Below are 57,671 nucleotides of genomic sequence, written 5' to 3' on the forward strand. Positions count from 1 at the left end.
CAATTTGCGGGTTAAGTTCTGCCAACTCTTGTAAAGTTAAATGGTTGTCCTTGGCAATTTTGGCCATTGTATCTCCAGCTTGGATGGTGTGTGCTAGTGTGGGCGTTGTAAATAAGAGTGAAATTCCGAATGTCAGTGCAGCAATTAGTTTTTTCATTGATTTCTCCTCCTGGCTTTAATTCTTTTCTTGATTTCTATTTCTATGAAATGAAAAAATAGATTAGTATTACAGTTTCTTTACATGGAAGTGTCAAATTGTAGAATTGCATGTAAATTACGTAGAATTGGTTTGATATTTCGTAGAATCGGGCTTGAATTGCGTAGAATTGTTACGGGTTTACGTTGAATTCTTCTGAAATCTTGTAGAATTACGATAAAATCACGTAGAATTCCTTCCGAATGGTCGTTCAAGAGGGAAATTACCCTTTTAAAATGGAACGGAATTTCAGTAAAATGGATATATCTGCGGTAAAATGAAAGATATCTGCGATTGTTGACCATATATCTGCGGAAAGTTGTGGTTTATCTGCGCTCTTTTCGATATATCTGCGATAAATCAAATATATCCGCGATACATAATAACAACAGGGAGGAAACTGACATGTATAGCTTTAAAAACGACTACAGTGAAGGGGCACATCCGAGGATCTTGAGTGCGTTAATTGAAACCAACCTTGAACAGGAGGAAGGGTACGGGGAGGACCGCTATTCCCAAAAAGCGGTGGAGCAAATCAAAGCAAGGCTCGGGCGTACGGACGTTGATGTACATCTCTTATCAGGTGGGACACAGACTAATTTGACGGCGATTTCCGCTTTCTTAAGACCACATGAGGCCGCTATCGCCGCGAGTACTGGGCATATTTTTACCCATGAAACCGGGGCGATTGAAGCTACCGGACACAAAGTGCTTGCTGTCGATACGGAAGACGGGAAACTAAACACGGCCCATCTTCAAGGCGTTCTTGACTACCATACCGATGAGCATATGGTTAAGCCAAGACTAGTTTATATTTCTAACTCAACCGAAATCGGGACGATTTATAAAAAGGCTGAGTTGCAACAATTAAGGGAGTTCTGCGATAGGAATGAACTTATTTTATTCATGGATGGGGCACGGCTGGGTTCAGCACTTACTTCATCAGAAAATGACCTAACCTTGGCGGAGCTGCCGTGGCTGGTAGATGCTTTTTATATTGGCGGCACGAAGAATGGGGCGCTGATCGGGGAGGCGCTAGTCATTTGCAATGATTCACTTAAAACTGATTTCCGCTTCCATATTAAACAAAAAGGCGGCCTGCTCGCCAAAGGGCGGGTGCTTGGGCTTCAATTTCTTGAATTGTTCCGGGATAACCTATTTTTTGAACTGGCGGACCACGCCAACAAGATGGCAGAGCTTCTCAAAACTGAGCTGGCTAATGCTAATGTGAAGTTCCTGACCGACTCGCCAACCAATCAAATTTTTCCGATATTGCCGAACGAAGCCATAAGTGGGCTGCAAAGCAACTATGCATTTCATGTTTGGGAAAAAGTTGATGAGGATTATGCAGCGATTCGCCTCGTTACCTCCTGGGCCACAAAAGAGGAACAGGTTACTGCATTTATAGCAGATTATAAAAAACTTGCGCAATAATGATGGAGAGATCAAATCACCGCGATTTGGTCTCTTTTTATAATTGGAAAACCTGGAAGGATTTTGTAACCTATTGTAGAATAGTAGTAAAATAGTCTCGATGTTCAAGGGGGAAATCATGTTTATTTTTGGTATTTTACTACTAGCTTTCTTGATTGGTATATACCCGTTTTGGGATACAAAATATACCAATAAATTAAAGGTGACTTATCATGAGAAGGAACGGGTTGCTTATTTTAAATATATTATTTACTCTGAATGGGGTGTTACGTTACTCATTTTATTGATGGTTGCCGTAACAGCCACTACCTTTTCCGACATCGGATTGACGATGCCTTCAGAGAATGCATCCAAGACAATGGGCATGTTTGTCGGATTCTTAATCGGAATTGGAGTAGCGGTGTTTGGTTTGATGAGATTGCCTTTTTATCGAAAATACCAGGAAGCACAAACAAATACGGTGTCATATATGGTTCCGACCGGGAAGTTTGATAAGCGGTTGGGCATTTTTGTGGCCGTCACTGCAGGTATATGTGAGGAAATTATTTATCGCGGATTTTTATTGCATTTTCTCGCCAATTCGCCCTTTAATCTGGAAGGGTCTGTTTTAATGATTGTCGGTGCGGCGATCTTCGGGATTGCCCATTATTATCAAGGCTGGAAGGGCGTTCTCCTTACAGGGCTTGTTGGCTACGCACTTTCACGAGTATATTTTTCAACAGGCAGTTTGCTGTTCCCAATTATTCTTCATGCCATAATCGATTTGCGCTTTATGTTGACGGCTAAAAGTGAATCGAAAATTAATATTGAAACAAAAAGCGTATAACAAAACCATGCCATGGTGGTAGCTCATGGCATGGTTTTGTTTTTTTATATAAGCCCGAGACGTTCCAAACCGTGGCGGACACCGTCTTCTTCAGCACTGAGTGTCACCATATTGGCCGCACGCTTCAATTCTTCCTGTGCAGATCCCATCGCAACGCCCATGCCCACCAACGACAGCATTTCAATATCGTTCATACCGTCACCGAACGCAACCGTTTCATCAGGCGCAATGCCGAGGCGTTCCAGTAACTTAGTAATACCGACTGATTTATTGGATTTGGCCATATTCACATCACAGGCTTTCGCGCCGGTCGCAGTCCATCTGCGGAAATCCAGTTCAGGGATCATTGTTTCATAGAAACGTTCTTCTTCAACATCACAATGCAGGAACAATTGAAAAATATCTTCTTCCTGCCAAAACTTTGGTGAGGCAAGTTCCGGTTTCCAGTCATCATGCTGATAGGACTCTACGATATATGGATGCGTTAAATCGCTGGCTTTAAAGGTTTGATTGCTTAGAAACGTCAGCGGGTGCTGATATTCTAGCGACAATCCGTGTAATTTTTCCAAAACATGCTTATCGATTGAATTTTGGTAGATTTCATTCTTTTCATAATAGGCTAGCGAACCGTTAAAAAACACAGCCGAATCGACACCAATTTCCTCGATGATTGGCCATGAAAAATAAGGTGCTCTCCCCGTTGCGATGGCGACCGTTATATTCTTTGCTTTTAATTGCTCAATGGCGTCTTTAGTGGCATAACTTAACGTTTTCCCGTGGGGAAGGATGGTTCCGTCAATATCTAAGATGACTGCTTTATAATTCATGTATACAATACCTCCAAGCTATTTCCACCCAACATTATACCATGAACGCACATTGAATCCGTATATCTCTTGTTCATTTTCATATTTTGGTAGTACAATAGGAGTAATGAAATAGTTATCAAGAGTGGCTGAGAGACCTGGCTCAGAGACGTCACAGCAACCTGCAGACAGGCAAGGTGCTCCAACCAGGCAAAGCGGAAGCTTTGGATGATAAAACGGTGACGGACCCTTTTGCATCCATTTGCGAAAGGGTTTTTATTTTTTCAAAAAGGCAAAGGAGCGGTTGAAATGAACATTAGCGGTTTTGCCAGAGGCTTAATGGCGAAAAATTATTGCAGTGAAAAATTTCTATTACACGTTGCCAACTGTGTTGAAGGGCAATTGCAGGAATGGGATGAGAATTATGAGGTCATCCTTATGAAAATGCAAAATTATGAATTTATTGTCAGAAAAGGTGTAGAAGAATATCAAACTCTGCTGACGGAGAACGACATCGAATTCCTGAAGCAAAGCGGTCCATTCCAGCTGGATCGCAAAATTTGGAAGGACCTGGAGGCACAGGGGATGCCTATTTTAAAAGGTTTTGGGAATTATTTAGAAACAATTTTTTAAGATTTTGGGTGCAGCCATTTTGTGGGGCTGCACTCTTTTGCACTTTTTAAAAAAAATCCCTTAAAATGTGAACTTTGTTACAGAGCAATAATTAATAAAATGTTCACATTGTTTTCCGGTAGAGTGATGTACAATAAGGTATGTTAATTATTTCACATACTTTATTGTACATAAGGGTGGACTTGTTATGGCGTTTAGCAAACCAGAAAAGATTATGGAAATTACGGTTGAGAATGGAGTAAAAAAAGCAAAATATGCAGCCGGACAAACGTTAATATTAGGGTTCGAGGCCGGGGCCTTCATTGCGCTTGGTTATCTGCTGTTTATTCGTGTTACGGCACCGTTATCGGAAAGTCTGCAGGGACTAAGCAGTTTAATTGGGGCATCCGTGTTCCCAATTGGCCTAATTTTAACGCTGTTGGCAGGTGGGGAGTTGTTAACCGGGAACATGATGGCGGTGCCGCTTGCGCGATTCGCCAAAAAAGTCACGACAAAACAGGTTGCCTGGAATTGGCTGCTCGTTACGCTGAGCAATTTTGCCGGTGCCATCTTTGTCGCTTATGTCTTTGGCCATTTGGTTGGGTTAACGGAAACCGCTCCATTTTTGGATAAAACGATCAATGTTGCTGAGCACAAGCTGGAAGCGTCATTCTTTCAAGCGTTTCTATCGGGAATTGGCTGTAACTGGCTGGTAGCCGCAGCCGTTTGGCTATCATATGGGGCGGAGGATATGTCCGGAAAAATTCTTGGGATTTGGTTCCCAACGATGGCGTTTGTTGCGATTGGATTCCAGCACGTGGTGGCCAATATGTTCGTGATTCCTGCGGCAATCTTTGCTGGACATTTTACTTGGATAGAATACTTATATAATTTTGTCCCCGTGTTTTTAGGCAATGCTGTGGGGGGCGTGGTGTTTATCGGGATGGCATACTACCATGCCTATAAGAAAAAGGAACCGGCGATTAAAAGTGCCCCGGTTGTCCAGCCGTTGGTCAAAAGCGGGAGCAGATAAATGAAAAATAGATGGCGAGATATCCTCAATGTAAGTTGAGGTTTCTCGCCATTTTTTTACAAACATTTGATATTATAGAATTATAATAGTAAAGAGAAGGACGTCCTATATGAAGAAATTAAAAATGATTATTCCGGTTGTCATTGTAATTTTGATTGGAGCCTATTTTTTTGTCGGAAATTATTTTTTCAATTTTGCCCTTAATCCCCACCAGGAGAAGGAATTTCTGACGGATAATCCCCATTTGGCTCAATCAGAAGCGGTCTCGGCGGCCGTTGCAGAGGCAAGTAAATTGGCGGATGCCGAATTTTCTAAGAGCCATCAGCCAAGTAGATGGAGTGCTATATCAACAGACAAATTAAAATTGAAATTAAATGGATATGTGTATGAGAATAAGCAGGCAGAACACAAATGGGTGATTGTCGCACATGGTTACACCATGGACGGCTTAGGAATGACCCGCTGGGTTAGGAATTTTTATGAGCAAGGCTATAACGTGTTGGCACCAGACGCCCGGGGCCATGGTGAGAGTGAAGGGGACTATATTGGGATGGGCTGGCATGATCGGAAAGATATTCTTGTTTGGATTGATCAAATTGTCGAAAAAGACCCTGCCGCTGACATTGTTTTGTTCGGAATCTCGATGGGCGGGGCAACGGTGATGATGGCCTCTGGGGAAGAACTGCCGGAAAATGTAAAGGTAATTGTTGAAGATTGCGGCTATTCTTCGGTCATGGATGTATTTACCTATCAGTTGGACGACTTATTCGGATTACCCCCATTTCCTGTCATGAACGCAGCCAATACCGTTACAAAAATAAGGGCGGGGTACGACCTGAACGAGGCATCCGCGGTTAAGCAGGTTGCCAAGAGTAAAACTCCGATGTTATTTATTCACGGAGAAAGCGATTCATTCGTACCATTCGAGGAGTTAGATGAGGTTTTTAAGGCGGCAAAGGTAGAAAAGGAGAGATTGACGATACCTGGTGCGGGACACGGTGAAGCAGAGAAGGTAGACCCGAAAAAATATTGGGGGACGATTTGGAGTTTTGTTGATAAATATATGAAATAAAAAGGGTGGTGCGTGGTGCACCACCCTAAATTTTATGCTTCTACTTTTTGAAAGAACTGTGGTAAATGTTCTTTGTGCGCTTCTAGCATTTCATCAAGAATCTGCTTGCCCACTGTATCAGATGGAACAAGTGGGTTGATGGTCATAGCAAGTAACGCCGTTTTGTAATCGCCAGTTACGGCAGCTTCAGCAGCAACGCGCTCGAACGATTTGATCTGCTGAACCAATCCACGAACAGCAACTGGAAGGTCGCCAACAGAAATTGGCTTAGGGCCGTCTTTTGTGATCACGCAGTTTACTTCTACTGCGGAATCATCCGGAATGCTGGCAATCGCGCCGTTGTTGCGAGTGTTAACCGGCTGAATATCGCGCTTATCGTTGTAAATGGAGTTGATCAGACTGCAAGCAGCATCGCTGTAATACGCACCTCCGCGCTTCTCCAATTGAGGCGGCTTAATATCAAGATTTTCATCTTTATAAAGCTCAAATAATTCAGTTTCCAAACGTTGAACCACTTCCGCACGAGTGCCTTCAGCTTCAGCTTTTTCAAGTTCTTCAGCCAGCATTTCATCCGTTTTGTAGTAATAACGATGGTAGCCACAAGGGATTGCGCCTAATGCACGAATGAAGTCAGGCTCCCAAGCGATGCCGGAAATATTTTTCATTGTCATGGCATTTTCAGGATTCGCCATCGCTTCAATCACTTGGTCTTGGACGCTGACGCCGTCTAAGAATGTATCAAGGCCGAATACCATATGGTTAAGGCCGGCAAAGTTTACTTGTACACGCTCAGGCTCAACATTCAATGCTTTCGCCACGCCCATACGCATGCCGATTGGCACGTTACAAAGGCCGACAACCTTCTTGATATTGCTGTAACGAAGAACGGCTTCCGTTACCATGCCGGCTGGGTTTGTAAAGTTAACAAGCCAAGCATCTGGACAAAGTTCTTCGATATCTTTACAGATTTCAAGGATAACAGGAATGGTACGAAGGCCCTTGAATAATCCGCCAGGGCCATTTGTTTCTTGACCGATGACATTATATTTTAATGGAATTCTTTCATCTTTTGCACGAGCTTTTAAAAGGCCGACACGGAATTGAGTTGTAACGAAATCTGCGCCCTTTAACGCTTCGCGGCGATCTAATGTTAAATGAATTTTAATTGGAAGTCCTGCTTTGGCAACCATACGCTTCGCAAGGTTTCCGACGATTTCCAGCTTTTCTCTTCCTTCTTCGATGTCTACTAACCAAAGCTCTCGAACCGGAAGCTCATCATAGCGCTTAATAAAACCTTCGATTAATTCAGGAGTGTAGCTTGAGCCGCCGCCAATTGTAACGATTTTAATGCCTTTTGACATGTAAAATACCTCCAGAAATCTATTTTTTCTGTTCACAATTTCATTCTATTGTCTTATCGAAAAATCGTAAATGACTTGCCGGCTTTTAGGTGCAGATTCCAACGAAAGGAACTTGTTACATGCGGGTAACACCTTGTTACATGAATATGCTAAAATAGTAAATATAGAAAGTCTGGAGGTATTTTGATGTTTCCAAGTGATGTCATAGCTTCTTTTAACGAGTTAGAAACGTCTTTATATGATTATATTTGCAAGAATGGCGAGAAAGTTATCTATATGCGGATTCGCGATTTGGCGGATGAAACCCATGTTTCTACCTCTACGATCCTAAGGTTTTGTCGTAAAATTAATTGCGAAGGCTTCTCGGAATTCAAGGTAAAACTGAAAATGTATTTGGATGAAAATAAGGATCGAAAAGTCAAAAGCAGCCAGTATGCGGTTACTGAGTTTTTTGAACGGACATTAAATGGAAATCTGGATGCTGCCATTAGGGAGGCCGCATCACTGATAGTGGAATCGGACAACCTTATTTTTATCGGTTCAGGGAGTTCGGGGATTTTGGCAGAGTATGGCGCGAGATATTTTTCCAGCTTGGGGAAATTCTCCATGTATGTCAAGGATCCGTACATGCCGATTCATGCGAATTTTTTAGAAAATTGCACGACGATCGCCTTATCGGTGAACGGAGAAAATACGTTCACGATTTCGCATATCGACCAATTGAAACAAAAAGGCAGTAAGATCATCAGCATCACCAATAATAAGCATTGCACTATTGGAAAAATGTCCGATGTGAATATTTCCTATTACGTAACAGAGGAATGGTTTCAGCATTCCAATATTACGACGCAAGTGCCTGTTGTCTATATTCTTGAGGAAACGGCTCGGGAGATTCAAAAACTTTCCCAGGAAAGCAGACAGATATAGAACCTCTTGATCCATGGAAGTCACCCCAGGCTCGATTGCAGCATAGGCTAAATCATCAGATATGGGGGTGATAGCTTTGAAAAGATGGTTAAAAGCTGTTATTCTAACCTATCTTTTGTTGCTGTTTTTTGGGAGCTTTTTGGCGGTAGGCTTGCTATGGGTTGGCAAACTTGAGAAAATGCTGCCAATTATTGTGGATATAAAACTATTTTTGTATTATTTCTTTGCCGGAGCGATAGGTGGGTCGCTTAGACACCTGTATATGTTTTGTTCTCACTACATGGAAGGCGAGTTAACCGATTACCGTCACTGGGTGATGTACATCTTTTATCCAATCTTTGCTACCGGCACTGCTGTAATCGCTGTTACTTTGATTCAAAGTGGGGTTTTATTAATTGATTTTGTTGATTATAATAATATGCCCTATGCGCCAATCAGCATTGCATTTTTCGTCGGCTTTGGCTTTAACCGGTTTTTGAAAAAATTAAACAGCGTCTCCAAGAAGGTTTTCCAAACCGATCATCAAGAGAAAAAAGCAGATGAACCAACTAATGATAAACTGAAATTTTAATTGTAGGAGTTTTCGCAGTTTTAGTCGTGGCTATGATATGAGGTGAATGAAATTTTGGATATATTGTTATGGATTATAATTGTTGCCTGTTTCATTGTGAGTTTTGTCGGTCTTGTCTATCCCATCATTCCATCTGTATTGATGATTTGGGCCGGTGTGGCTGTTTATCATTTTGGGATTAACACGGATGAACTTTCTTGGATTTCGTGGACAATGCTAGTCCTTCTGACAGTGTTGTTGTTTCTCGCGGATTATTTAGCGAACCTCCACTTTGTGGATAAAGCAGGGGGTTCGAAATGGGGGATGAGGGCGGCAACAATCGGGTTGATTGTTGGCAGTTTTGTGATTCCGCCGTTTGGCGTCATCGTTGTTCCATTTGTCTTGGTCTTGCTCGCAGAATTGTTGCAAAAGAAAACGTTCCAGGAATCCGCTAAAGTGGCAGTTGCCACCTTAATCGCTTTCTTAAGCGGCACGTTTGCAAAAGCGGTCATCCAGTTTATTATGATTGTGGTTTTTGCGGTGGATGTTGTTTTTTAGAAAACGCTTGAATGATTCAGAAAATTCTTGTAAAATAAACATTAGCTTCATCCTATCCGTCTTTACAACGGAAGGCAGTGAAGAATTCTTTTAAACTTAAAACAATTGACTGATAAGTTTCCACATCCAGCCTTAGCCGGCTGCATCAATGGATCGTAAGCCAGTCCCATACCACATTTATGTGTGTTTGGGCTGGCTTTTTGTATTTTTAGAATGATTTTCTTAGGGGGTGGGAAATTGGCAGGTGCACTCGAAGGAGTGAGGGTGTTGGATTTAACAAGAGTCTTGGCCGGGCCTCACTGTACAATGATTTTGGCGGACCTTGGCGCCGATGTCATAAAAGTGGAAGCTCCTGGCGGCAGCGATGAAACGCGCTTCTGGGGGCCGCCGTTTCAAAATGGGGTCAGTGCCTATTATTTATGTGCGAATCGCAATAAGAGAAGCATCACGGTGAACCTGAAAACGGAAGAGGGCAGGGAAATCATCCGGACGCTGGCCAAGAATGCTGATGTGCTAATTCACAATTTTAAGACAGGGTCGATGGATAAATGGCAACTCGACTATGAAACAATCAACCACATCAATCCACGGCTCATCTATTGTTCTATTACGGGATTCGGAGAAACCGGGCCCTACCAGCATTTACCCGGTTATGACTATATCATTCAGGGCATGAGCGGCCTGATGAGTATCACCGGCAGTGAAGAAAGCGGGCCGATGAAAATAGGCGTGGCCATGGTCGATATCCTGACTGGCCTTTATTCCGTAATTTCCATAGAGGCGGCTTTATATGAAAGGGAAAAATCAGGGCAGGGGCAAAAAATTGATATGTCGCTACTAGACACTGCGGTAAGCTCATTAGCGAATGTAGCAAGCAATTACCTAATATCAGGAAAAGTACCGCGAAGACTGGGAAATGATCATCCGAATATTGTCCCATATTCAAAATTTAAAGCGTCAGACGGAGATATAATTATCGCAGTTGGAAATGACCGGCAATTCGCCGACCTATGCAAGGTGATAGGAATCCCTCAAATCGCCGAGGATGAACGTTACCGCACCAACGAGGCAAGGGTGGAAAACAAGCTCGAACTCACCAAAATACTGGAGGACCAACTACAATTAAAAACAGCCGCTGAGTGGATTGAGGTTTTTTCAGAAAAAAACATTCCTTGTGGCCCCATCCATACGATGGACCGGGTTTTCGAACATCCACAAGTGCTTGCCCGTGATATGGTCGTGCACGTGAACCACCCGGAAGCGGGCAGGGTGAAGCTTGTCGGTTCACCTATAAAACTATCAAGAACAAAGGCAAAAATTGAACGCCACCCGCCGATTGCGGGGGAGCATACGAGTGAAATTTTGCAGCAAGCCGGTTTTTCATTAGAGGAAATCAGCCAGTTGAAAGAGAACAATATTATTTAAGAAAGATGGAGGCGTTTTAGCGATGAATTTTGAATTTACCGAAGAACAAGAAATGTTGAGAAAAATGGTCAGAAGTTTTGTTGACAAGGAAATTATCCCATACATGCAAGAGTGGGATGAACGGGGCTATTTCGATCCTGTTATTTGGAAGAGATTAAAAGAATTAGATTTGTTGGGTGTTTGCATCCCGGAGCAATATGGTGGAAGCGGCATGGATTACAATTCTCTTGCTATTGTTTGCGAAGAACTAGAACGGGGCGACACAGCCTTCCGTACGGCCGTGTCTGTTCATACCGGTTTAAACAGTATGACACTATTACAGTGGGGAACAGAAAAGCAAAAACAAAAGTATCTTGTTCCACAAGCAAAAGGAGAAAAAATCGGGGCCTTTGGACTGACAGAACCAGGGGCTGGGTCTGATGTGGCATCCTTAGGGACAACCGCTATAAAAGACGGTGACCACTACATTTTAAATGGGTCCAAAACATGGATTTCTCTATGTGATGTGGCTGATCATTTCATCGTGTTCGCCTATACCGATAAAGAGAAAAAACACCATGGAATTTCCGCCTTTATCGTGGAGCGCACGATGCCAGGCTTCTCGTCAAAAGCGATTAAAGGGAAACTTGGAATCCGTTCCGGAAATACCGGCGAATTGTTCTTTGACCAGATCAGAGTACCCAAAGAAAACCTGCTTGGCCAAGAAGGTGAAGGCTTCAAAATAGCCATGTCGGCTTTGGATAATGGCCGCTTTACGGTTGCCGCAGGGGCAGTCGGGCTAATCATGGCGAGCCTGGAGGAGAGTGTCAAGTATTGCCATGAACGAAAAACCTTCGGCAAGGAAATTGGGAAACATCAGCTTGTTCAGCAGATGATCGCCAATATGGAAGCAGGCTTGCAAATGAGCCGGTTGCTGGTTTATCGCGCCGGGGAGCTTAAAAATAAAGGAGTCCGGAATACCCGTGAAACCTCGCTGGCAAAGTGGCAGGCATGTGATTTTGCCAATAAAGCAGCGGATGATGCAGTGCAAATCCACGGTGCCTATGGTTATTCTAGCGAATACCCGGTTGAGCGCTTCTTGCGGAATTCGAAAGCGCCGGTCATTTATGAAGGAACAAGGGAAATTCACACGGTCATGCAGGCAGAATACGTGCTTGGCTACCGTGAAGATAAGCCGTTAAACAACATGCTGCCGGCCTGGCCTTATGAGAACGAAAAGGAAACTGTTAAAAACGGATAAACGAGAAGGAGCGAACCGATTTGGTTCGCTCCTTCTTATTTGAGGTCGAGTCGATAACCTAATTTGTTTGAATGATCGCCTCATATTGTTTGTACAGGTCTTTTAATGCAGCAATCAGCGCATGGTTGGCTTTCCCCAAGTATCCGTTTTTTAATTCTTCAAGCGGCTTGTCAATCCCGTCGCGTAAACTATGGCCCCTCAAAAGTCTGGAGATATAGTCCCTGCCATGTTCGGTGGCCAACGTACAGGAAGCTTCTACAATAACTCCATAGGTCTTATCCAGTTCTACAGTGATGGTCAACGTTTCAAAAATATTCTTAGCCGCCATTCCGGATGGTAGTTTCGCATGTCCGGCAATAAAGTATGTATTCATCTTTATGACCCCTAACGTTTTATTAGATTTAGAATAATACAAAAATAGCAAATTGTTAAGAAATATATAGACATTATTTAGAATTAGAATCTACCTTTTCCCCCTGGGCATAAGTGATACTTATACCCCTATTAAATACTCGTATTTCTCACCAAACTATTAACCAACTATAATACAAATATCCAGAATTATTTTAAAATCAAAATATTCGGAAAATATATAGGATAGGAGGGAAGTTAGAGATGATGCTTACAAAGGTGAATACGAAAAAAGTCACCTATACAAATCCGATTTTTAACACCATGACACAAGAAGGAATTATAGCCTTTCAAGAAGTTTTACTTAGGAAACAATTAAAGTATGTTTATCGAAATTCTGAGTATTACCGAAGAAAATTTCATGAAGCGGGGGCATTTCCCGAGGAAATTCGAACATTTGCTGATTATCAAAAGCTGCCTATTTTTATGGATAAAGCAGCGGAAAGAGACACCCAACAGGAGTCGATGGAACGATTTGGGCATCCGTTTGGCATGCATCTGTGCAGTTCCGCGGATGAAATCTATTTTACCGGCACCACAAGCGGTACATCGGGAGTTCCAACTTTTACTTACTCATTTACAAAGGAAGACATCGAATTTTTGAATCGCTATATTCGGCATATGCTCGAATATGGAGGCATCCATGCGGGGGAGCGGTTACTGTTTAGTCACTCGTTAGGCATATATGCCACCTCATCTATTTTGTTTGGCGTCCGTGCCCACAATGTCTTGCCAGTTGATGTGGATGTACGTGCCGGAAGCAAGACCATTTTGCAATACGCGATGATGACAAAGCCATCGGGTGCGATGATGACTCCGTCATTGGCAGAGCATTTGATTGATAGGGCAGAAGAGCTGGGATGGAATGTCCGCGACCTCGGGCTGCAGGCCATTTTTACAGTAGGTGAAATTGGAGTAGGGGTTCCTGAGGTTAAGAAAAGAATTGAAAAAGCCTATGGCTGCCGACTCTATGATTATTTAGGAGAATTAGGATTTTCTTGTGATTCAGATGAGTATTATGGGATTCACTGTGTTGCTCCCGACCTAAACCTTTTCCCCAATGATCTAATCGACCCGGAAACGAAAAAGCCGGTAGAAATAGTAGATGGTGTGATTGGGGAAAGGGTAACAACAGAGATAAATTTGAAAGGGCTTCCAAGAATCCGATACGCAACCGGTGATGTAATCCAAGTATTTACGAACGAATGTCCTGGGTGCGGCTTTAAAGGAAGAAGAATTAAGTTTGTCGGCCGGGCCGATGACATGCTGATTGTAAAAGGTGCGAATGTCTATCCTTCCGCTATTAAGAATGTGATTTCCAAATTTACACCAGATGTCACGGGGGAATTAAGGATTGTTCTAAATAATCCACCGCCAAGAGTAGTACCGCCGCTGCAAATTAAGCTGGAATACGGCAACCAATTTGACAAAAGTATGTTGGGAGATTTGGAGGCAAGAATCAAAAGTGCTCTTCATACAGAAGCCAGATTGACACCGGAATTCATTTGGTGCGAACCGGGTACCCTGGAGAAACCATTAACCAAAACACCGCTGTTTGAAAAAAATTACTAAATGGATTAGAAAGTGAGGTAGTTTAATTGTTTATTGATTGTTCCAACACGCTTCCCGAATTTATTTTTGAGGCACCAAAAGAAATTGATCCCAAAAATGCTGAATATCGTGTGTTATTTGGTGCCAAATGGGCGCAATTGGCCGGATGGTCAAAAACTGAATTTATGCAAATGGTAAATGAACGATCAGTTGAAACCGTCATGCAAGAGGTTTATGCAAAGCTTGAAAGTGAATTCTCCATGGATAACTTCCTCACTATGCTCAGCGATGCAAACGTAGTTTATCACGCGATTCATAACATGGATTATGGAAGAGACGGGTCCAAGCCGCCTGCAGACCATGATTATGTGGCGGAATTGCTAAAGAGATATCCTGACCGTTTTATCGGATTTGCCGGCTATAATCCGCATAAAGGAACCGAAAGTCTGAAAGTAGTCCGTAAAGCATTAACAGAGCAAGGCTATAAAGCAGTGGTCATTCCGCCATACGAACATGGGGTAAAAGCGGATGACCGCAAGTATTACCCGTTATATGCCCTTTGTGAAGAATTGGATATTCCAATTTGGATCCATAGTTCCATCAATTATTTCCGTGAAACTTCCGTGTTTATTGACCATCCAGCGAACCTTGAAGCCCCGCTTATGGACTTTAAAAATTTAAAAATCATTGCCGGACATGGCGGCTGGCCGTGGGTCCCTGATTTAATTGCAATGCTATTAAAATATGAAAATCTTTATGTCGATACTTCGGCATTCAGGCCAAAATATATCGCTGAAGCAAATACTGGCTGGGATATGTTTATGCATTATGCCAACACACTAATTCAAGACAAAATTGTTTTTGGTACCGATTGGCTGACATTAGGTATGCCAATCAAAGAGGTAATAAAAGAAATCGAAGCATGGCCATTAAAAGATTCGGTAAGAGAGAAATTCTATTGGAAAAACGCCAATAAGGTTTTCAAATTGGGCTTGGAAAAACCAGTATTGACTAAAACATATGAAGGGGAATAACAATGGAAAATATCAAAAATATAGAACAATACTCAGAAATTAAGAACGGAGAAAAAGCTGCAGTCATGTTATTTTCAGCGGACTGGTGCCCAGATTGCCGGTTAATCGACACCTTTATTCAAGAAATTATCGAAAATAATAGTGAAGAATTTGATTTTTATAAAGTGGACTCGGATAAACGTAAAGATATTTGCGCTGAAGCGGGGGTCATGGGCATTCCAAGTTTTGTAGCTTACAAGAGCGGAAGAACTATAGCTGAGTTTATTGGCAACGATTCAAAAACAAGGGAGCAAATTGAAGAATTCCTTCACAATGCCAAAGCGAAGTTATAGTTTTAAAACAACCAATTCATGGAGGGAAATTTATGAGAAAAAGGACGTTGGGATTTGTAACCTTATTATTAATGCTTTCTCTAATGGTATCAGCCTGCAGCAATTCAACCTCCAATAAAAAAGAAGAAGCTGACACAAAAAAGGAAGAACAGGTATTGATTTTTGGAAGAGGAGCCGATAGTTATGCGATGGATCCTCAAAATGTAAATGAGATTGAAACATGGCGGGTCACCAAGAACGTCTATGAAACCTTGGTTGAGTATGATAAGGAAACAACCGATGTAATTCCTGCACTAGCAAAGGAATGGACGACTTCCGAAGATGGAAAGGTTTGGACATTTAAGCTGCAGGAGGGCGTTAAATTCCATGATGGCACTGATTTTAATGCCAATGCGGTTGTGTATAATTTCGAAAGAATGATGGATAAAAACCATCCCGACCGGTTCGACGGAACATTCTCAGTCTATCGCGGCATGTTTAACGGTTTTAAAGGTGAAGGCAGTGTCATTGAAGAAGTAAAGGCCATTGATCAGAACACGGTACAATTTACCCTAGCCAAGCCTCAGGCGAACTTTTTGTCAAACCTTGGCATGCATGCTTTTGGGATTATTAGCCCTGCGGCCATTAAGAAATATGGAGCAAAAATTAATGAACAGGCGGTTGGGACAGGGCCATTTAAATTTGAGTCTTGGAAAACAAATGATTCAGTCACATTGGTGAAAAATGAAGACTACTGGAAGAAAGGGCTGCCAAAACTGGACAAATTGATTTACAAGGTCATTCCGGACAATTCTGCCAGATTAACAGCTTTAAAGAATGGTGAAATTGATATCATGGTAAGTTTGAATCCATCCGATCTAAGTTCAGTAAAAAATGATAAAAACCTGAAGGTGACACTCCGACCGCCTTTAAATGTCGGGTACTTGTCGATTAACAATTTGAAAGAGCCATTAAATAATCCGAAAGTTCGCCAGGCTATCAACCATGCTATTGATAAAAAAGGAATTGCAGATGCATTTTTCTATGGTCTCGCAGAACCGGTTAAAAACATGCTTCCTTCTTCCAGCTGGGCCTATAACAACGATGTGGAAGACTACGATTACGATGTGGAGAAGGCGAAGCAGCTATTAGCAGAAGCAGGTTATCCTAATGGCTTTGAGCTCCAGTTTTCAGTTACCTCAAATTCTCGCATTTATATGCAACAGCCAATCAAAATGGTGGAAGCGATGAAAACGAGTCTCGAAAAAGCGGGAATTAAAGTAAAAGTAGTTTCACTTGAATGGGCGGCCTATCTTGACCAGATTCGAAAGGGAGAACATTCCATCGGATTAATTGGGTGGGTTGGGGATAATGGAGATCCGGATAATTTCCTATATTCCATGCTAAGTAAAAATAATGCTGTCAAAGGTGCAGCCCAAAACCATACTTTCTATCAAAATGATGAGGTAAGTGATCTTTTGATGCAGGCTAAGTCAGTAATGGATCAGAAAGAACGGGCAGAGATTTACAAAAAAGTTCAGGAACTTGTTCATAAGGATGCGCCGTCTGTCCCGCTTGTGGAAGTAAAAGAGCCTGTTGTTACGGCAAGTTACATTAAGGGTTATTTCCCACATCCTACCGGGGCAGAAAATATGTACGAAGTGACGATTGAGAAGTAAGAAATAGATGAAAGCGAGCGGATAGCGATGTCCAAGCCATTGGATGGCATTAAAGTTCTTGATTTAAGCTGGGTTTTTTCTGCTCCCTATGCAACATTAATGCTGCAAGATTTGGGTGCGGAAGTAGTAAAGGTTGAGAGGCCTGGAGCGGGAGACCGCTCCAGATCCATCCCTCCTTTTAAGGAAAGTGTAAGCGGTTACTTCTATATGTTAAATCGCGGGAAAAAGTCGATTTCGTTGAATATGAAAAGTGAAGAAGGAAAACAGTTATTTTTAGACCTGGCAAAAGAATTCGACGTGATTGTTGAAAATTTTGTAGCTGGTACAGTAGACAAATTGGGAATTGGTTATGAGGCTGTAAAGGAAGTGAATCCCAAAATCATCTATGCTTCATTAAATGGGTTTGGCAGTGAAGGTCCATATTCGAAACTGCCGTGTATCGATGGGATTGCCCAAGCGATGGGCGGGTTGATGAGCCAAAATGGGTTAGAGGGTGGAAAGCCATTAAAAACAGGGCCGGCAGTGGCTGATTCATTGTCAGGAATCTATTTGACGGTAGGAATTTTAAGTGCGCTGCTTGAACGAAATCAGACTGGAAAGGGCCAGCGAATTGAAGTAAGTATGATGGATAGCGTGTTCTCTGTCTTGGAGGAAACCGTCATTCGAACAAGTATGACTGGCGAGCCTTTAATGGCACGTGGAAATAAGGACCCGTTGGGAGCCCCTTGGGAAGCTTTTGAAACGAGTGATGATAAATGGGTGATTGTTTGTGCTTCCGGCAATGACCGTTTTATAAAAGTTTATCACGGTATTGGGAGAGATGACATTGTCAAGGAATTCGAAGGGGATGACATTCCCTCTATGGAAAAACGCGCGGCCAATCTCGATTACTTAAACTCAATATTTGCCGATTGGGCTAAAAATAGAACGGCGGAACAAGTGCTTAGATTCTTAGCCGATTTGCATGTCCCTGCTGGGGAAGTTAAAACCGGGAAGGATTTAATCAAAGATCCTCATTTGCTTGGCAGAAATATGGTGGTTGATGTAGAACATCCTGTCCTTGGAAAAGTCAAACTTCCAAACCTCCCCATTAAATTCTTTGGCAGGGAAATGGGGATAAGGAGTGGTGACAAACCAATTGAGCCACAGCTTGGGGAACACAACAAGGAAATCCTTCAATCACTGCTAGGACTTGATGAAAGCGAAATTAATAGTTTAAAAGAAAAAGGAATTATTTATGAAGCGGGTCTAATAAACTCCTCGCGTTAACAATAAATTGAGGTGATAGTTTTCATGAAATTTGATGAGTATTCTAAATTTGATGCAACTGGATTAGCGACCTTGGTTAGACAAAGACAAGTATTACCGGAAGAATTAATGAAGTCTGCATTAGAGGGGGTTGAAAAACTAAACCCGACAATTAATGCTGTAGTAAGTGTACTATCAAACGAGGCTCGCCAAGAAATAGTAAATGGTCTACCAGATGGACCTTTTACCGGTGTACCATTTTTAATTAAAGAGTCAAGTGCACAAGCAAAGGGGATCCCGGTTCAATTAGGGAGCCGTTTTGGACAGGGAATTAGTACTCCCCGTGACACCAACCTGATGGTAAGGTTTCGCCAATCGGGTCTTGTCACAGTTGGAACCTCCACAACGCCCGAATTTGCGTTTAATTTTTCTACAGAGTCTGTTTTATATGGACCAACAAGAAATCCATGGAATCCAAATTTAAGTGCGGGTGGTTCCAGTGGGGGGGCCTGCGCAGCGGTGGCTGCGGGAATTATTCCAATTGCCCATGCCAATGATGGAGCTGGTTCCATTAGACAGCCTGCTGCAGTAAATGGGTTAGTCGGTTTAAAACCGACACGTGGGAGGATTCCGAATGGTCCACATCGGGGAGAGATATTATGCGGATTAGGTAATGAATTTGCTGTAACAAAGAGTGTTAGAGACGCGGCAGCCTTACTTGATTCAATTGGAGGAGTGGATATCGGAGCCAGAAACTGGATAGAAAAACCGGAAAATACTTATGTAAGTAAACTACAGAAAAAACCTAAAAAGCTTCGGATTGCTTGGACAGATAAACCATGGAATAATGCCCCCGTTGACCAAGAATGTAAACAAGAATTATATAAGACAATTAAGTTATGTCAAGAATTAGGTCATGATCTAATGGAGGCTTCGCCATCAATAAACGCTGAGCAACAGCTCCTGGCCACCCTCCGTATATGGGCATCTTTTCTAAGTCACAGTATAGAAAAAATGAAAACCGGTTTAAATCGGGTGCCTACCACAAAGAATCTGGAAGCCTCCAATTGGGCTATTTATCAGTATGGCCAAACCATAACAGCAGCTGAATTATTAGAAGCGTTTGAGATAAATAATTCAGTTTCTAGAACTGTTGGAGAATTCTTTACAGATTATGATATTTTACTAACTCCAACCATTGCACAATTACCTTGGCCAATTGGAAAGTTAAACGCAAACGACCCAAGCCTTAATGCTGAGGAATGGACTGAAAGAATGATGTCCTATTCTCCGTTCACAAATTTATTTAACACGACAGGTCAGCCGGCAATGAGCCTGCCTCTTGGCTGGAGCAGTAAAGGTCTCCCAATAGGGATGCAATTTGCGGCTAGATTTGGAGATGAATCGACATTATTTAAACTAGCTGCCCAGCTAGAGGAAGCAAAACCTTGGAAGAATAAAAGCCCTGATTTAATAGCATTACAGCATAAAATGGTGGAGGGATAGTTATTGAAAATGGTTAATAGATTTTTAATATTTTTTTCGTTAGTAATTGTATTAGTGTTAACCGGTTGTAACGGCAACAAATCATCCACCAATGAGGAAAATGAAAAAGAGGAGTCATCAGGTGGAACCTTAATATACGGAAGGGCTACGGATACAGTTACTTTGGATACCCATAATTTAATAGATGCAGAATCTTCGAGGATATCCAAGAATGTTTTTGAAACGTTAATTACTTACGAAAAAAACGGAACGGATGTTGTTCCAAAACTAGCAAAAGAATGGACCAGTAGTGATGATGGGAAAGTTTGGACCTTTAAATTGCAAGAGGATGTAAAATTCCATGATGGCACTGATTTTAACGCGGATGCGGTTGTATACAATTTTAACCGGATGATGGATAAAGAACACCCACAGCACCAAGGAGATTTCTCGATTTTTAACCGAACATTTAAGGGAGTAATTCAAGAAGTAAAGGCTGTTGATTCACAGACAGTTGAATTTACCTTAACTGCCGCAAATGCTACCTTTCTGCCCAACCTGGGTATTACAACATTTGGAATAATTAGCCCAGCCGCACTAAAGGAATATGGGGAAAATATTAAGGACCACCCTGTCGGTACTGGCCCTTTCAAATTTCAAGAATGGAAACCTAACGATTCAGTCACATTGGTGAAAAATGATAAGTATTGGGTAGCTGATTTACCTAAGCTTGATAAGTTGATGTTCAAAGTTATTCCTGACAACTCTGCACGTTTGACGGCTCTTAAGAATGGAGAAATCGATTTAATGGATGGAATAAATCAATCCGATTTATCCTCAGTAGAACAGAATGCCAAGCTTCAGGTTTTTAAACGTCCTGCGGGAAGTCTGGGTTATTTGACTTTTAACTTAGCTAAGCCCCCGTATGATCAAGTTAAGGTTCGCCAGGCTATCAATCATGCAATTAATAAGAAAGGGATCATCGATGCATTTTATGGTTCGGTAGCCAAGCCGGCTAAAAACATGATGCCTCCGTTCATTTGGGGTTATAACAATGAAATTGAGGGATATGACTATAATCCAGAAAAGGCAAAAAAACTGTTGGCAGAGGCTGGGTTCCCTAATGGATTTGAAACAGAATTCTCAATAATGTCAACCGATCGTTCTTATTTGCCACAACCAACAAAAGTGGCTGAAGCAATTAAATCCGATTTAGCAAAGGTCGGAATTGATGTAAAAATCTCAAATTATGAATGGGCAACTTATTTAAACAAAATATTGGTTAAAGCAGAGTATTCTTTTGCGGGTATAGGACGAATTAGTGAAAATGGCGACCCAGACAACTTTTTATTTACTATGTTAAGTTCTGAATCCGTACAAAACCGTTCAGGGTATAAAAATGAAAGAGTGGATGAATTATTGAGAAAAGCACAAACAACTTTAGATAAGACAGAACGAACAAACCTATATAAAGAGGTCCAACAGTTAGTAATAGAAGATGCGCCTACAATTCCATTGGCATATGTAGAAACACCTCTGGCAGGTGGCACGTACGTGAAGGGATACATTCCTCACGCCATTGGGTATGAAAGCTTGGCAGAGGTATATATAGAAAAATAAAAAAAGGAACAAGTTCTTTTGGACAGGAGGGGGAAAATGGAGCCGCTGCTTTCTATTAAAAATCTTAAGACGCATTTCTTTACAGATAACGGTGTGGTTCGCTCTGTTGACGGTGTTAGCTTCACCGTCGACGAAGGCGAAACATTGGGCATAGTTGGGGAGTCGGGTTCAGGGAAAAGTGTAACAGCCTTGTCGATTATGCAATTGCTCCCCCAAAGAAAAGGAAAAATTGTTGAAGGCAATATTCATTTTCAAGATTTGGATATCACTAAATTAAATGAAAAAAAGATGCGCAAAATCCGCGGCAATGAGATTGCGATGATTTTTCAAGAACCAATGACAAGTCTGAATCCAAGCTACACCATTGGCAATCAAATTGGGGAAACATTGCGACTCCATATGAAATTAAATCGGAAGGAAGCAGAAAAAAGAAGTATAGAGCTGCTTCAACAAGTCGGCATTCCGCGCGCAGAAAAGATTGTCAAGGATTATCCGCACCGATTATCAGGCGGGATGAGGCAGCGTGTCATGATTGCAATGGCCCTTGCTTGCAATCCCAAACTTATCATTGCTGACGAGCCGACCACAGCACTCGATGTGACAATCCAGGCACAGATATTGGAACTCATTCAACAGATGAAACGTGAGAGCAATACCTCGATCATCATGATTACGCATGACCTTGGAGTTGTTTCGGAAGTTTGTGATCGTGTCATTGTTATGTATGCCGGAAGGGTGGTTGAGGAAGCGGATGTAAAAACCCTTTTTTCTTCCCCATCCCACCCTTATACGAAAGGGCTTATTGACTCCATCCCAACCTTGGAAGAGGAAGTGGAATGGCTTGAAACGATACCCGGAAATGTTCCGATTCCTTCCGAGATGCCTGAAGGATGTAAATTTGCCTCCAGATGTAAATTTGCCATGGACGAATGTTTTCATAAGGAACCAGAGCTGTATGATATCGGGTCAGGCCAAAAATCAAGATGTTTCCTGGCAAAGGAGGTAAACCATGCTATCACCGCTACTTGAAGTACAAGATTTAAAAGTGCATTTTCCGATTAAAAGCGGTTTTTTCGGAAAGAACACCAATTATGTAAAAGCGATCGATGGTGTTGATTTTTCGATATATGAAAATGAAACATTTGGCTTGGTGGGAGAATCCGGCTGCGGCAAATCAACAACAGGCAAGACGATTTTACGGTTAATTAACCCGACCGATGGCAAGATATTTTTTCAAGGGAAAGATATCTCGAAGATCTCCTCCAAGGAGATGAGACCGGTTTACCGTGATATTCAATTGATATTTCAGGATCCCTATGCATCCCTTAATCCCAGGAAGACGGCAGGGAATTTAATTGAAGAGCCAATGATTGTCAATACAGATTTAACAGCAGAGCAGCGGAAGAGAAGAGTTCATGAGCTATTGGAGGTTGTCGGACTAAACAGTTACCATGCGTCAAGATATCCTCATGAATTTTCTGGCGGCCAAAGGCAGCGAATCGGAATTGCTAGAGCGCTTTCGCTGAATCCCAAATTAATCATTGCGGACGAAGCAGTGTCCGCGCTTGATGTGTCCATTCAATCACAGGTGTTAAATTTATTAAGGCAGTTACAAAGGGATTTCGGCTTAACCTATTTGTTTATATCCCATGATTTAAGTGTGGTAAAGCACATTAGTGACAGAATTGGCGTGATGTATCTGGGAAGAATGGTCGAGCAGGGCAGCAAAAAAAGCATATACGAAAACCCGCTCCATCCTTATACTAAAGCCTTATTTTCGGCTGCACCCAGCATAAACCCCGAAAAGAAGCAGGAGAGGATTGTCCTTAAAGGTGACCTTCCAAATCCGATCAATCCACCAAGAGGATGTCCGTTTCATCCAAGATGTTTCGTTAAAATGGCTGAGTGTGAAACAACCACACCTGAATTAAAGAACGTTGGCGATGGACACTATGTTGCCTGCCATCATTATAAATAATGACAATAGGAGGTGTAGCCAAAAGTGTCTAATTATATTTCCCGCCGAATAGTGCAATTAATTCCTGTTCTAATTGGCATGTCCATTATTGTGTTTTCCATTATTCACGCCATTCCCGGGGATCCGGCGTCGGTTATTTTAGGTGATCAAGCCACCCCAGAAGCCGTTAAGGAGTTACGCGAGGAAATGGGGTTGAACAAATCCTTACCCTCCCAATACTTTACTTATGTAGCAGGATTATTGACTGGTGACTTCGGTACTTCCTTAAAAACCAAAAAACCAATTCAGGAAGAAATCACGCCATACTTAACGGCAACCATTGAATTAATGATCATGAGCATGATAATTGCGATTATCGTTGGGGTAAATGCCGGCATTATCGCAGCTTGGAGGAGGGCATCCTGGTTTGATTATACTGCGATGCTAATAGCGTTAATGGGGGTTTCCATTCCGGTATTCTGGCTAGGACTGATGGAACAATGGATTTTTGCTGAACAGTTAAGCTGGCTGCCCTCGACAGGAAGGATGAACGCAAGAGAACCGGTTGAAGCGATTACTGGGATCTTATTATTCGACACCCTGATTCAGGGAAATTGGCTTGGTTTTTGGGATGTATTGAAGCACTTAATTTTGCCAAGTATTGCTCTGGGGACCATTCCAATGGCCGTGATCGCAAGGATTACCCGATCCAGTATGCTGGAGGTATTGGAACTGGATTATGTCAGGACTGCCCGCGCCAAGGGTCTATCAGGATTTTGGGTGCTATATAAACATGCCTTGAAAAATGCCTTTGCACCGATATTGACCATTATTGGAATGATGACTGGGTTGTTATTGGGAGGAGCCGTTCTAACAGAAACCATTTTTGGCTGGCCTGGAGTGGGGCGTTATATTTACGATGCGATTGGTTCACGTGATTATCCTGTCATCCAAACAGGTATCTTGATAATTGCGACGATTTTTGTTTTCGTTAATTTAATTGTAGACATCCTTTATTCACTCTTGGATCCAAGAATAAATTATCGATGAGGAGGGGAGACAATTGAAAACAATTTTACAACCGGTTCCGGAAAAAATGGCAATTCATGGACCTCCAAAAAAATCTCTATGGCTGGAAGGATGGAAAAGGCTGAAAAAGCAGCGGCCTGCCATGATTGGGTTAGCGATTGTGGTATCGTTTATTTTAATAGGCATTTTTGCTCCCGTCCTTACTTCGCAGCCAGTTGATGGGTTTAATCCCGAAAAAACCTTAATCTCCCCGAATTCGGAACATTGGTTTGGAACTGATGACCAGGGAAGGGATATTTATACCCGAATTATTTATGGTGCAAGAATTTCCTTATGGATCGGATTTTTCTCTGTCATTGGCTCTATCATCATCGGATCGCTTCTTGGCTTAATCGCGGGTTATTATGGAAAATGGCTTGATACAATTATTTCAAGATTTTTTGATATTTTGCTTGCCTTTCCAAGCATTCTTTTGGCAATTGCTATTGTTGCCATGCTGGGCCCAAGTTTGTTTAATGCCTTAGTTGCGATCGCCATTATTAATATTCCGACGTATGGCCGATTAATCCGCTCAAAAGTGTTAAGTGTAAAAGAAGAGGAGTATATTATGGCCGCAAGAATTACCGGCATGTCGGATAGACGTCTGCTTCTCCAACATGTTCTGCCAAACTCTGTTACGCCAATTATTGTCCAAGGCACGCTGGGTATTGCAACTGCTATTTTAGAGGCAGCAGCTTTAGGATTCTTAGGATTGGGCGCCCAGCCCGGTGAACCGGAATGGGGAAAGATGCTGGCAGATTCCAGACAGTTTATCACCAACGCTCCTTGGACATTGTTGTTTCCGGGTTTCGCCATCATGCTGGTTGTATTAGGATTTAATATGTTCGGTGACGGTTTAAGGGATGCTTTGGATCCAAAAATGAAGTAATCCATTTCCGGAAATATCTCAAAATGGAAGAATCAATCTTTTGTTTTGAGATATTTTTCAAATGGAAATATAGATTGTCGCTCCTGAAACATATCCTGTATTTCAGATTGAAAATAATTGACTGTTTTTAGACTCTCAACAGTAAACGTTCTGCTTTTTAGTTTGGCGATTCCTAAAGAACTATTTCCGTTCACATCTTCTATTAAAGGGATTGCCAAAATATCTCCGTTTTTAATAAAGGGATTGGAGAGTGCTTCAGACTCAGTTTCAATCGCAATGGCAAGGCCATTTCGTACTGCCTCTGATATGTTTTCATTATTATTGGAAGTAAATAATAATTTGAATGGGCCGTTCTGCTGATTGAATATGTTGAAGAACCAGTTCATAAATTCTCCGTTAAACATCACAAAAGTTTGGTTTTTTAAATCTTTTGGATGTAAAAATTCATGATGGGCAAGGGAGGAATTTTTATCCACAAACACAAACAAATTGACAGGATACATTTCCTTGAAGGTAATGATATTTTTATATTTTAAGGTTTCTTCATAAATGACCAAAATTCCCAAGTCAATTTCATCTTGGATGATGGCCTCGATGATGTTTAAAGAACTTTTTTCGATTAAAGTAATTTCCTGTTGCGGAAATTCTTGTTTTAATAAAGAAAGCAACTTTGGGAGAAAGGGTAGATGAAGTCCGGAAACGATTCCGATGCTTAATCGATTTTGTAACGATTGGTTATATTTCGCAGCTTGGTCTTTCAAATCGTCAACCTTTTTTAATACTTCAGTTGCAATCTTGATGAGTTGCATACCTTCTACCGTGGGTTTGACGCCTGTATGCATCCGCTCAAAAATTTTCACCCCCAATTCACTTTCCAGTTTTGTAATGGACTGACTGACCGCGGACTGTGACACATGAAGGATTTGTCCAGCTTTTGAAAATGAGCGTGATTCGGATACCCTAATGATGTATTCTAATTGTTCGAGCTGCACGTATATTTCACCTCTGCATCATTTTATTTAGCAATAACCTGGTTTCTATAATAATTAGATTTGTATTCGAAAATACCTTCTTTAAAATACGACAATTGTAGGCAAGAACTATTAATTATTTCGCAGTATCTATTAGCAGTTCCTATATATCTATTAAATTTTAATATTTTAATATTTTAAAATTAAGAAGGAGGGGCAGTTATGCCAATCACTCAGAGTTTCACAAAAGAAGTGAAATATACAAATCCTATGTTTAATCAGATGTCAGAAGAAGAAATTTTTCAATACCAGGAACAATTATTACAAAAACAATTACGATTTGTGTACCGAAATTCTGAATTTTATCGAAAAAAATTTAACGAGATAGGTGTGCATCCCGAAGAAATTAAATCAATCCACGACTTCCGCCAATTACCGGCTTTCATGGATAAAACAATTGAACGGGAAAATCAGAAGGAATCAAGGGAAAAATGGGGCCATCCATTTGGCACGCATTTATGCTGTTCACCGGATGAAATCGAATTTACTGGGACGACAAGCGGAACTTCCGGGGAACCAACATTCACCTATACGTTTACAAAGGAGGATTTGAATTTTTTAAATCGCTACATAGCCCATATGCTCGAATATGGTGGAATCTTCCCTGGTGACCGTCTGCTTTTTAGTCATGCATTAGGGATTTATGCAACTTCTTCCATTTTGTGGGGGATTCGCTCACAGGGTGTACTTCCTATTGATGTTGATGTACGTGCCGGCAGCGCGATGATTCTAAAATATGCTGATATGACAAGACCAACGGCTGCGATGATGACACCGTCCTTGGCGGAACATTTAATTGACAAGGCGCCTGAATTGATTGGCAAGCATGTTGGTGATTTGGGATTAAAAGCATTATTTACAGTGGGAGAAATGGGCATTGGAATTCCGGAAGTAAAAAAGAAAATCGAAACCGCTTACGGATGCCGTGTGTATGACTATCTAGGTGAATTTGGTTTTTCCTGCGATTCCGATGAGTATTACGGGATTCATTGTGTGGCACCAGATTTAGGCTTGTTCCCGATGGATCTTGTCGACCCGGAAACAAAATTGCCGCTTGAAATCCGTGACGGGGTGATTGGAGAAATTATTAGCACAGAATTTAATCTTAAAGCCTCGCCGCGAATCCGCTTTGCCACAGGCGATGTCATCCAAGTATTTACCCATGAATGCCCTGGCTGCGGCTTTAAAGGAAAACGTTTCCGGTTTTTGGGAAGGTCGGACGATATGTTGATTATCAAAGGGGCAAATGTTTATCCTTCCGCGATTAAAAAGGTGATTGCCACATTTGTGCCTGACGTAACTGGAGAAATCCGTATCGTCCTTGATAATCCGCCTCCGCGTGTGGTACCGCCGCTAAAACTGAAGGTGGAATATGGATATCATTTTGATCAGCGGCAATTGCAAGGGTTGGAGGAGAAAATAAAAAATGCTCTTCATACTGAGGCGAGAGTAACACCGCAAATTATATGGTGTGAACCAGGAACATTGGAAAAGGCAATGACGAAAACACCGCTGTTTGAAAAAAATTACTAGAGTGTTGGCAGAGGTTGAACATGGTCTTTGAAGGACTCGGTACGAGAGAAATTTTATTTGAAGAATGCCAATCGGTTATTTAAAATGGATAAATCAGCGAGGTCCTTAAACACTAGTCATTAAATTATATCCGAAAGGGGACGGCTGAATGGAAATCATGAAAAATAATCAGGGTACAACCGTCGTTACCAATCAAAACACTCAATTAAAGAAAACTTTATCGAAGTGGGATTTGTTAACGATTGGTGTTGGGGCAGTAGTCGGTTGGTCTTGGGTAATTTATGCCGGCGTTTGGACGACGATGCCCGGAACTTTTGGCGGGGTATTGGCCTTCCTTATTGGCGGCATTCTTTGCTCCTTTGTTGGTCTTGCATATGCGGAGCTCGCTTCTGCGATGCCAAGGGCCGGTGGGGATATCGTTTATACATTTAAAGGTTTGGGCGATCGCTGGGCATTTTTTGCAGGGACTTGTGTAGGTTATGGGTTATTAACCTTAATCGTCGTTGAGACGATCATGCTGCCGATCATATTAAATGCGTTAGGGTTTCCGTTGCCAAAAATAGGCCCATTATATACTGTTGGCGGAGAAACGGTTTATGGTTCTTATATTTTTGTTTCGGTTCTGGTTAACTTTTTCTTTGCTTTTTTAAATATGATGGGCATCGAGTTTTCAAAGGTATTTCAAACCATTACGGTAGCGGTAATGCTGTTGGCAGCTGTTTTTTATGTTATTGTCGGAGTCAGTTTGGGAGATGTTGAAAACGCTAAGCCGCTTGTCACCTCCCTATCGGGTATTTCCATCACATTATTAATGATTCCAGGATTTTTGTCAGGATTTAATGTTGTTGCACAGGCTGCAGAAGAAACCAATGTAAAACCTAGGTTGATTGGGAGACTAGTGGTCATATCTGTCTGGGCCAGTGCAATCTTCTATATACTAATCATTATTGGCACAGGGTTTTCTGCAAGTTTAGAAACCCGCGGAACCTCTCAAATTGTTGTTTTGGAGTCATTGGTTCAGCTTTTTAATGGATCGCAATTTGCAAAAACACTAGTTGCCATCGCTGCATTAATTGGCATGTTAACCTCATGGAATGCTGCTTATCTTGCCGGAAGCAGGGTTTTATTTGCGCTCGGCAGGGCAAAATATATTTCAACAGAGTTTTCTAGGCTTCACCCTATCAATAAAACACCGACGAGAGCCATTGTGTTTCTGTTCGGATTAAGCAGTTTAGGCGCTTTATTGGGGACTAGTCAGGTGATTTTTACGAATATTGTGAATATATCTGGCTTTATGATGGTTTGTTCCTGGTTATTGGTTGTGGTTACCTTTATGGTCTTAAGGAAGAAAGCCCCCGATTTACATCGTCCTTACCGGGTAGCATTTGGAGGGATTGTAGGGGTGCTTGCGATCATTTCGTTGATTTTTTTCCTTTTCTTGTATACCCCTTTAAATCCGTTGGGCGGTTTAACTTTACCTGAATGGATTGTGTTAGCCATCATCATCCTAACAATTCTTGGACTTTATTTTAAAAATGTCCATAAAAGTAACATTAGCAGGGAAGAGCGCGAAAGGTTATTATTTGAGGATTCCGGTGAAAACTAGTAAATTAAAATAATTGATGCCAGTCCGCTAAAAACTTTGGACTGGCATCATCTTTTTTAATAGATTTTATCCCCATTAAAAATGGAGTTCTTCACGATGGCATAGTCTACCGTGCGGATATCTTTTAACTTGTTTCCGCCAGCATAGGATATAGAAGACTGCAGATCTTGCTCCATCTCGATTAACGTATCGATTAATGGACCTTTGTGCTCCACGTACATTTTCTTGCCTTCGACGTTTTTGCGTTCTCCTTTTTGGAATTCGGAAGCAGAACCGAAGTATTCTTTATATAGCTTTCCATCCATTTCGATCGTTTCTCCAGGTGACTCTTCGTGACCAGCAAATAAAGAACCAATCATCACCATAGATGCTCCAAAGCGAACAGATTTCGCAATATCCCCGTGTGTGCGGATTCCGCCGTCAGCGATAATCGGCTTGCTAGCTGCCTTGGCGCACCATCTTACAGCCGCCAATTGCCAGCCACCAGTTCCAAATCCGGTTTTAATTTTTGTGATACAAACTTTGCCTGGTCCAATGCCGACCTTCGTTGCGTCTGCGCCGGCGTGCTCCAATTCCCTTACCGCCTCTGGTGTCCCGACATTTCCGGCAATGACAAAGCTGCCTGGCAAATGCTTCTTGATATGCTGAATCATTTCAATTACGGCATTAGAATGGCCGTGGGCTATATCGATTGTAATAAATTCTGGAGTCAGATTTTCCTCGGCAAGCTGCTTGACGAATTCATATTCTCCTTCTTTCACACCGACACTAATGGATGCGATCAGGCCGCGGGCTTGCATGTCTTTAACGAAAGCTAGTCGGGTTTCAGGCTGGAAGCGGTGCATGATATAGAAATAACCATTTTCCGCCAAGTATGTTGCAATTTTTTCATCAATAATCGTTTGCATATTGGCTGGGACGACTGGCAATTTAAATTTATGGCCGCCAAAAACGACACTTGTATCACATTCGGAACGGCTCTTAACGATTGATTTTGCAGGAATTAGTTGAATATCTTCGTAATCAAATACTACATCCATGAAAAAACACCCCTAAACACGAATATTATTAATGATTTTTCTTTAAATTGTTCGTACATATGCTAATTTACCCTATGTTCACCGATTTGTCAAAACATTTCTGACATCCATTTATAGTTTTGCCAAAATTGTCTCTGATTACCAAAAGGTATAAAATACGAGGTGAGGTGTGAAAATGAATAAAAAATTCAAATTATATGTAGTTAGACGAAGGATAAAGAAGGAGTATAGAAAGATGGCCGAAAATATTAGTTTGCAAGATGCGTATAAACAAACAAAATATCAAGTGAATGGGCATGGACCGAGAAACATCCAAGTATTAAAAGAGGCTTTCCACGAAATAGATGGGCAGCTTGAGAGTGAAATGTATGGAAAAGGAAAATTAATCGAGGATTTTCAGGATAAGATGGCAGGGATATTGGGTAAGGAAGCGGCAGTGTTTTTTCCAAGCGGAACAATGGCCCAGCAAATCGCAATGCGCATTTGGTGTGACCGAAAAGGCGTAAAGAAAGTCGCCTATCATCCGTTGTGCCATTTGGAGATTCATGAGGAAAATGGGTTAAAAGAATTGCATCAAATTGAGTCGGTTTTATTGGCAGAAAAAGATAGAGTGATAGAATTCGAAGACGTTGCGAGTTTGTTAGAAGATGTCTCTTGTGTGCTCCTGGAACTGCCGCAGCGGGAAATTGGCGGACAATTGCCAGAATACGAAACGCTTGTAAAAATTTCAGACTATTGCAAGGAACAAGGCATCAAATTGCATTTGGATGGGGCAAGGCTGTTTGAAATCTTGCCTTATTATGAAAAAACTGCCGCTGAGGTTTGCAGCCTGTTTGATAGTGTTTATATTTCATTTTATAAAGGGATTGGCGGGATTGCCGGAGCGATTTTGGCTGGTGATGAGGACTTTATTGAGGAATCAAAGGTGTGGAAGCGGCGCCATGGCGGGGACTTGATCAGTCTTTATCCGTATTACCTGAGTGCCGATTATTACTTTGACAAGCGGATTAACAAAATGAAAGGGTATTATCGAACAGCAAAGTATGTGGCTTGGCGATATAATAGTTGTTTCGGTGTATCAACTTTGCCCGAAGAACCTGTTTCCAATATGTTTCATGTCCACTTTGATGCGCCCAAAGCGGAGGTGGAGCGGATTTTAACAGAAATTTGCCTAGAAACCGATATAGGACTATCTAGTAATGTTAGAGAAAAAACAGAGACCACCAGTTATTATGAGGTGAGCATGGGCGATTCGTTTGGGAAGTTATATATTGATGATTTTTTTAACGTATTTTTTCTACTTGATGAAAAAATGAAAAAAGCAAAACGATTATGATGTAAATCACCTCTTGCCTGCCAAGTTCATTTTAAAATAAAGGTAAGAGGTGATTTTTTTGAAGGAAAAGAATTGGTCGATTTCACTAGAGCATGAAGAATATGAACATGATCGGGATATGGTGATTGCGGATGCAATTGATGCTGTCAAAGAGACTGCAAAAGGATATTACGTCAATGTCGTCACGCCGGCAGGTTTAGGGAACCCGGAAGACTATTTGACGGAGATCTTATTATTGCATTTTGGAAATGAAATTGACCTTCAGTACATAGACCAATGCGGTTGCGGCGGACATGTGCTCAGAGTTTGGAAGAGCAAATAACAAGTGCCAGGTACATAAAAGAATGTGCCTGGCATTTTTTTTGATACAAATACTAGCTGTAGGATATTTTTGTGAATAATCCTCATAATAAACTTGGAGGATGTGAGGATGATGAGAAACGAAGACGTTGTAATAGAAGAATTGAACACTTTGCTTCGAGGCACCTATATGGGAATTCATGCTCTGGAACATCATATTCAGAAGTTAGATGAACCTGAATTAAAGGAGAAGTTTCAAACGATGCAGCAGGAGGCGAAGCAGAATGCACAAAAACTCGCTGAGCGTATCCAAAATTTAAACGGGGTGCCAGCCGACAGTGAGGGTATTACCGGTAAAATGCACAGCTACATGCATAAGATGATGCTCTCTGATGAAACGCCAGAGATTATTGAAGACGCGTTAAAGGGAATGGCCCAATATGGAGTTGAATATTCAGAAGAGCTGGTAAGAGGAGACCTCGACCCGGAAAGCAGAAGGCTGGCTGAGGAAGTGATCGATACAAGCCGCAGGCACGCTGAAGAACTACGCCAACTATTACATTAAAAAATGCAAAAATTAGGAGGATTTGAGCATGAATTCGAATAAAAATCAACCAAACCATAAACAGAACAAGCAAGAAAACAACAAGAATGTCCCTGCTCAAAAAGATGGATTCCGCTATGATTACAATGATTCATCCGATTTTAAAGATAATGAAAAAATCTAATAAAACATGCTATGCTAATGTAGGAAAAAGTTTTTTTAATCGGAGGTTTTAGCATGGCTATTATTGATATTACGGTGATTCCGGTCGGAACGGGAACTCCCAGCGTTAGCGATTATGTCGCGGAAGTACATAAAGTCCTTCAACAATACGAAGGTAGGGTTAACTATCAGCTAACGCCGATGAGTACGTTAATCGAAGGGGATCTGAAGTTATTGTTGCAGATTGTCCAGGAAGTTCACGAAGTTCCATTTCAGAAGGGATTGCAGAGAGTCTGTACGAATCTTCGGATTGATGACCGCCGTGACAAGGAAAATACGATGGAGCGAAAGCTGCAGTCGGTACAGGCGAAATTATCGTAAATAGGAAAGCTCTTCATGTGATGTTATCTGGTTCTCTTAAAGGTGCAAAACAGTAAACCGCAATGCAAATAGGGTGCGAAATTGCTGATTTCTCACCCTATTTTTTATTGGATCAATATTTAAGGCCAACTATCATTATGGCTGTTATAACTGAATGTGGATTTTCCTGTGTTTGAAAAATAAACGGAGAAATTCCGTTTATATTGGGAAATATTGATATTGCCCTAAAAATAAGGGGAGTTTTTCCGCTTATATCATACAAATCATTGGATTTTATCAAATTAAAAGCGGTTAACCGGAAATTTTCCGCTTATTTCTGCTTCTTTAGCCTCCAAAATGTAGAATAGCCGGAAATTCTCCGCTTTCGAAATCCCATACCTACTCCATCTTTTTTTCACTTTTTGTAATTCAAACGAGAACCCATTAAGGGCTTTTTTATTTTATAAAAATATTATGTAAACACAAACAAGAAAAGGATTTTCGCAATTTTTCAAGAATAATAGATAAGTAGTTAGTGAATGAAAGAGAGTGCGTATTATGAAACATGCTTTAGTAATTGGCGGAACTGGAATGTTAACTGCCGTGCCCTTGTGGTTGGTAAAAGAAGGCTACCATGTATCAGTGATTGGGAGAAGCGAAGAACGAATGGCACAGCTTAGAAGCCGGGTCCAGGATTCGACCTGCATCACGCCGTTATCGGTTGACTACCGCCAGGGAGATCTTTTTAGTGAACAAATCAGATTTATTGTAGACAAGAATGGCCCACTGGAATTGGTCGTTGCCTGGATTCATTCTCCTTTTAAAAATGTAATGGAAACAATTGCACGAGAGGTGGCCAATCATAAACCTTGCTTATTATTTCATGCTCTTGGAAGCCGCGCAAATCCTGAGGAGATTAGGGCAGGGTTAAAATTGACCGAGAATTGCCGGTATCGACAAGTTCAGCTTGGATTTAAGTTGGATGGTGAAACATCAAGATGGCTAACACATGAGGAGATTTCAAACGGTGTCATCGAGGCCATAAAGAGAGATAAGCAGTATCATGTGGTAGGCGTTTTGGAGCCGGACAGTAAAAGACCATGGTAGGAAGAGGGAGGAATCCGAAATGAGCCTTAGAGATAAAACTCTGGAAGAATTAGAGGAAATGGAAGCGGAACTAAGTGACCAAGAGGCCGAAAGCGGTTTTGCCAACTACTCTATGAAAATCGACATATACAAAGAAATGGTTCGAAAGCTTGAACTGCTTATTCGCCAGCGGAACAAGGAATACGAGGATATATTGGAATATGTGAAAAGGAAACTTGTGTTTTATCTGATCCATTACGGGACTTATTTGAAAACGGAATATCAAAAGGATGACCATCTTGCCGCCAGCTGTTTAAATAATGTGTTAAGGTATGACCGGACCAATCCGATTGCGCCTTACCGGCTTGGGTTCTTATCGTACAAAAACAGGGAATATGCCGAAGCCATTCAATTTTTCCAGAAGGCGTTGGAAAACGACAAATACTATCCTAACCATAACTATAAATTGAACGGACAGCAGCAATTGAATGCCCATTTGTATTTAACCAACAGTGCGTTGCGGGTTGCCAATCAAGCTTATGAAAACATGAAGCAATTGCCTGATTTGAGTGATGTTCCAAAGCAGGAATTTTCGCCGTTGATTGAGAATATCTTGATAAATGAACAATATCTGCAGCGGCATGCTTTTTATTTGGTGGATGAGACCAGCAAAACAACGTGCTCGAAGGCGGATTGTGAAAATCTGGTCGATCGGCCTCCTTTAGATACATTATTGTTATATTTTAATGACAGGGATATTCTTATGGTTTTTGAGGAAAAGATGATCACACTTTCCTATAATCAAGGTATAATGATAAGGCATTTTCTTTTAAAAAGTTCAGAAGAGCGGCCTGCCACACGAGCATCTTTTACTAGTGATATTGAAGAAAATTCGTACGTTCAAAACGTGAACAGATTCAGAAATAAATTGCGGGAGTATGGTTTTCCGCCTATCATTCAAAACAAACGTTACAATAATGAAACAGCCTATTATTATAATGGAGCCTATCCTTATAAAATAATGTACAGGGTCGACGATGAAATCGAATATGCATGAACAGGGCGATGACAGGGGTGTCATCGCCATTTTTATATACTAAGACCATCAAAGCTAAGGAGATGGTCACATGAAAAGTTGGAACCAATTATTTGTACGACAAGGATTTATCGTTGAGGAGACTCGCCCGAATGTGTTTGATTGTTTAAAAGAAACAGAGGAAAATGTTTCGTTTTTGTTGGAGAGTTTGGAAAAACTTCCGGCCTCCTTTACCTATGATAGAGGGGTGTTGTCCATTGCCAGTCGGGTGGTTTCGGAGGAACGTTGGTTGGGCTGTGTCGATTACAAATATAGAGGACGCGGCGGGGATTTATGGTTTCGCCCTGGTGTTGACCAACCGAAAGTAAAAGAGTTGGATACGTATATTTCCGGCATCGTCCGCCAGTTGAATCGGCTTGGTTTTTATACAAATATCAGCTGCGACGGGCATGGAAGAGGGAATGCGCTGTTAGGCTTTATCCGAGAAGTTAATACTGATAAAGTCACTGAGCTGTTACTGGCCGCAGGTGTACCAAGGATTTTTACAAGAAACAATCGTGACATCCGGCTGTGCATCTCTAGACCGCAATTGCTGGATGTTGCCGAAAAGCTCTCTCATATTGAAAAAGCTTGGCTGGACCGAGGTGCAGAATTCATTAGGGAGCAGCTTTTTTTCAACAGGGTTGAGCGGCTTTTATCCATCCCTGGGGAGAGTGGAAACGAGGAAAGGATCCGTCAATTTGTCTTGGCGGAGCTGGAGCAACTCGTAGATTTTAAGTCGGTTGATGGGGCAGGTAATATTTTGGCGCAAAAGAAGGTTGGAACCGGTGTTGGGCCTACTATTCTCTTAAATGCCCACTTGGATACCGTTGACCGAATTGTAGAAGGCAGGTCGATTATAAAAAATGGAGCGATTTGGTCCAGTGACTACGGCATTTTAGGGGCTGATGACCGGGCCGGGGTGGCAGTTTTGTTGGAATTGGCACAGCGGTTGCAGGAGCCGGGCTCCTTCAACGGAACAGTAAAATTTATTTTTACTGTGGAGGAGGAAAGCGGACTAATTGGTGCACGCAGCGTCGATGGGACCTTTTTGTGGGGTGTGGATGCGGCAATTGTAGTTGACCGTAGGGGTACAGGTGATATCGTCACATCCTGCGGCGGGTATGAGTCCTTTTGCCATGAAAGTTACGGATTACTTTTTGAAAAAGCGGCTGAAAGGAAGGGGCTAGATGGCTGGAAGATGACAGCAGGCGGCAGCAGCGACACTAGAATCTGGGCAGCGCACGGCATTCAAAGCGTGAATCTGTCTGCCGGGTACATGAATGAACATACAGAATCTGAGTCTTTGAATGTCGAAGCTTGCTATAAAACGATGAGGTTGATTCAGGGAGTAATGTGTGATGCGAGGAATTTGCAGAGGACACTTAGGCAAATCGAAATGATGCAAGTTAGATAGGAGGAGGAATTGAAAATGGCGACAATGACGGCACAAATATTGGTTGGAAAGGCACATCCATACGATGGTGGAATGAACCCAGAATATTATATGTATTTATCAGAAAATGGCGTGGCCCGCTGGACAATGATAGAGGAAAATATTAGTCACCGCCATTTAGGAGGCGGGGACCAGCGGCTTGCCCAATGGATTCCCACGATTGAGCATATGCTGGAGGACGCCCTAATGATGATTGGTATTTATATCGAAAAAGATGAAATTCTCATCGGGTTGGCAAAGCAATTTTTCAATGGTGAGGTTCCGCGAATGGCAGAGCTATTTGAGGAGGCTTCCCAGAAAAGATTGGAAATGATGCGTGTCAGAACTCGAGAAATTGAATTCTCGAATAAAATCACCCTTTCAATTTTCAATGGCTCAACCATAGCGAAGCAATTGCCCATTCTTGAAAACTATAGGGTTGATGTGGAAGTATGTGTTCCGGTGTATTTACGCGAATACAACGTTTGGAGCAGTAGACAGGAGGCAACGGGCCGACTGGATCAACCGAGTATATTTGAAAAATAGAATACTAGTGGAAAAAATCCAGCCTTTTCCACATTAAAAGGTTTATTGGCGCAGTGGAGGCATTAAAAACAAGGGGACGCTGCGCCAATAGGGTTTATAGGAGTAGTAGAAGTAGGGAAATTAGCGTATGACTACGCTTATAAAGGTTATAGGAGTAGTAGAAGGGGTGAAATTGGCGTATGACTACGCCTATAAGGGTTATAGGAGTAGTAAAAGGCGAAAAATCAACGGGCGACTACGCCAATAAAGTTTATTTGCGTAGTCCGGCAAGAAAAACCACCATCTAACTGCGCCAATAATTTTTTGTTATGGACCTAAGCTCATAAAACTATAGACGTGATAAAATAGAAAATATTATGTGATGAGGAGTCAGGAGCCAATGGACAAAATTGAAGTAATTGCACGCAGGATATTTGGATGGAAATTAAATAGATGGGATCGCTGGTATGATTATGAAAATAACAAATTCATACATGTTTCAGAGTTTCAACCCGAACACAACCTTGATCATGCCAACCTAATCGTAGAGAAATTAAAAGAACTGGGCTTTACCTATAAAACGGTTGGGGTTTCCGAAGCTTGCTTTAATGATGTTTGCGAAACTGGCGAAACGCTAGCAGAAGCAATTACGAACGCGGCTTATGCGATCGCCGATAACAGCTCAGTTCCGGAAGAATGGCTTTAATAGATAATAATGTTATGTAAACTAAGGTTAATTTTTGGGAGGAGGATTAGTAAGAATGAATCAAATAGAATCTTATTGGGCCAAGTTTCTAGTAGAAACAAACACTCCCGATCAAAACTATACATATTGGCACTTTGAACTAACTGAAAAACTGGCGAATGAACTGGCCGATTTGGTGCTGCAGGGGAAAAAACAAGCAACAGCCTCTTCGATGTACAGCTATGAGTCTGGCGAGGAACCGATGCCGAAAGTGGGAGACTTGAGCATCATCACAAATTGGGATGGTGAGCCGCAGTGTGTGATAGAGACAACCTCGGTCCAAATTATTCCGTTTAAAGACGTTACCTTTGAAATTGCCCGGTTAGAAGGAGAAGACGAAAATTTGGATTCCTGGCGGGAAGGGCACATCAGATACTACGAACAAATCTGTAATCAACTTAACAAAGAGTTCACCTGGGATATGCCAGTTGTATTTGAACAATTTAAAGAGGTCTACCGATAATGACGGAAGCCCCGTATGGCGTCTGGCACCATTATCAACTTTTACACGGTGCTAAGTCATCAAATGGTGCCTGACACCATAACTCATCTTTCCACAGTGACAAGCCATCGAATGGTGCCTGACACCAAGTGAAAAATTCACAATCTGTTCCCTTTTAAGAGCGTTTGCCCTCCGATTAATGTGCTACGCTAGTTGTACAAAAATTATTTTCGCTTGGAGGGTATATAAATGAGTTGTGGATGTTCGTCAAATTTGTTAGATGGGCAAGCGGTTGTGGATCATGTGAAAAGTAAGGGGAAGGAACATTTTCCACCGGCTGTGGCGCATGAAATTGATTGTGAGTGCGGGGAGCGTTTTACGCTGGAAACCGTCATTATGAACTGCCCAAAATGTGAGATGACCTATGCTGTGACACCATGTGGTTCAGGAGATATAAACAATATCAAGCCTGCAGGGATTAGATACTCTTAACCAAAATGAGCCAGGCGCCATCATTGATTTCTGATGGCTGCCCGGCTCATTTTTCATAACTTATGCTCCACGCGAATTTTCCCAAGCAATGCCTTACAGCCTGCTGTTACAAGGTCATAGGTTTCATCAAAATCTCCGGTATAGTAAGGATCCGGCACATCCTTTTTATGGTCTGTTAAATCGAGAAGGCGGAGAATTTTTGAATGTTCAGGATGCCCAACGATTTCTGCAATATTTTTCGTGTTGCTCACATCCATACCCACGATATAATCGAACTTATCAAAATCCTCTTTCTTCAATTGCCGGCCGACAAGTCCTTCCGCCGAAATGTCGTATTTTTTTAAGATTCCCAGCGTCCCTTTGTGTGGTGGGGAGCCGATGTGCCAGGAACTGGTGGCCGCAGAGTCTACGGCAATTTTGTCGGACAGGTTTTCCTTTTTCACCAAGTCACGGAACACAGCCTCAGCCATAGGTGAGCGGCAGATGTTCCCAAGGCAGACAAATAAAACATTAATCATAGTTCAAACTCCTTTAAAAAGTAACATGGAAAAGTTAAGCTATTATTATCATCGGTGAAAAATGCAAAATAGTAAAGCCAAAGGGGTTATAGCCAAAATTCTAATTGGAAGGAGCAGAAAAATGTCGGAAGCCTTTAAAGCATTGGTAGTCAATAAGCAAGAAAATGATTTCACGGTTAAACTGCAAGAACTGACACTAAGTGATCTACCTGAGGGGGAAGTGTTGATCAGAGTTCAGTATTCAAGTGTGAATTATAAGGACAGTCTGGCTTCGATTCCCGAGGGCAATGTTGTAAAGTCCTACCCAATGATCCCTGGGATTGACTTCGCAGGGGTTGTAGTTTCATCGGAAGATCCCCGGTTTAAAGAAGGGGATGAGGTCATTGCCACCAGTTATGAAATTGGGGTTTCCCATTTCGGCGGGTATAGTGAGTATGCTCGAATTCCTGCAAAGTGGGTCGTGCCGCTTCCAGAAGGCCTTACCCTGAAAGAGGCTATGATTATTGGCACTGCAGGATTTACCGCGGCCTTGTCGATTCAACGCCTAGAGGAAAATGGAGTTACTCCTGATAAGGGGGAAGTACTGGTTACCGGTGCTACAGGCGGTGTCGGAAGTTTTGCAGTTGCCATTCTCGCTAAACTTGGTTATCAAGTTGTCGCAAGCACAGGGAAGGCGTCCCAGCATGAATTCTTGAACCAACTTGGAGCACAGTCAGTCGTTTCACGTGAAGAAATCTATGATGGAAAAATAAGAGCGCTTGGTAAACAAAACTGGGCTGCTGCTGTCGATCCCGTTGGCGGCGAACCACTCGCATCGCTCCTAAGCCAAATTAATTACGGCGGGTCGGTCGCCGCGAGCGGTTTAACGGCTGGAGTAAAGGTGCCAACCACTGTTTTTCCATTCATTCTAAGAGGTGTCAATTTACTTGGCATTGACTCTGTCTATTGCCCGATGGAGACTCGGTTAAAAATTTGGGGCAGGCTGGCAACAGACTTTAAACCACGTGATATGGAGAACCTGTTGCAACAAGAAGTTACACTTGAGCAGCTTCCATCCGTTCTCCCAACGCTTCTAAAAGGCGAGGCTACCGGCAGAACCATTGTAAAATTATAATAAGTGTGCGACACCATTCATTGATTGGATGGTGTCTTTTTTTCGAAAAGACTTGTACATAGAATCTCTATGTATTATTATTTTATATATACAAAGAATTACGATGTATAAGAAGGAGTTAATACATGTGGTTGTTTTCCTAATGGCACTTCTGTTTATTTCCGTTCCAATGTATGCATTTATCAGAATGATCCAGAGTTTCATTTCACGAAAGAAAGACTCGATTAAGTCAAGAGTCATTGATGCCTTTTACTCAGCAGCAATTATTGGTTTAGTTATGATTGGACTGTTTATTAATTCGATGGGCCTGGAGGCAGGTGAGCCGATTCATATTTTTGAAATGACCGGTGCAAAAGCAAATGGCTATGCCTCACTGGCAAACGAGCATATTTTCTCAGTTGTTCTCTTGTTGATATTGGGCATGTTTAGCTTTTGGCTGATTGGCTCCCACCCAGGAGTGCTTTCACCGATTGTCTTTACGCTTTGTAGCACGGTGCTAATTGGGAACATTCTCTTTGCAGTAGCCTATCTCACTCATACCATTATGACACATGATGGTGAGGAATTTTCCGTTCCGCTCCTGCAAGTCAGTTTCGCTTCTTTACTATTTCTATATATTGCCCGGTTAAAAGAATCCCTTAATGATTTTCTGGAACATCAGCTGGTAGCAGAGGTTCAATATAATCATCCTATTTTGCTTTTTCTATACCGGATCAGTTCAAGCTATCAAAAAATGTCCAGGGTATGGGGGATTATGCTTTTTCCAGTCCTCATCGTAATCCAATTGCTTCTCGTTCTGTTTGGGCAGCGTCCTGACAGTTTTATCCGTGTGTTTTTTGAAACAAGCTCGTTTCATTATTCTCGGATCCTAGCGCCGGAACCGATTATGGTTTCGGGGGACGGCCATTATTTGTGTACCGTTTCAGCGAGGGGACACAAAAAACTTGTTAAGCCAATTAGAGCCGGAATCAGAAGAGGTTCGCGAATAGCCGTTAATCGCCAGTTATTGATTGCCAATGCCTTTGAAAACATTCTGGAGCAATATACCCCCAACCTTCATAGGGCGATTCGCGGCTTTTATGACAGGTATGGCTATCCGCTCAGCAGGCATATTCAATCCAAATGGTCCGCAGATATTGTCTATCTATTAATGAAACCGTTAGAATGGTTCTTCCTTATCGTTTTGTATACCGTCGACCACAAACCAGAAAATAGGATTCATATTCAATATAGTGAACTGAGAAAGTGAAAAGTGCCGGATGTCATCCTGAGAATTGGGGTGCCTGGCACTTTTTTTCTTTTAAAAGGAAAATGACAGATAATTTTTGTATAATAGGACTATCAAATTTTTGAGGGAGTTTCGGCATGGATTTTTTTGAGAAGAAGAAACGGGACATCGGGGTGTCGTTAAATGAGGTGCAAAAGCAGGCTGTGCTGCACACCCATGGGCCGTTGTTGCTGCTGGCTTCCCCCGGTTCGGGGAAAACGACCACTACGATTATGCGAATTGGCTATTTAATCGAAGAGAAGGGGATACGACCTTCACGGATAAAAGCGGTCACCTTCAGTAAGGCGGCTGCTGAGGAAATGAGGGAGCGGTTCGCCCGATTTTTCCCAGGGCAAACTGGTCAGTCCGTTGATTTCTCTACGATTCACAGCTTGGCAAACAAGATTTCCACTGACTACTTAACGAGAAAAAAATTTCCCCATCAAGTTATTGCTGAATTTGAAAAGAAATCGATTCTAAAGGATATTTTTCAAAAAATACATGACGACAAAATCACCGAAGATCAATTGGAGGAGCTTTCTACATACATTACACTAATAAAAAACAAATTAGTTCCCGTGGAGGATTGGGGAAAGGTATCCTGCGATATCTCGAACGCCAAACAAATCCTTCAACAATATGAGCAATATAAGAAAACCGCTCCTGGTAAACTGCTGGTGGATTATGATGATATGCTGACGATTGCCAACCATGCCTTAGATAAAGACCCAACCCTGCTTGGGAAATATCAGCAGCAATTCGATTACATCCTGACTGATGAGAGTCAAGACACATCCAAGGTGCAGCATTTGATTATCGAAAAATTGGTACTGCCCCACCGGAATTTATACGTGGTTGCGGATGATGACCAAAGCATCTATGGCTGGCGCGGGGCCGACCCGCAATATTTGCTGGACTTCCAGAAGGTCTATCCTGATGGTGTCATCTTAAAAATGGGGCAAAACTATCGCTCTTCAAAAGATATTGTCGAAGTGGCCAATCAATTTATTAAGCAAAACAAGTACCGCTATGAGAAAAACATGTTCACGGAAAATCCGCCGCACAAGCCGGTTGTCATCAAAACCTTAGCCGACTATCGTGATCAGGCCAAATATTTGGTTCAAGCACTGAAACAACTTGAGGACTATAGGGAAGCGGCCGTTTTATTCCGGAACAATTCATCTGCAATTATCGTTATCAATGAATTGGACGGGGCCGGCATTCCGTTTTATATCAAGGACCATAATCTTCGCTTCTTTTCTCATTGGGTTGTCAAAGATATTTTAAATTTTATGCGCTTGTCGTTCAATGAGAATAAATTATCCGTTTTCATGGAGATTTATAAACGTTTGCCCCTTTATCTAACAAAGGAGCAGGTTGCTGCCCTTAATCAAAGTTTTAGCAAGGACTCCGTGTTTGATATTCTGTTGCAGCTTCCGAATCTGAAAGACTATCAGCTAGGGAAAATCCGCGAAACAAAGCAAATTTTTCAAGAGATGAGAGGAGAAGCACCGCTGCATGCGCTCCGAACCATCCGCTATGGGTTGGGCTATGAAGACACGCTTCTCAAAATGTCCGAGGAATTGGGGTTCAACGATGACCATTTGTTGGGCATTCTTTTCACTTTAGAGCTGATCGCCGAGCCGATTGTCTCAATCGATCAGTTTGCCGCTAGGCTGAAGCATCTCGAGAGTGCAATGAACGCTGCTAAAAATAATAAGGGCCAAAACGTGGTGACCCTGTCTACTTTTCACAGTTCCAAGGGCTTGGAGTTTAAGCGAGTCTATATGATTGACCTGATTCAGGGGATTATTCCTTCGCATGATGATGTCAGTCAATTTGATGAAGGGAATCCAGCCATGCTTGAAGAAGCGGTCCGCTTGTTCTATGTAGGCATGACAAGGGCCAAACTCCATTTGGAATTGATTTCATATCGGGACCGGTTCGGCAGTGGGGTGGAGGCATCGCAATTTGTGGGTGCCGTTCGGAGGATCCTTTCCCCGACTAAACAAGCCTCTGAAAAAAGAAGCACTACCGTGGTTAAGCAGAAGGTTCGTCGGCATTCGGGGCCAATCGTAAGGGAAGTGAGCGAAGCTGACAAGGGCTGGAAACCAACGATGAGCAGTTTGGCGATGGAGATTGAGCGGTCGTTGCAGCAACAAAATCAACATCGTGGAAAAAACAAACCCCACGATTACCGGAAAAAGTGAAGAGGTGTTGGCATGACGAATAAAACTTTTGTATATCCGGAGCTTGAAACGGAAAGATTGCAGCTGAACCTCTTGAAGCTCGACGATGCCGAAAAGGTAATGGCACATTTTTCAGACCCTGAAGTGACCCGATTTATGGATATTGAGCCTTGCAAGGATCTTAAAGAAGCGGAGGAAATCATTCAATACCATATTGACGATTCCGGCTGCAGATGGGGTATTTTTTATAAGGAGCAGTTTGTTGGAACGATCGGTTTTCATTATTTGCGAAAAAATGATCGGGATTACATCGCTGAGATTGGCTTCGATTTGTCGAAACAGTATTGGGGCAAAGGTTTTATGACTGAAGCCATCCGCGAAGTCATTTCGTTTGGTTTTACGCAAATGGGATTAACTATGATTGATGCAACGGTTGAACCGGATAATGAAAAATCGATAAATTTAATGAAAAGGCTGGAGTTTAACAGGGCCGAAGAGCTGCAGGATCACTTGGTTTACTTTTATTTAAAAAATTAATTGGGGTTAAAATAGATGAGAGAAAATCGAATAAGATTGAACGGCGGATTTCACAACGAGGTTTTTTATGACGAGGAGATCAATAGGGTAGTAAGAATTTCGGAACCTGTGAAAACAAAGGAAATGGTTATGGCGGAACTTCAATGGATGAAATTCTTATATGATGAAGGTGTTCGTGTACCTTGGCCTGATATGAGTATTGATATCGAGGCAGGGAGGGTTAAAACTACTTTTGAATATATTAGCGGTGTATCATTGGATGTTACTAACGTCGCACACTGGAATGCCGAAATGTTCAAGCAAATGGGCAGAATCTTGGGTCGGATGCATTCCTTATCCAAGGAGTGTGAGCTGCAGGATGTTAATCGGCCTAGATGGACACCTGTGAATCAGGACGTTTTTCAAATAAGAAAAAATTTGAGTCCTTGGTTGCAGGAAAAATACGAAATATGGATGCAACGTCTGGCTCCATACCAAATTAAATGGGACACGTTCGGGCTCATTCATAATGACTTTCACCAGGGCAACCTGATTGTGAATGAGGAAGGTACTTTAACCGTCATTGACTTTGACGAATGCTCCTATAATTGGTATGCTCAGGATTTGGCGGTTTGCTTCTACCATGCATATTGGCAGCATGACTCTTTCAATGGTGATGCTGAAGAGTTTTGTGAGAGCTTCTTGAGTTCATTCTTTAAAGGGTATCAGGAGGAAAATTTGCTTCATCCTGACACTGTGGAGCAAATATCGCTGTTCTTAAAGCTGCGGGAGATTTTTCTATATGCTTTATTTTTGCGAAAATGGGATTTGGTTAGCTTGGAGGATTGGCAGAAGTTCACCTTGCACGATTTGGAAAAGAAAATTGAGAAAGAAACACCATATGCTGGGATTGTCGATTTTTCCGTGTTTGTCTTATAAGGACAAAAACGTTGAATAACCAAGATGAATTGTCCGTAGACTAGGCAACTTCGGACAAAACTGATGGCAAACCGAAGGGGAATGTCCGCAAGATTGGTTTCTGCGGACAAAACGGATGGCAAACCGAAGAGAAATGTCCGCAAGAATGGTTTCTGCAGACAAAACGGAAGGCAAATCAAAGGGAAATGTCCGCAAGAACTATTCCAAATTAAGAAAGGAACGATATAATGCAAACGATAAAAAAATTAGGAACTTCATTTTGGTACATGACACCTGTCTCCGTGACAGATCGGCCAATTATAGGAATGGTAGTAGGCAAGGATAAGACGTTAATGATTGATGCTGCAAATTCAGAAGCCCACGCAGAGCTTTTTATAAAAATGCTCCAAGACCAAAATGTACCGGGACCGGACATGGTGGCATTGACCCATTGGCATTGGGATCATATTTTCGGACTTTCCGCGTTAAAAGGGGCAGTGTCGATTTCGTCGAAAGAAACACAAAAGGAAATGAAAAAGCTGATTCCTTATTCCTGGACAGACGAAGCATTGGCGGAGAGGGTGAAGGCAGGCACGGAAATCGAATTTTGCGCCAACTGCATAAAGGCAGAGTATGGCGACAAAAGAGATATTCGCATCACGCTGCCAACCATCACGTTTGAAGACGAACTCGAAATCGATCTTGGCGGGGTCACTTGTGTATTGAAACATGTCGGCGGGGACCATGCACCAGATTCGGTTGTGATTTATATAAAGGAAGAAAAAATCTTATTTTTGGGCGACTGCATCTACCCGGACATCTTTTCACCCAAACAAAACTATACCCCCAAACGTGCGGCAAGACTTGTTGCCCAACTGGAGAAATTTGATGCAGAAACTTATATCCATTCCCATGGGCAGGAATTATTATCGAAGGAAGAGTTTACCAAAGAGATGCAATTGTTAAAGAATTTGGCCCATTATACGGAAAAGCACAAAGGCGATCAAGCTCAAATCAAGTCGGATTATGAAAAGACGCTTAACCGAGAATTAAACGAAGAGGAACTGGAGACGATTGAGAATTTTGTGAATGGGTATGAGGCATCAGCCCAATAAAATCTGGCATCTTCCAAAATGATGGAGGATGCCTTTTGTTTTGACAGCGCTTCAAAAATGTTAATCAAATGTTCACAGGTTCTGCGGGAAAAAAGGAGTACAATGAATATGTAAACTGATATTGTGAAAATATTCACAAACATAAAATGGACAAGCAACTAGAAATGCAAAAAAAGGTGGTCAAAATGGGGGAACTTTCAATTAGCGCGTTACTGATTCGGTTTGTTTTAGGCGGAGCGGCAGTCGTGGCTTCCACAATTGTGGCAAGAAGATTAGGGGAGAAGGCTGGCGGGATCTTTGCCGCCTTTCCAGCAGTATTTTTAGCCGCGTTATTAACCGCTGGAATCGACCTTAAGGGCGAGGATCTTGTTTCTCAATCCATTGCCCTCTCAAAAGGAGCAATGGTCGGAATGGGAATCAATATTCTCGTCGCAATTTTCGCCGGCTTCCTTTTAAATAAATTTGGTTTGAAAAAGGGGCTCATGCAAGTGCTTGGGTGCTGGTTTGTCGTCTCAATGGTTGTTGTAGCGATTACTTCCTATTAAGAAAGGTTGTTCATCATGAATAAAGATTTGCTGTTACGTTTTCTATTAGGCGGGGCCGCGGTAATGGCCAGCTATTTAATCATTGTCGTTTCACCATGGGAAATTCTTGGAGGCATCTTCGCGGCATTTCCGGCCGTGATGATTACCGCCGTGCTCATGACTGGGATTAAATCAGGTACAAAGAATGCGGCGAAAATTGCCAACGGTTCGGTTTACGGGATGATTGGCGGGATTATTTGCGCAGCAACCGTATATATGGTCCTAAAATGGAGCCATAACTGGGGTTTAAGCATGCTAGTCGGATTGTTTTTCTGGTTAATCAGTTCGGTATTGGTGTCATCGCTGAAAGAGCGAATCGCCCTTATTAAAATAAAGCCCTTCAACGGCAAGATGGTATTGGCCGAGTCGAGGTTAAGAGACCATAAATAATTGAAATAAGTAAAATGCCAGACGCCCTTATTAGGGTTCTGGCACTTTTTCATGCTAATGCTATTTCCAATTATGAGAAGTTGTCGATAATTTTTGGTAGCATTTCATAAAATATCTCGAGAAAAATATTCACCAGGATGACGGCTGCAGGAATGACCAGAATAGCAAAACTTACATAAGCAAGTTTCACCCTGCGCTTTGATCGGTCAATCCAATTGGTAACGAGCTCAATGAAGAAGGCTAGTAAGAATGCACCGGCAAAAAATAATCCAGAAAATAGTCCGATACCTAGTGGAGCTTGCGGACCAAATAATTCATTGTTAGGATTGGACAAAAATAAAGGGATTCCGTAAATGATCAAGCTCACGACACCATAATAAAATCCCTTACGGACCCAGCTCTTGCTTGATGATTGAAAAACAAGTGTATAAACGATACTGTTGGCTAATGTACCGGCAATCCCGACGACAAGTATAATGAACGTTCCCGAAAAGGAAAATCCGCTCGCCATGTGTGGGAAGAAATACGCAATGATTCCCATAACCAATCTCAACAATAGTCCAAAAATAATCCCTGTCAAAATGGCTGCCATAAAAGAAATTCCAAAATTTCTGGCGAGTGTTGGCCATCGTTTTGAACCCGTTACTTGTACCGCTTCATCGTTTAGCTGCCCCTTCATTATAATTACCCCTTGCATAGGTTGATTTTATCCCAATATTAATTATATTCTAAACTATCTGTAAATATATCGCATTTCTTTTTAAATATATACTTACCCCTATTAATCCCTTCTTTTTGGATGTTCCCTTGTAGGAAAGGAAATAATGATATTTAACAGGTTTTATCACAGGGGGTTGCCAAATGAAATGTCCGCAATGTGTTTACACCAATCCGGAAGGGGTCAAGTTCTGTATAAGCTGCGGCAGTATTTTTTCTAAAGCCGAAAACGGTCAGCAGGATCCCAGCAGTTTATTTTATGAGTTTGCTACTTACGTGGACATGGTTCCAAGGTTTGAACGTTCGGTAGAGCCAAAAATGAGAAATATCTTTTCTAGGGTGTTCCGCAACCATAGCATGCTGGAGGCAGAACGGCTTTTTATTGTGGGCACGGCCATTACCACACCAAAAATAGAAGAAGTGACGGAAACATGGCCAAAACCATGGCTGTTTGCCAGGATATTTCTGATTGGGTTAATTGCTTTTACAGGTATGCATGTGGGGGTGAGCATGTTCCATAATTTTAATTTTATCCCCGGACTTATTATCATTGGGGCGTTTGCCGTTCCGCTTACAACGCTCACGTTCTTTTGGGAAATGAATGCGCCGCAAAATATTGCTTTTTATCAAATTGTTTATATTGTGTTAATCGGGGGAATCCTCTCGATGTTGGTGGCGCTTGTGTTTTTTAATATCCTAAGGAATAATATCAATCCCATTACAATTGGAATTATTGAGGAACTTGCCAAGACGGCCGTTGTCATCTATTTTGTCCGCAACCGCAAATACAAGTATATCCTCAATGGTCTTTTGGTAGGTGCAGCAGTCGGCGCAGGCTTCGCTGCCTTTGAAACGGCCGGTTATGCGTTAAGAAGTCTGCTGACAGGAAGTTTCGAGAGCCTCTATTTTACGATTCTCTGGCGGAGCTTTTTGGCTCCTGGCGGGCACGTCGCCTGGGCCGCTTTGACAGGAGCAGCTTTCTGCAAGGTACAGGGGAACGATGGGTTTAACTTGTCCTTGTTGCTAAAACCAAGATTTCTTTTAACCTTTATTCTTGTCGTGGCGATGCATGCATTATGGGACGTACCGATCCCAGGCATGGCACCGTATGGGCAAATTATTTTAATGGTCGCTTCCTGGGTGATTGCCATCTGGATGATTCGCCAAGGCTTAAAGGAAATCAGCAAAAAGAAAGACCAGCTAGCGATTAATCCGCCTCAATAATAAAGGAGAAAATGGCGTGTTATTGTACACGCCATTTTTTTATGGTGTGCCCGGCATGGGTGCAGGCTCTAGGGTGCAAGTCCCGAACAGTGAAGGCAGTAGTAGCTGTAGCTTAAGACAAGGGTATGAGGGGTGACTCTCATATCTGAAGGAAGTCGGCGGCAAACTTCCGCTCCGAGGGACACGAATCTCATATAAGGCTAGGTAACACTGGGTGAATCTGCCATACAAGATAAAGCCCTTACTGCCGAAGGTGTTACAGAGTAAATGAGGCGGAGACATGGAAGGAAAGTCTGTACTCTTACCCGGGGAGAACCTGTCGGTATGCCGTACTCATGCGGTAAGCCTATCCGTGAGGATAGGTTGAACGACAGGCGTCAGCAGAAGCCATAGTACTTATTCACTTAAGGGGATAAGGAAGGGCTGAACCGGTTATGGAAAATAGGAACTAGGCGTATCTTTCCATTCAATGAAACAGAAAACAAGGTTCCTGTTTATCGTAAGAAATGGTGAATCCACGGGGGGCGATAAGCAGGGTGGAGAATTGGAAAGGACACAATCAGAACACCTATTTACGGTGGAGGTTATATCAATGTTAATGGAACGAATCTTGTCACGGGAGAACCTACTTAACGCAATAAAGAGAGTGGAAAAGAATAAGGGAAAACATGGAGTGGACGATATGCCCGTCACTGCTCTTCGTGGACATATTATGCTCAACTGGAGCGAACTGCGAAAATCCCTCTTCGAGGGAACCTATATCCCATCCCCCGTCCGTCGAGTCGAAATCCCGAAACCAGACGGCAAAGGGAAGAGGAAACTGGGAATCCCAACCGTGACAGACCGTTTCATTCAACAGGCAATTACCCAGATGCTTACCAAGATGTACGACCCAGGCTTCTCCGATTGTAGCTTTGGCTTTCGCCCTAACAGGCGAGCACATCAGGCTGTAAAATTAGCCCAAAGCTATATAGAAGAAGGCTATCGATGGGTAGTCGACATTGACCTTGAGAAGTTCTTTGACAAGGTTAATCATGATAGATTAATGAGTAAATTAGCTGGGAGGATTAATGATAAAACTCTCCTAAGACTAATCAGACGATTTTTAACCTCTGGTGTTATGGAAGGCGGACTTGTCAGTCCGAATCTTGAGGGAACACCGCAAGGTGGACCTTTAAGTCCCCTGCTTTCGAATATTGTTTTGGACGAACTGGATAAAGAATTGGAGCGTAGAGGACATCGTTTTGTTCGTTACGCCGATGATTGTAATATCTATGTGAAGTCTAAAAGAGCTGGTGAAAGGGTTATGAAGGCGATGACTCATTTTATCGAGGGAAAGCTTAAACTGAAGGTTAACAGGGATAAAAGTGCCGTAGACCGCCCCTGGAAAAGGAAATTTCTTGGGTTCAGTTTCACAAGTAATCTAAAACCTAAGGTGAGGATATCTTCTCAATCAATTAAACGGTTTAAAGATAAAATAAGGAAGCTTACAAGCAGACTCAGGTCAATTGCCATGGAAGATAGGATTCATGACCTTAACGAATATTTAGTGGGATGGGTTAATTATTACCATTTAGCTGATACTCGTTCAGTAATTACAAAACTCGAAGGATGGCTTAACCGAAGGTTAAGAATGATTCGATGGAAGGAATGGAAACTTCCCCGGACAAAGGTCAAGAAACTTATTGAACTAGGTGTTCCGAAAGGAAAAGCATACGAATGGGGAAATACTAGAAAGGCTTATTGGAGAGTATCCAAAAGTCCAATCCTTCACAAAACATTAGGGAAAGCCTATTGGCTCTCCCTAGGATTAAAAAGTATTTCTGCAAGATATGACCTACAGCGTTCGACATAATTGGAACCGCCGTATACGGAACCGTACGTACGGTGGTGTGAGAGGGATAAATGGAGGTTAATCGCCTCCCCCTATCTCAATTGAAACTGACAAAATCCTTTCAAAAATTACCTATTCAAATATCTTCTGAAAGTGGTATCCTTAAACTTAAATAGCCTGATTTTGGCAGATGAAATTTTATTAATACCTCGAATTGTTAACTTCACTTTTTCATCATTTACGGAAGATCATTCCTTACTTTTTAAAACCAATAATTTAAAAATCGGAGGTGGAAATCATGCTCATTGAAACCTTAGAACACGCAGAGGTTTGTTCGGTTATATTCATTAGAGACTATATCCAATTTTATTTTGAAGGGGAAGAAAACAACGGGACATTAACCACATATTCACTGCCGGTCGCCATTGCAAATGGTACATATTTTAATATTGACACCCCTGGATACCGGGATGCATTGTGCGCGTTTATTAACCTTCAAGTGAGAAGGTTTGAGATTTTGAAAGGGGACAAAATAACTATTACACTTGAAAATGAAGACAGGATAGAGGTTTCCTTGAAAAAGGAAGACAGTAATGGCTTTGAGGCAGCCATGCTAAGAATTGAAAATCAAATTGCGGTTTGGTGAATGAAAGCAGAGGGATGGGAATTCCTCTGCTTCATTTATATCTTTAAAGATTTAATAATCAATCTGGCGCAAATACAATAGGTATTCATTTTCATTGATTTTTTTCATTTTATACTTGCGCATTTGGCTTTCAATTTGTTTCTCAACATCATCTTTATTGCTAAATAAGTTAGAAAATTGATAGATCGCTTCTGCAAAAATCGTGATCATCCCGGCGGAACCCAGTTCAAAACCCAGTGTGTACATCTAAAGTTGTAGGAAATTTCAGTCCTTTCGTTCAATACGGATTTACTTGGATTAATTAAAATAAATATATCAAAAGGGTCAAAGGGGAGAATAAAAATGCATTTACGGATGGAACTTTTCACAAATGAGCTAGAAAAAACAGTACAATTTTATCAAGAAATCATTGGGCTTAAATTAAACAGGATGAATGATACATATGCTGCTCTAAGTAATGATACAGTTCAGATTGGGATTGGGCCGTTCGATTTTTTGCCTGATACCCACCCCCTGAAAGCGAGGGACTTGGAGCGGTTAGGGATCGGTGTCGAAATCGTAATTGAGGTTCCCGATATTGAGAAAAAGTATAATGAAATAGTAGAGTCGGGCTATCCGGTTGAAGCGCCTTTATCTGAACAGGCTTGGGGATCGAAAGACTTTAGAGTGCTCGATCCAAACGGGTATTATATTCGCATTACTCAGGCTTAAATCGAGTATATTTATAAAATGAAAGTATTAGGCTTATAAAGGAAACTCACCAAGATAGGTGAGTTTTCTTTATATCCTGTAAAATGTCATCGTGTGTTCTAAAATCCGTTCCGCAACTTCTGTTTCTGGCAAGTTTTTTATTTTTGCAATCGCAAGGATTGATTCTTTCATCATTTTCGGATGAGTCATACTTCCGGAAAAAGGACCCTCAAATGGCCATGGGCCGTCTGTTTCTACCATCATTAACTCCAATGGGTAAGCCTCGACCAGCCTTTGAATTTTTTCTTTATAGACAATTTCTGGTGTAACGGAAATAGAATAACCATTTCTGATCATCCTCTCCATCGTTTTGTTATCGCCTTTAAACCAGTGGAAATGGGCATTTTTGATTGAATGCCTTTCCAAAAGATCACAAGCAATCGGGGCATCATCATAAACGGCATGCAGGACAATGGATTTGTCCCATTGCCTTGCCAATTTTATAAACATTTCAAGAAGGTCAATATATTGACTGTATTGGGCTTTGGATACCTTTTGGTCCATTCTCATATAGTAGGGCAAACCTACTTCCCCTACAGCAATCATTTCAGTTCGATATTTGGTGATCCATTCTAGCAGCTTGTTTAGCTCGATTTCAGTTGGCAGGCTTTGCTCCGGGTGAAACCCGAATGCAGGCTTTACCCTTTGATATTTACGGGATAATTCCAGATTTCGTCTACAAGATTGATGGTCGGTGGAAACCGAGAGCAATGCCTCAAGCCAGTCCACTTCAGCCAAAATATCTGTGATTTCCAGATCTTTATATTTGTCTAAATGAATATGGGAATCAATCATTTTCATCTTTTCTCACTCCCTAACGATATTCTACTCTAATTGGGAATCCGAAGTCAGGCAATTCTGGACGTAAAAATTAATGAAAGACGAAATTAAGCGGCCAGAGTTTGAAAATGTCTTTCAACAGGCTGAGGAGGACAAAAACCAGTGGTCGGAGTGTAAAATTGTATTTCATAGTGCTGATGAAGGACAAAACTGAGTAGCCACGATCAGAAATTGTCTTTCATAATGCCGATGAAGGACAAACCCAGGTGATCGAGCCCCAAAAATGTCCATCACCAATCTTTTTGGAAAAAAATTATCATTTTCCACTTGCAAACAATATCAAATTTGAATATTATCTAATTAGATAACCATTAAAGTAGGTGAATTCCAAACATGCAATTAAACAAAATGGTTGAATTTCATAAAGCGCTTGGCGATCTGAACCGTATTCGCATTATCGGTCTCTTGAAGCAAGGTCCGCTGCACGGTCAGGCAATTGCCGGGAAACTGGGACTGAAGCCGCCAACGATTACCCACCATATCGCTAAACTAAGAGAAGTGGGACTTATTAAAGAACGGCGCGATAAAAACACCATCTATTTTTCGCTTAACACAAAAGCGTTAGAGATGGGTGCAAAGTCAATTTTAAACATAGGAAGTGGGGGAGGAGAAGAGATGGAAATGGCTGTGACAGCAGAGGAACGGGAGTCCATCATTAAAAACTTCTTCACAAAAGAAGGGAAACTGAAAAACTATCCGGCGCAAAGAAAGAAAAAGCTGGTTGTGCTTGAGCATATGCTCAAAGGACTTGAACTAGGAAGAGTTTATTCTGAAAAAGAGATTAATGAATATTTAAAGCAGTTTCACGAGGACTATGCGACATTGCGCCGCGAATTGATCATGTGCCAATTTATGTACCGGGAAAATAACCAATACGAACTAAACCCGGTCGAGCTGTGGTGGTTTAAATAAAGTGAAACTTCATCAGTGGGGGTTTTTTCCATCCCCCACTGATTGTTCGTTCATTATTTCGGACATTTACGAGCAGTTGTCCCCACCAATACTTCTTCGATTTGTCTAAGTATTGAGGTGGGGGTCTTACTGCCCGTTAATGTGGGATAAATTTTTTTACAAAACTAATTAGATAAGCATTAAATTAGATGAATGCGAAAGTAGGTAGAAGGGATGAGCATTTCTTTTATAAAACAGGAAAAAAATTACCGACGATTATTTCTCGCCGGAGTCGTAAACGGGGTTGGGGATCGTTTTAGTTCGGTTGCCGTCCTGGCAATGCTGTTGCAATTAACCGGTTCGGGGCTTGCGGTTGGGGTGACACTGGCGCTTCGGCTGCTGCCGTTTGTCATTTTTGCGCCGATTGGTGGGAGACTGGCAGATCGCTTTTCGAAAAAAACAATTATGGTCGCTACCGACCTCGTCCGAATCTTATTTGCCTTATCCTTTTTATTCGTCCATAGCAACGACGATCTCTGGATTGTCTACGTGAGCACGTTTATGCTGGCTGCAGGGGAGGCCATCTATGGGCCAGTCCGAAAATCGGCGATTCCGCAGTTAGTAAATAAAGAACATCTATTAAAAGTGAATAGTCTGGAACAGGTGTTAATTGGAATTGTGTTAATCGTAGGGGCTTTTTCTGGTGGTATCGTGGCTTACCTGTTCGGGGCAGGATGGACATTTTGGATCAATGCGGTATCGTTTTTGGGGGCTGCTGGGATTATTTCGACGATTACGTTCCCGCAAAAACAAGCATCTCAAAAAGAAGCAATAGACATCCATAAAGAAAAGCTGTTATCTACCTTTAAGAAGGTCATCTTGATGTCTATTCCGGTGCAAATTCTCCTGTTTTGCTCGATTGTGGCATCTTCCTTGAACGGTATTGATAATGTTCTTATCAGTGTCTATGCCGTGAAGGAGTATAACTTGGGGGACGTTGGAGTCGGGCTGTTTTATGGAGCACTGGGGATTGGCTTGGCGCTAAGCTTTGTTGTCGTGAATCGACTGCGAAAAAATATCCTTGGAATCGGACTGGTTTGCCTCCTGCTTGAGGGCACCTTCCACGTGGTCATTAGCCAAACTGGGCTCGTGACAGCAGCATTTTTCCTTTTTTGCGGAGCCGCCCTTATGTCTGGGATAGGCAATGCCTGTTTTGACACTGTTTTGATGAAGGAAATCCCTGAGGAACACCAAGGAACCATGTTTGGTTTATTGGAAGCGGTCACTAACCCGTTATTGGGTGTTTCCATGCTCTTATCAGGGCTCGCGCTTGATTATCTCACACCACGCTCTCTCGGATTACTTGGTGGAATTGGCTATATGCTCATTGCCATCTTTCTGATAGCCATCCAATCAACCCGACGAATTCGGGAAAAGGAAACAGCTTAAAGCATATGCCGGTTCTCTGGTTCAGATTAAAATAAGGCAGGGACGTCGCCTGCCTTGTTTTACTAAAGGAGCCTAGTAAGGATATGGGGAATTGTAAGGATATTGTGCCGGATATGGGGAAGGATACGGTGCAGGATACGGCGCAGAAACTGGGTAAAGCCCCGGCGCTGCTGCTCCAAGGGCCAATCCCGTCAGCGCTCCTGCTGCAAACCCTAACCCTGGGAATCCGCCACCATGAATATTTCCAAATCCACCATGCTGATGCCCGTGTCCACCATGCTGATTTCCATGCCCGCCATGATGCTGACCATGTCCGCCATGATGGTGTCCATGACCACCGCCATGATGGTGAGTTCTTGGATTATAGTTTGTAAAATTCATCAAGTTTTCACCTCTTTTCATATTTGGGTTACCATAGCTTATGCCATTTGGGACGAAAAGGTTATTTTAGTAAAATGAACGCAAACATAAAAAACCCAATAAAAAAGACTATCTTCCTTATTGCTGCTACAAATGCATGCAATTATAAAGATAATCCTACAACAGATAGGAAGATTTATTTCGTATTATTAGGGAAGCTAATTTTAAAGGTTGTTAAATGATCCTTTGACACACAACTAATTTCACCGTTATTTTTTTCTACAATATTTTTACAGACGAACAAGCCGATTCCAGTTCCTAGTTTCTTAGTTGTAAAAAATGGTTCGAAAATAATTTTAACGGTTTCAGGGTATATGGTTGGGCCATTATTAGAAATGCAAATATGAGTTTGATGATTTTCAATCTTTGAATAGATTGTAATTTTTCTTGGGTTCTCTTCTTCGCAAACAGCGTCAATGGCATTCATTAACAAGTTTAGAAACACTTGTTTTAACTCAATGCGGTCGCCGTAAATTTTAATATCATCATCAATGCTTGAGGTGACTTGAATATTGCCATCGACAATGCTTGGATATAAGAAATCTAGGACTTCATCGATTAATAAATGGATGGTAATATCTTCATTGGTGCTTTCGGCCAGTATGTTCATTTTTGATGTATGAAGGAACTGAGTAATTCTGAACTTTAGCTGTTCCAGTTCTTTTGAAATGACATCCAAATAGGGCAGGTTAGGATAATCGTGGTTTAATAGTTTGATAAATCCCATGACAGATGTTAGCGGATTGCGAAACTCATGAACAAAGCTTGAGGACATTTGGCCAAGAATGGACAATCTGTCCTTATGGGTTTGGGAAATAAATAAATTCCTTTCTCGCAGTCTCTCATTGATGATCTCGGTATACTTGGTCACCGCATAATAGCAGAATATATCAAACTGGTTATTTATTATTTCAATGATTGGCTGCAACTCTTCCGCCGATAATCCGGAGAGGTTTATATATTTAATTATAATGCTTCTTCCCAAGTTCACATTATAAACAAATTCACCGATATTGACATTGGCATCGGCCCGCTCCTGGGCCACTTTGTGTGCCAGTAATTTAACTTCGTATTCCGAAAACTCCTCCGAAATGGAATTGGTAATAATTTGGTACATTAAGAAACCATTGCGGCGTATCAGTTCTTTATTATCTTTTTCATAGTGTACGATGATTTGCTCTTCCCAAAAATCTAAAAATCTATCTTGATTCTCCTTGAGATACCGGCCTATTTTTTCATTTCCTATATCTACGTTTATTTCCATCAACAAGCCTACTTTCCGCT

General features: G+C 41.8%; 61 protein-coding genes and 1 riboswitch (1 of these 62 only partly in view). Of the genes, 50 read left to right on the forward strand and 11 right to left on the reverse strand.

Annotated elements, in window-relative coordinates; translation table 11 throughout:
* A protein-coding gene (locus tag AR334_RS23050) for a cell wall hydrolase (protein ID WP_066318830.1) crosses the window boundary here: on the reverse strand, positions 1-157 show its start. 533 nt of this gene lie to the left of the window's left edge; the window shows 157 of its 690 coding nt (coding positions 1-157); the start codon lies at positions 155-157; the stop codon falls past the left edge of the window.
* A gap of 444 nt (positions 158-601) precedes the next feature.
* On the opposite strand from AR334_RS23050, the gene AR334_RS23055 reads away from it, so the two are divergent.
* Complete coding sequence (locus AR334_RS23055) at positions 602-1,630, forward strand: low specificity L-threonine aldolase (protein WP_066318836.1); 1,029 nt, start codon at positions 602-604, stop codon at positions 1,628-1,630.
* A gap of 118 nt (positions 1,631-1,748) precedes the next feature.
* On the forward strand, positions 1,749-2,456 hold the full coding sequence (locus tag AR334_RS23060) for a CPBP family intramembrane glutamic endopeptidase (protein WP_066318837.1): 708 nt from the start codon (positions 1,749-1,751) through the stop codon (positions 2,454-2,456).
* Positions 2,457-2,500: 44 nt separating this feature from the next.
* Here the strand turns inward: AR334_RS23060 and AR334_RS23065 are convergent, their stop codons facing one another.
* The gene (locus AR334_RS23065) at positions 2,501-3,283 is read right to left on the reverse strand and encodes a Cof-type HAD-IIB family hydrolase (RefSeq protein WP_066318838.1); all 783 of its coding nucleotides are present in this window, start codon (positions 3,281-3,283) and stop codon (positions 2,501-2,503) included.
* A 112-nt stretch (positions 3,284-3,395) separates the two neighbouring features.
* A riboswitch (SAM riboswitch) is annotated at positions 3,396-3,500 on the forward strand.
* A 71-nt stretch (positions 3,501-3,571) separates the two neighbouring features.
* Here AR334_RS23065 and AR334_RS23070 point away from each other — a divergent pair.
* The 3 genes from AR334_RS23070 to AR334_RS23080 all read left to right on the forward strand — a co-directional run bounded on the left by AR334_RS23070 (position 3,572) and on the right by AR334_RS23080 (position 5,979).
* Positions 3,572-3,895, forward strand: coding sequence for a hypothetical protein (locus AR334_RS23070; RefSeq protein WP_156431371.1), 324 nt, complete (start codon positions 3,572-3,574; stop codon positions 3,893-3,895).
* A 187-nt stretch (positions 3,896-4,082) separates the two neighbouring features.
* Positions 4,083-4,907, forward strand: coding sequence for a formate/nitrite transporter family protein (locus AR334_RS23075; protein WP_066318847.1), 825 nt, complete (start codon positions 4,083-4,085; stop codon positions 4,905-4,907).
* 109 nt (positions 4,908-5,016) lie between these two features.
* A complete protein-coding gene (locus tag AR334_RS23080) occupies positions 5,017-5,979 on the forward strand; it encodes an alpha/beta hydrolase (protein WP_066318849.1) in 963 nt (320 codons plus the stop codon).
* A gap of 32 nt (positions 5,980-6,011) precedes the next feature.
* Here AR334_RS23080 and AR334_RS23085 read toward each other — a convergent pair whose 3' ends face one another.
* Positions 6,012-7,340 carry a 6-phospho-beta-glucosidase gene (locus AR334_RS23085; protein WP_066318851.1) on the reverse strand — a complete coding sequence of 443 codons (1,329 nt, stop codon included), beginning with the start codon at positions 7,338-7,340 and terminating at the stop codon, positions 6,012-6,014.
* Between the two features lie 186 nt (positions 7,341-7,526).
* On the opposite strand from AR334_RS23085, the gene AR334_RS23090 reads away from it, so the two are divergent.
* The 5 genes from AR334_RS23090 to AR334_RS23110 all read left to right on the forward strand — a co-directional run bounded on the left by AR334_RS23090 (position 7,527) and on the right by AR334_RS23110 (position 12,040).
* Positions 7,527-8,267, forward strand: a complete 741-nt coding sequence (locus AR334_RS23090; RefSeq protein WP_066318854.1) for a MurR/RpiR family transcriptional regulator — start codon at positions 7,527-7,529, stop codon at positions 8,265-8,267.
* A gap of 76 nt (positions 8,268-8,343) precedes the next feature.
* Complete coding sequence (locus AR334_RS23095; protein ID WP_066318866.1) at positions 8,344-8,838, forward strand: hypothetical protein; 495 nt, start codon at positions 8,344-8,346, stop codon at positions 8,836-8,838.
* 54 nt (positions 8,839-8,892) lie between these two features.
* Positions 8,893-9,375 carry a DUF456 domain-containing protein gene (locus tag AR334_RS23100; protein ID WP_066318871.1) on the forward strand — a complete coding sequence of 161 codons (483 nt, stop codon included), beginning with the start codon at positions 8,893-8,895 and terminating at the stop codon, positions 9,373-9,375.
* Positions 9,376-9,612: 237 nt separating this feature from the next.
* Positions 9,613-10,800 (forward strand): CaiB/BaiF CoA-transferase family protein, encoded by a 1,188-nt coding sequence (locus AR334_RS23105; protein WP_066318875.1) that lies wholly within the window; start codon positions 9,613-9,615, stop codon positions 10,798-10,800.
* Positions 10,801-10,822: 22 nt separating this feature from the next.
* Complete coding sequence (locus tag AR334_RS23110) at positions 10,823-12,040, forward strand: acyl-CoA dehydrogenase family protein (protein WP_066318881.1); 1,218 nt, start codon at positions 10,823-10,825, stop codon at positions 12,038-12,040.
* 58 nt (positions 12,041-12,098) lie between these two features.
* Here AR334_RS23110 and AR334_RS23115 read toward each other — a convergent pair whose 3' ends face one another.
* Positions 12,099-12,413, reverse strand: a complete 315-nt coding sequence (locus tag AR334_RS23115; protein WP_066318883.1) for a DUF3870 domain-containing protein — start codon at positions 12,411-12,413, stop codon at positions 12,099-12,101.
* Positions 12,414-12,655: 242 nt separating this feature from the next.
* Between AR334_RS23115 and AR334_RS23120 the strand changes: the two genes are divergently transcribed.
* From AR334_RS23120 to AR334_RS23170, 11 genes are read left to right on the forward strand one after another with little or no spacing between them, the layout of a single operon-like run.
* Complete coding sequence (locus AR334_RS23120) at positions 12,656-14,023, forward strand: phenylacetate--CoA ligase family protein (protein WP_253701348.1); 1,368 nt, start codon at positions 12,656-12,658, stop codon at positions 14,021-14,023.
* 26 nt (positions 14,024-14,049) lie between these two features.
* A complete protein-coding gene (locus AR334_RS23125; protein WP_066318884.1) occupies positions 14,050-15,036 on the forward strand; it encodes an amidohydrolase family protein in 987 nt (328 codons plus the stop codon).
* A gap of 2 nt (positions 15,037-15,038) precedes the next feature.
* The gene (locus AR334_RS23130) at positions 15,039-15,368 is read left to right on the forward strand and encodes a thioredoxin family protein (protein ID WP_066318888.1); all 330 of its coding nucleotides are present in this window, start codon (positions 15,039-15,041) and stop codon (positions 15,366-15,368) included.
* Between the two features lie 32 nt (positions 15,369-15,400).
* Complete coding sequence (locus tag AR334_RS23135; RefSeq protein ID WP_066318891.1) at positions 15,401-17,026, forward strand: ABC transporter substrate-binding protein; 1,626 nt, start codon at positions 15,401-15,403, stop codon at positions 17,024-17,026.
* A 27-nt stretch (positions 17,027-17,053) separates the two neighbouring features.
* The gene (locus AR334_RS23140) at positions 17,054-18,295 is read left to right on the forward strand and encodes a CaiB/BaiF CoA-transferase family protein (protein ID WP_066318903.1); all 1,242 of its coding nucleotides are present in this window, start codon (positions 17,054-17,056) and stop codon (positions 18,293-18,295) included.
* Between the two features lie 24 nt (positions 18,296-18,319).
* Positions 18,320-19,780: an amidase gene (locus tag AR334_RS23145; RefSeq protein WP_066318906.1), complete on the forward strand. Its 1,461-nt coding sequence runs from the start codon at positions 18,320-18,322 to the stop codon at positions 19,778-19,780.
* A gap of 9 nt (positions 19,781-19,789) precedes the next feature.
* Entirely contained in the window at positions 19,790-21,379 is a 1,590-nt protein-coding gene (locus AR334_RS23150; RefSeq protein ID WP_066319286.1) for an ABC transporter substrate-binding protein, read from the forward strand.
* Between the two features lie 36 nt (positions 21,380-21,415).
* Positions 21,416-22,408 (forward strand): ABC transporter ATP-binding protein, encoded by a 993-nt coding sequence (locus tag AR334_RS23155; RefSeq protein ID WP_066318908.1) that lies wholly within the window; start codon positions 21,416-21,418, stop codon positions 22,406-22,408.
* Positions 22,389-23,357: an ABC transporter ATP-binding protein gene (locus AR334_RS23160; protein WP_066318910.1), complete on the forward strand. Its 969-nt coding sequence runs from the start codon at positions 22,389-22,391 to the stop codon at positions 23,355-23,357. Before AR334_RS23155 ends, AR334_RS23160 begins: the two co-directional genes overlap by 20 nt.
* 24 nt (positions 23,358-23,381) lie before the next feature.
* The gene (locus tag AR334_RS23165) at positions 23,382-24,386 is read left to right on the forward strand and encodes an ABC transporter permease (protein WP_156431373.1); all 1,005 of its coding nucleotides are present in this window, start codon (positions 23,382-23,384) and stop codon (positions 24,384-24,386) included.
* Between the two features lie 46 nt (positions 24,387-24,432).
* The gene (locus AR334_RS23170; RefSeq protein ID WP_066319295.1) at positions 24,433-25,293 is read left to right on the forward strand and encodes an ABC transporter permease; all 861 of its coding nucleotides are present in this window, start codon (positions 24,433-24,435) and stop codon (positions 25,291-25,293) included.
* Positions 25,294-25,325: 32 nt separating this feature from the next.
* Here the strand turns inward: AR334_RS23170 and AR334_RS23175 are convergent, their stop codons facing one another.
* On the reverse strand, positions 25,326-26,285 hold the full coding sequence (locus AR334_RS23175) for a LysR family transcriptional regulator (RefSeq protein ID WP_066318914.1): 960 nt from the start codon (positions 26,283-26,285) through the stop codon (positions 25,326-25,328).
* 201 nt (positions 26,286-26,486) lie between these two features.
* Here AR334_RS23175 and AR334_RS23180 point away from each other — a divergent pair, with 201 nt between their 5' ends.
* On the forward strand, positions 26,487-27,857 hold the full coding sequence (locus tag AR334_RS23180; protein WP_066318917.1) for a phenylacetate--CoA ligase family protein: 1,371 nt from the start codon (positions 26,487-26,489) through the stop codon (positions 27,855-27,857).
* Positions 27,858-28,005: 148 nt separating this feature from the next.
* Positions 28,006-29,463 (forward strand): APC family permease, encoded by a 1,458-nt coding sequence (locus tag AR334_RS23185; RefSeq protein ID WP_066318920.1) that lies wholly within the window; start codon positions 28,006-28,008, stop codon positions 29,461-29,463.
* Between the two features lie 56 nt (positions 29,464-29,519).
* On the opposite strand, the gene guaC is transcribed toward AR334_RS23185, so the two are convergent.
* Positions 29,520-30,503 (reverse strand): GMP reductase, encoded by a 984-nt coding sequence (guaC, locus tag AR334_RS23190; protein ID WP_066318924.1) that lies wholly within the window; start codon positions 30,501-30,503, stop codon positions 29,520-29,522.
* A 235-nt stretch (positions 30,504-30,738) separates the two neighbouring features.
* On the opposite strand from guaC, the gene AR334_RS23195 reads away from it, so the two are divergent.
* The 12 genes from AR334_RS23195 (at position 30,739) to AR334_RS23245 (ending at position 39,005) form a co-directional block, all read left to right on the forward strand.
* The gene (locus AR334_RS23195; protein ID WP_066318927.1) at positions 30,739-31,839 is read left to right on the forward strand and encodes a low specificity L-threonine aldolase; all 1,101 of its coding nucleotides are present in this window, start codon (positions 30,739-30,741) and stop codon (positions 31,837-31,839) included.
* Positions 31,840-31,897: 58 nt separating this feature from the next.
* Positions 31,898-32,161: a CGCGG family rSAM-modified RiPP protein gene (locus AR334_RS23200; RefSeq protein WP_082693080.1), complete on the forward strand. Its 264-nt coding sequence runs from the start codon at positions 31,898-31,900 to the stop codon at positions 32,159-32,161.
* Positions 32,162-32,269: 108 nt separating this feature from the next.
* The gene (locus tag AR334_RS23205; RefSeq protein WP_253701349.1) at positions 32,270-32,704 is read left to right on the forward strand and encodes a DUF892 family protein; all 435 of its coding nucleotides are present in this window, start codon (positions 32,270-32,272) and stop codon (positions 32,702-32,704) included.
* A 28-nt stretch (positions 32,705-32,732) separates the two neighbouring features.
* Positions 32,733-32,867, forward strand: coding sequence for a hypothetical protein (locus AR334_RS30685; RefSeq protein WP_301337177.1), 135 nt, complete (start codon positions 32,733-32,735; stop codon positions 32,865-32,867).
* A 53-nt stretch (positions 32,868-32,920) separates the two neighbouring features.
* On the forward strand, positions 32,921-33,226 hold the full coding sequence (locus AR334_RS23210; protein ID WP_066318932.1) for an MTH1187 family thiamine-binding protein: 306 nt from the start codon (positions 32,921-32,923) through the stop codon (positions 33,224-33,226).
* A 537-nt stretch (positions 33,227-33,763) separates the two neighbouring features.
* On the forward strand, positions 33,764-34,312 hold the full coding sequence (locus AR334_RS23215; RefSeq protein WP_066318936.1) for a short-chain dehydrogenase: 549 nt from the start codon (positions 33,764-33,766) through the stop codon (positions 34,310-34,312).
* Positions 34,313-34,331: 19 nt separating this feature from the next.
* Positions 34,332-35,348: a lipopolysaccharide assembly protein LapB gene (locus tag AR334_RS23220; RefSeq protein WP_066318939.1), complete on the forward strand. Its 1,017-nt coding sequence runs from the start codon at positions 34,332-34,334 to the stop codon at positions 35,346-35,348.
* A 70-nt stretch (positions 35,349-35,418) separates the two neighbouring features.
* Complete coding sequence (locus AR334_RS23225; RefSeq protein ID WP_066318942.1) at positions 35,419-36,783, forward strand: M20/M25/M40 family metallo-hydrolase; 1,365 nt, start codon at positions 35,419-35,421, stop codon at positions 36,781-36,783.
* Positions 36,784-36,798: 15 nt separating this feature from the next.
* Complete coding sequence (locus AR334_RS23230) at positions 36,799-37,347, forward strand: hypothetical protein (protein WP_066318947.1); 549 nt, start codon at positions 36,799-36,801, stop codon at positions 37,345-37,347.
* Positions 37,348-37,726: 379 nt separating this feature from the next.
* A complete protein-coding gene (locus tag AR334_RS23235) occupies positions 37,727-38,032 on the forward strand; it encodes a hypothetical protein (protein WP_066318958.1) in 306 nt (101 codons plus the stop codon).
* Between the two features lie 55 nt (positions 38,033-38,087).
* Positions 38,088-38,534, forward strand: a complete 447-nt coding sequence (locus AR334_RS23240; protein WP_066318960.1) for an ASCH domain-containing protein — start codon at positions 38,088-38,090, stop codon at positions 38,532-38,534.
* A 228-nt stretch (positions 38,535-38,762) separates the two neighbouring features.
* Positions 38,763-39,005: a hypothetical protein gene (locus AR334_RS23245; protein WP_066318962.1), complete on the forward strand. Its 243-nt coding sequence runs from the start codon at positions 38,763-38,765 to the stop codon at positions 39,003-39,005.
* Positions 39,006-39,058: 53 nt separating this feature from the next.
* Here the strand turns inward: AR334_RS23245 and AR334_RS23250 are convergent, their stop codons facing one another.
* Positions 39,059-39,523, reverse strand: coding sequence for a low molecular weight protein-tyrosine-phosphatase (locus tag AR334_RS23250; RefSeq protein WP_066318970.1), 465 nt, complete (start codon positions 39,521-39,523; stop codon positions 39,059-39,061).
* Between the two features lie 121 nt (positions 39,524-39,644).
* Here AR334_RS23250 and AR334_RS23255 point away from each other — a divergent pair, with 121 nt between their 5' ends.
* The 8 genes from AR334_RS23255 to AR334_RS23290 all read left to right on the forward strand — a co-directional run bounded on the left by AR334_RS23255 (position 39,645) and on the right by AR334_RS23290 (position 47,616).
* Positions 39,645-40,637 (forward strand): acryloyl-CoA reductase, encoded by a 993-nt coding sequence (locus tag AR334_RS23255; RefSeq protein WP_066318976.1) that lies wholly within the window; start codon positions 39,645-39,647, stop codon positions 40,635-40,637.
* A 127-nt stretch (positions 40,638-40,764) separates the two neighbouring features.
* Positions 40,765-41,886, forward strand: coding sequence for a DUF6688 family protein (locus tag AR334_RS23260; RefSeq protein ID WP_253701350.1), 1,122 nt, complete (start codon positions 40,765-40,767; stop codon positions 41,884-41,886).
* Between the two features lie 116 nt (positions 41,887-42,002).
* Complete coding sequence (locus AR334_RS23265) at positions 42,003-44,114, forward strand: ATP-dependent helicase (RefSeq protein WP_066318985.1); 2,112 nt, start codon at positions 42,003-42,005, stop codon at positions 44,112-44,114.
* A gap of 12 nt (positions 44,115-44,126) precedes the next feature.
* Positions 44,127-44,630: a GNAT family N-acetyltransferase gene (locus AR334_RS23270; protein ID WP_066318991.1), complete on the forward strand. Its 504-nt coding sequence runs from the start codon at positions 44,127-44,129 to the stop codon at positions 44,628-44,630.
* A 15-nt stretch (positions 44,631-44,645) separates the two neighbouring features.
* Entirely contained in the window at positions 44,646-45,548 is a 903-nt protein-coding gene (locus AR334_RS23275; protein WP_066318995.1) for a phosphotransferase enzyme family protein, read from the forward strand.
* A 227-nt stretch (positions 45,549-45,775) separates the two neighbouring features.
* Complete coding sequence (locus AR334_RS23280) at positions 45,776-46,642, forward strand: MBL fold metallo-hydrolase (protein WP_066318996.1); 867 nt, start codon at positions 45,776-45,778, stop codon at positions 46,640-46,642.
* Between the two features lie 185 nt (positions 46,643-46,827).
* Positions 46,828-47,187: a DUF3147 family protein gene (locus tag AR334_RS23285; RefSeq protein WP_066318999.1), complete on the forward strand. Its 360-nt coding sequence runs from the start codon at positions 46,828-46,830 to the stop codon at positions 47,185-47,187.
* 15 nt (positions 47,188-47,202) lie between these two features.
* On the forward strand, positions 47,203-47,616 hold the full coding sequence (locus tag AR334_RS23290) for a DUF3147 family protein (protein WP_066319008.1): 414 nt from the start codon (positions 47,203-47,205) through the stop codon (positions 47,614-47,616).
* A 70-nt stretch (positions 47,617-47,686) separates the two neighbouring features.
* On the opposite strand, the gene AR334_RS23295 is transcribed toward AR334_RS23290, so the two are convergent.
* Positions 47,687-48,295: a hypothetical protein gene (locus tag AR334_RS23295; protein WP_066319010.1), complete on the reverse strand. Its 609-nt coding sequence runs from the start codon at positions 48,293-48,295 to the stop codon at positions 47,687-47,689.
* 182 nt (positions 48,296-48,477) lie between these two features.
* On the opposite strand from AR334_RS23295, the gene AR334_RS23300 reads away from it, so the two are divergent.
* The 3 genes from AR334_RS23300 (at position 48,478) to AR334_RS23310 (ending at position 52,037) form a co-directional block, all read left to right on the forward strand.
* Positions 48,478-49,557 carry a PrsW family intramembrane metalloprotease gene (locus AR334_RS23300; RefSeq protein WP_066319013.1) on the forward strand — a complete coding sequence of 360 codons (1,080 nt, stop codon included), beginning with the start codon at positions 48,478-48,480 and terminating at the stop codon, positions 49,555-49,557.
* Between the two features lie 592 nt (positions 49,558-50,149).
* Positions 50,150-51,412 (forward strand): group II intron reverse transcriptase/maturase, encoded by a 1,263-nt coding sequence (ltrA, locus tag AR334_RS23305; protein WP_066319016.1) that lies wholly within the window; start codon positions 50,150-50,152, stop codon positions 51,410-51,412.
* A gap of 277 nt (positions 51,413-51,689) precedes the next feature.
* The gene (locus tag AR334_RS23310) at positions 51,690-52,037 is read left to right on the forward strand and encodes a hypothetical protein (protein ID WP_066319027.1); all 348 of its coding nucleotides are present in this window, start codon (positions 51,690-51,692) and stop codon (positions 52,035-52,037) included.
* A 51-nt stretch (positions 52,038-52,088) separates the two neighbouring features.
* Here AR334_RS23310 and AR334_RS29675 read toward each other — a convergent pair whose 3' ends face one another.
* Positions 52,089-52,247, reverse strand: coding sequence for a hypothetical protein (locus AR334_RS29675; RefSeq protein WP_172799286.1), 159 nt, complete (start codon positions 52,245-52,247; stop codon positions 52,089-52,091).
* A 132-nt stretch (positions 52,248-52,379) separates the two neighbouring features.
* Here AR334_RS29675 and AR334_RS23315 point away from each other — a divergent pair, with 132 nt between their 5' ends.
* Positions 52,380-52,748, forward strand: a complete 369-nt coding sequence (locus AR334_RS23315) for a glyoxalase/bleomycin resistance/extradiol dioxygenase family protein (protein WP_066319033.1) — start codon at positions 52,380-52,382, stop codon at positions 52,746-52,748.
* A 69-nt stretch (positions 52,749-52,817) separates the two neighbouring features.
* On the opposite strand, the gene AR334_RS23320 is transcribed toward AR334_RS23315, so the two are convergent.
* Entirely contained in the window at positions 52,818-53,588 is a 771-nt protein-coding gene (locus AR334_RS23320; protein ID WP_066319038.1) for a TatD family hydrolase, read from the reverse strand.
* Between the two features lie 372 nt (positions 53,589-53,960).
* Between AR334_RS23320 and AR334_RS23325 the strand changes: the two genes are divergently transcribed.
* The 3 genes from AR334_RS23325 (at position 53,961) to AR334_RS30790 (ending at position 56,341) form a co-directional block, all read left to right on the forward strand.
* On the forward strand, positions 53,961-54,539 hold the full coding sequence (locus AR334_RS23325) for a metalloregulator ArsR/SmtB family transcription factor (RefSeq protein WP_066319047.1): 579 nt from the start codon (positions 53,961-53,963) through the stop codon (positions 54,537-54,539).
* Between the two features lie 213 nt (positions 54,540-54,752).
* The gene (locus tag AR334_RS23330) at positions 54,753-55,967 is read left to right on the forward strand and encodes an MFS transporter (protein WP_066319055.1); all 1,215 of its coding nucleotides are present in this window, start codon (positions 54,753-54,755) and stop codon (positions 55,965-55,967) included.
* Positions 55,968-56,050: 83 nt separating this feature from the next.
* Positions 56,051-56,341 carry a hypothetical protein gene (locus AR334_RS30790; RefSeq protein WP_066319058.1) on the forward strand — a complete coding sequence of 97 codons (291 nt, stop codon included), beginning with the start codon at positions 56,051-56,053 and terminating at the stop codon, positions 56,339-56,341.
* A gap of 182 nt (positions 56,342-56,523) precedes the next feature.
* On the opposite strand, the gene AR334_RS23340 is transcribed toward AR334_RS30790, so the two are convergent.
* Positions 56,524-57,651: a histidine kinase N-terminal domain-containing protein gene (locus AR334_RS23340; protein ID WP_066319065.1), complete on the reverse strand. Its 1,128-nt coding sequence runs from the start codon at positions 57,649-57,651 to the stop codon at positions 56,524-56,526.
* Positions 57,652-57,671: the final 20 nt, after the last annotated feature.

The organism is Bacillus sp. FJAT-29814 (genome assembly GCF_001510715.1).
GTDB lineage: Bacteria > Bacillota > Bacilli > Bacillales > Cytobacillaceae > Neobacillus.

Bases quoted from the DNA above. Each gene is read 5' to 3' on its own strand.
- AR334_RS23090 (WP_066318854.1), top strand. From the start codon at position 7,527: ATGTTTCCAAGTGATGTCATAGCTTCTTTTAACGAGTTAGAAACGTCT.
- AR334_RS23075 (WP_066318847.1), top strand. From the start codon at position 4,083: ATGGCGTTTAGCAAACCAGAAAAGATTATGGAAATTACGGTTGAGAAT.
- AR334_RS23055 (WP_066318836.1), top strand. From the start codon at position 602: ATGTATAGCTTTAAAAACGACTACAGTGAAGGGGCACATCCGAGGATC.
- AR334_RS23265 (WP_066318985.1), top strand. From the start codon at position 42,003: ATGGATTTTTTTGAGAAGAAGAAACGGGACATCGGGGTGTCGTTAAAT.
- AR334_RS23195 (WP_066318927.1), top strand. From the start codon at position 30,739: ATGGCCGAAAATATTAGTTTGCAAGATGCGTATAAACAAACAAAATAT.
- AR334_RS23150 (WP_066319286.1), top strand. From the start codon at position 19,790: ATGGTTAATAGATTTTTAATATTTTTTTCGTTAGTAATTGTATTAGTG.
- AR334_RS23070 (WP_156431371.1), top strand. From the start codon at position 3,572: ATGAACATTAGCGGTTTTGCCAGAGGCTTAATGGCGAAAAATTATTGC.
- AR334_RS23115 (WP_066318883.1), bottom strand. From the start codon at position 12,413: ATGAATACATACTTTATTGCCGGACATGCGAAACTACCATCCGGAATG.
- AR334_RS23245 (WP_066318962.1), top strand. From the start codon at position 38,763: ATGAGTTGTGGATGTTCGTCAAATTTGTTAGATGGGCAAGCGGTTGTG.
- AR334_RS23135 (WP_066318891.1), top strand. From the start codon at position 15,401: ATGAGAAAAAGGACGTTGGGATTTGTAACCTTATTATTAATGCTTTCT.
- AR334_RS23225 (WP_066318942.1), top strand. From the start codon at position 35,419: ATGAAAAGTTGGAACCAATTATTTGTACGACAAGGATTTATCGTTGAG.
- guaC (WP_066318924.1), bottom strand. From the start codon at position 30,503: ATGGATGTAGTATTTGATTACGAAGATATTCAACTAATTCCTGCAAAA.
- AR334_RS29675 (WP_172799286.1), bottom strand. From the start codon at position 52,247: ATGATCACGATTTTTGCAGAAGCGATCTATCAATTTTCTAACTTATTT.
- AR334_RS23340 (WP_066319065.1), bottom strand. From the start codon at position 57,651: ATGGAAATAAACGTAGATATAGGAAATGAAAAAATAGGCCGGTATCTC.
- AR334_RS23290 (WP_066319008.1), top strand. From the start codon at position 47,203: ATGAATAAAGATTTGCTGTTACGTTTTCTATTAGGCGGGGCCGCGGTA.
- AR334_RS23250 (WP_066318970.1), bottom strand. From the start codon at position 39,523: ATGATTAATGTTTTATTTGTCTGCCTTGGGAACATCTGCCGCTCACCT.
- AR334_RS23295 (WP_066319010.1), bottom strand. From the start codon at position 48,295: ATGAAGGGGCAGCTAAACGATGAAGCGGTACAAGTAACGGGTTCAAAA.
- AR334_RS23185 (WP_066318920.1), top strand. From the start codon at position 28,006: ATGGAAATCATGAAAAATAATCAGGGTACAACCGTCGTTACCAATCAA.
- AR334_RS23300 (WP_066319013.1), top strand. From the start codon at position 48,478: ATGAAATGTCCGCAATGTGTTTACACCAATCCGGAAGGGGTCAAGTTC.
- AR334_RS23310 (WP_066319027.1), top strand. From the start codon at position 51,690: ATGCTCATTGAAACCTTAGAACACGCAGAGGTTTGTTCGGTTATATTC.
- AR334_RS23215 (WP_066318936.1), top strand. From the start codon at position 33,764: ATGAAACATGCTTTAGTAATTGGCGGAACTGGAATGTTAACTGCCGTG.
- AR334_RS23240 (WP_066318960.1), top strand. From the start codon at position 38,088: ATGAATCAAATAGAATCTTATTGGGCCAAGTTTCTAGTAGAAACAAAC.
- AR334_RS30790 (WP_066319058.1), top strand. From the start codon at position 56,051: ATGGGGAATTGTAAGGATATTGTGCCGGATATGGGGAAGGATACGGTG.
- AR334_RS23205 (WP_253701349.1), top strand. From the start codon at position 32,270: ATGATGAGAAACGAAGACGTTGTAATAGAAGAATTGAACACTTTGCTT.
- AR334_RS23270 (WP_066318991.1), top strand. From the start codon at position 44,127: ATGACGAATAAAACTTTTGTATATCCGGAGCTTGAAACGGAAAGATTG.
- AR334_RS23140 (WP_066318903.1), top strand. From the start codon at position 17,054: ATGTCCAAGCCATTGGATGGCATTAAAGTTCTTGATTTAAGCTGGGTT.
- AR334_RS23280 (WP_066318996.1), top strand. From the start codon at position 45,776: ATGCAAACGATAAAAAAATTAGGAACTTCATTTTGGTACATGACACCT.
- AR334_RS23235 (WP_066318958.1), top strand. From the start codon at position 37,727: ATGGACAAAATTGAAGTAATTGCACGCAGGATATTTGGATGGAAATTA.
- AR334_RS23170 (WP_066319295.1), top strand. From the start codon at position 24,433: ATGGCAATTCATGGACCTCCAAAAAAATCTCTATGGCTGGAAGGATGG.
- AR334_RS23210 (WP_066318932.1), top strand. From the start codon at position 32,921: ATGGCTATTATTGATATTACGGTGATTCCGGTCGGAACGGGAACTCCC.
- AR334_RS23155 (WP_066318908.1), top strand. From the start codon at position 21,416: ATGGAGCCGCTGCTTTCTATTAAAAATCTTAAGACGCATTTCTTTACA.
- AR334_RS23285 (WP_066318999.1), top strand. From the start codon at position 46,828: ATGGGGGAACTTTCAATTAGCGCGTTACTGATTCGGTTTGTTTTAGGC.
- AR334_RS23060 (WP_066318837.1), top strand. From the start codon at position 1,749: ATGTTTATTTTTGGTATTTTACTACTAGCTTTCTTGATTGGTATATAC.
- AR334_RS23080 (WP_066318849.1), top strand. From the start codon at position 5,017: ATGAAGAAATTAAAAATGATTATTCCGGTTGTCATTGTAATTTTGATT.
- AR334_RS23180 (WP_066318917.1), top strand. From the start codon at position 26,487: ATGCCAATCACTCAGAGTTTCACAAAAGAAGTGAAATATACAAATCCT.
- AR334_RS23110 (WP_066318881.1), top strand. From the start codon at position 10,823: ATGAATTTTGAATTTACCGAAGAACAAGAAATGTTGAGAAAAATGGTC.
- AR334_RS30685 (WP_301337177.1), top strand. From the start codon at position 32,733: ATGAATTCGAATAAAAATCAACCAAACCATAAACAGAACAAGCAAGAA.
- AR334_RS23315 (WP_066319033.1), top strand. From the start codon at position 52,380: ATGCATTTACGGATGGAACTTTTCACAAATGAGCTAGAAAAAACAGTA.
- AR334_RS23275 (WP_066318995.1), top strand. From the start codon at position 44,646: ATGAGAGAAAATCGAATAAGATTGAACGGCGGATTTCACAACGAGGTT.
- AR334_RS23220 (WP_066318939.1), top strand. From the start codon at position 34,332: ATGAGCCTTAGAGATAAAACTCTGGAAGAATTAGAGGAAATGGAAGCG.
- AR334_RS23085 (WP_066318851.1), bottom strand. From the start codon at position 7,340: ATGTCAAAAGGCATTAAAATCGTTACAATTGGCGGCGGCTCAAGCTAC.
- AR334_RS23325 (WP_066319047.1), top strand. From the start codon at position 53,961: ATGCAATTAAACAAAATGGTTGAATTTCATAAAGCGCTTGGCGATCTG.
- AR334_RS23145 (WP_066318906.1), top strand. From the start codon at position 18,320: ATGAAATTTGATGAGTATTCTAAATTTGATGCAACTGGATTAGCGACC.
- AR334_RS23065 (WP_066318838.1), bottom strand. From the start codon at position 3,283: ATGAATTATAAAGCAGTCATCTTAGATATTGACGGAACCATCCTTCCC.
- AR334_RS23130 (WP_066318888.1), top strand. From the start codon at position 15,039: ATGGAAAATATCAAAAATATAGAACAATACTCAGAAATTAAGAACGGA.
- AR334_RS23330 (WP_066319055.1), top strand. From the start codon at position 54,753: ATGAGCATTTCTTTTATAAAACAGGAAAAAAATTACCGACGATTATTT.
- ltrA (WP_066319016.1), top strand. From the start codon at position 50,150: ATGTTAATGGAACGAATCTTGTCACGGGAGAACCTACTTAACGCAATA.
- AR334_RS23120 (WP_253701348.1), top strand. From the start codon at position 12,656: ATGATGCTTACAAAGGTGAATACGAAAAAAGTCACCTATACAAATCCG.
- AR334_RS23160 (WP_066318910.1), top strand. From the start codon at position 22,389: ATGCTATCACCGCTACTTGAAGTACAAGATTTAAAAGTGCATTTTCCG.
- AR334_RS23255 (WP_066318976.1), top strand. From the start codon at position 39,645: ATGTCGGAAGCCTTTAAAGCATTGGTAGTCAATAAGCAAGAAAATGAT.
- AR334_RS23320 (WP_066319038.1), bottom strand. From the start codon at position 53,588: ATGAAAATGATTGATTCCCATATTCATTTAGACAAATATAAAGATCTG.
- AR334_RS23230 (WP_066318947.1), top strand. From the start codon at position 36,799: ATGGCGACAATGACGGCACAAATATTGGTTGGAAAGGCACATCCATAC.